The sequence below is a fragment of the Enorma phocaeensis genome (assembly GCF_016901575.1).
In the GTDB taxonomy this organism is placed as follows: Bacteria; Actinomycetota; Coriobacteriia; order Coriobacteriales; family Coriobacteriaceae; genus Limicola; species Limicola phocaeensis_A.
This window is the reverse complement of sequence record NZ_JACJKQ010000003.1, coordinates 1-57,671: the sequence shown is the minus strand read 5'-3', so window position 1 is coordinate 57,671 and position 57,671 is coordinate 1. Positions and strand designations below refer to the sequence as shown.

Annotated in this window: 47 protein-coding genes (1 of these 47 running past the window's edge); 38 read left to right on the top strand and 9 right to left on the bottom strand. The window is 64.9% G+C overall.

Annotated features, from left to right (window positions below):
• The 8 genes from H6A15_RS03435 to H6A15_RS03400 all read left to right on the top strand — a co-directional run.
• Positions 1–392, top strand: the 3' portion of a protein-coding gene (locus H6A15_RS03435) for a DegV family protein (RefSeq protein WP_204672309.1). 520 nt of this gene lie to the left of the window's left edge; 392 of the gene's 912 nt are visible here — the last part of the coding sequence; its start codon lies beyond the left edge, outside the window; the stop codon is at positions 390–392.
• Between the two features lie 207 nt (positions 393–599).
• Entirely contained in the window at positions 600–1,904 is a 1,305-nt protein-coding gene (gene purD / locus H6A15_RS03430; RefSeq protein ID WP_204672308.1) for a phosphoribosylamine--glycine ligase, read from the top strand.
• A gap of 1,044 nt (positions 1,905–2,948) precedes the next feature.
• Entirely contained in the window at positions 2,949–3,311 is a 363-nt protein-coding gene (locus H6A15_RS03425; RefSeq protein ID WP_239462321.1) for a MarR family transcriptional regulator, read from the top strand.
• A gap of 171 nt (positions 3,312–3,482) precedes the next feature.
• Entirely contained in the window at positions 3,483–4,241 is a 759-nt protein-coding gene (locus H6A15_RS03420) for an NUDIX domain-containing protein (protein ID WP_204672307.1), read from the top strand.
• A gap of 2 nt (positions 4,242–4,243) precedes the next feature.
• Positions 4,244–4,915 carry an NUDIX hydrolase gene (locus tag H6A15_RS03415; protein ID WP_239462320.1) on the top strand — a complete coding sequence of 224 codons (672 nt, stop codon included), beginning with the start codon at positions 4,244–4,246 and terminating at the stop codon, positions 4,913–4,915.
• Between the two features lie 334 nt (positions 4,916–5,249).
• Positions 5,250–6,419, top strand: coding sequence for a Fic family protein (locus tag H6A15_RS03410; protein WP_204672306.1), 1,170 nt, complete (start codon positions 5,250–5,252; stop codon positions 6,417–6,419).
• Positions 6,420–6,612: 193 nt separating this feature from the next.
• Positions 6,613–8,418 carry an ABC transporter ATP-binding protein gene (locus H6A15_RS03405; protein WP_204672434.1) on the top strand — a complete coding sequence of 602 codons (1,806 nt, stop codon included), beginning with the start codon at positions 6,613–6,615 and terminating at the stop codon, positions 8,416–8,418.
• 29 nt (positions 8,419–8,447) lie between these two features.
• Positions 8,448–9,425, top strand: coding sequence for a hypothetical protein (locus H6A15_RS03400; protein ID WP_204672305.1), 978 nt, complete (start codon positions 8,448–8,450; stop codon positions 9,423–9,425).
• Between the two features lie 269 nt (positions 9,426–9,694).
• Here the strand turns inward: H6A15_RS03400 and H6A15_RS03395 are convergent, their stop codons facing one another.
• Positions 9,695–10,597, bottom strand: coding sequence for a PfkB family carbohydrate kinase (locus tag H6A15_RS03395; RefSeq protein ID WP_204672304.1), 903 nt, complete (start codon positions 10,595–10,597; stop codon positions 9,695–9,697).
• A gap of 532 nt (positions 10,598–11,129) precedes the next feature.
• Here H6A15_RS03395 and carA point away from each other — a divergent pair.
• The 4 genes from carA to srtB all read left to right on the top strand — a co-directional run bounded on the left by carA (position 11,130) and on the right by srtB (position 17,771).
• Positions 11,130–12,578 (top strand): glutamine-hydrolyzing carbamoyl-phosphate synthase small subunit, encoded by a 1,449-nt coding sequence (gene carA / locus H6A15_RS03390; protein ID WP_204672303.1) that lies wholly within the window; start codon positions 11,130–11,132, stop codon positions 12,576–12,578.
• Positions 12,579–12,627: 49 nt separating this feature from the next.
• Entirely contained in the window at positions 12,628–15,921 is a 3,294-nt protein-coding gene (carB, locus tag H6A15_RS03385; RefSeq protein WP_204672302.1) for a carbamoyl-phosphate synthase large subunit, read from the top strand.
• A gap of 201 nt (positions 15,922–16,122) precedes the next feature.
• Positions 16,123–16,596, top strand: a complete 474-nt coding sequence (gene purE, locus H6A15_RS03380; RefSeq protein ID WP_204672301.1) for a 5-(carboxyamino)imidazole ribonucleotide mutase — start codon at positions 16,123–16,125, stop codon at positions 16,594–16,596.
• An 83-nt stretch (positions 16,597–16,679) separates the two neighbouring features.
• Complete coding sequence (gene srtB, locus H6A15_RS03375; protein ID WP_204672300.1) at positions 16,680–17,771, top strand: class B sortase; 1,092 nt, start codon at positions 16,680–16,682, stop codon at positions 17,769–17,771.
• Here srtB and H6A15_RS03370 read toward each other — a convergent pair.
• Positions 17,768–18,592: a GntR family transcriptional regulator gene (locus tag H6A15_RS03370; protein WP_204672299.1), complete on the bottom strand. Its 825-nt coding sequence runs from the start codon at positions 18,590–18,592 to the stop codon at positions 17,768–17,770. The two genes, srtB and H6A15_RS03370, sit on opposite strands and share 4 nt — an antisense overlap.
• 320 nt (positions 18,593–18,912) lie before the next feature.
• On the opposite strand from H6A15_RS03370, the gene H6A15_RS03365 reads away from it, so the two are divergent.
• Positions 18,913–20,232 carry a putative ABC transporter permease gene (locus tag H6A15_RS03365; protein WP_204672298.1) on the top strand — a complete coding sequence of 440 codons (1,320 nt, stop codon included), beginning with the start codon at positions 18,913–18,915 and terminating at the stop codon, positions 20,230–20,232.
• Between the two features lie 250 nt (positions 20,233–20,482).
• Here H6A15_RS03365 and H6A15_RS03360 read toward each other — a convergent pair whose 3' ends face one another.
• The gene (locus H6A15_RS03360; protein ID WP_239462319.1) at positions 20,483–20,902 is read right to left on the bottom strand and encodes a molybdenum cofactor biosynthesis protein MoaE; all 420 of its coding nucleotides are present in this window, start codon (positions 20,900–20,902) and stop codon (positions 20,483–20,485) included.
• A gap of 362 nt (positions 20,903–21,264) precedes the next feature.
• On the opposite strand from H6A15_RS03360, the gene H6A15_RS03355 reads away from it, so the two are divergent.
• The 17 genes from H6A15_RS03355 to H6A15_RS03275 all read left to right on the top strand — a co-directional run bounded on the left by H6A15_RS03355 (position 21,265) and on the right by H6A15_RS03275 (position 37,834).
• On the top strand, positions 21,265–21,969 hold the full coding sequence (locus tag H6A15_RS03355; protein ID WP_204672297.1) for a triose-phosphate isomerase: 705 nt from the start codon (positions 21,265–21,267) through the stop codon (positions 21,967–21,969).
• Between the two features lie 3 nt (positions 21,970–21,972).
• Positions 21,973–22,494 carry a YjbQ family protein gene (locus H6A15_RS03350; protein ID WP_204672296.1) on the top strand — a complete coding sequence of 174 codons (522 nt, stop codon included), beginning with the start codon at positions 21,973–21,975 and terminating at the stop codon, positions 22,492–22,494.
• A gap of 81 nt (positions 22,495–22,575) precedes the next feature.
• On the top strand, positions 22,576–22,860 hold the full coding sequence (locus H6A15_RS03345) for a PTS sugar transporter subunit IIB (RefSeq protein ID WP_204672295.1): 285 nt from the start codon (positions 22,576–22,578) through the stop codon (positions 22,858–22,860).
• A gap of 86 nt (positions 22,861–22,946) precedes the next feature.
• Positions 22,947–24,353, top strand: a complete 1,407-nt coding sequence (locus tag H6A15_RS03340; protein ID WP_204672294.1) for a PTS galactitol transporter subunit IIC — start codon at positions 22,947–22,949, stop codon at positions 24,351–24,353.
• A 139-nt stretch (positions 24,354–24,492) separates the two neighbouring features.
• Positions 24,493–25,179, top strand: a complete 687-nt coding sequence (locus tag H6A15_RS03335; RefSeq protein WP_204672293.1) for a hypothetical protein — start codon at positions 24,493–24,495, stop codon at positions 25,177–25,179.
• A gap of 78 nt (positions 25,180–25,257) precedes the next feature.
• Positions 25,258–26,139: a class II fructose-bisphosphate aldolase gene (locus tag H6A15_RS03330; protein ID WP_204672292.1), complete on the top strand. Its 882-nt coding sequence runs from the start codon at positions 25,258–25,260 to the stop codon at positions 26,137–26,139.
• Between the two features lie 92 nt (positions 26,140–26,231).
• Positions 26,232–26,705 carry a PTS sugar transporter subunit IIA gene (locus H6A15_RS03325; protein ID WP_204672291.1) on the top strand — a complete coding sequence of 158 codons (474 nt, stop codon included), beginning with the start codon at positions 26,232–26,234 and terminating at the stop codon, positions 26,703–26,705.
• Positions 26,706–26,964: 259 nt separating this feature from the next.
• Positions 26,965–28,671 carry an amidophosphoribosyltransferase gene (locus H6A15_RS03320; protein ID WP_204672290.1) on the top strand — a complete coding sequence of 569 codons (1,707 nt, stop codon included), beginning with the start codon at positions 26,965–26,967 and terminating at the stop codon, positions 28,669–28,671.
• A 408-nt stretch (positions 28,672–29,079) separates the two neighbouring features.
• Complete coding sequence (gene purM, locus H6A15_RS03315; protein WP_204672289.1) at positions 29,080–30,186, top strand: phosphoribosylformylglycinamidine cyclo-ligase; 1,107 nt, start codon at positions 29,080–29,082, stop codon at positions 30,184–30,186.
• 211 nt (positions 30,187–30,397) lie between these two features.
• Entirely contained in the window at positions 30,398–31,063 is a 666-nt protein-coding gene (gene purN / locus H6A15_RS03310) for a phosphoribosylglycinamide formyltransferase (RefSeq protein WP_342635809.1), read from the top strand.
• 577 nt (positions 31,064–31,640) lie between these two features.
• Positions 31,641–32,852 carry a peptidylprolyl isomerase gene (locus tag H6A15_RS03305; protein WP_204672287.1) on the top strand — a complete coding sequence of 404 codons (1,212 nt, stop codon included), beginning with the start codon at positions 31,641–31,643 and terminating at the stop codon, positions 32,850–32,852.
• A gap of 87 nt (positions 32,853–32,939) precedes the next feature.
• The gene (locus H6A15_RS03300; protein ID WP_204672286.1) at positions 32,940–33,383 is read left to right on the top strand and encodes a GatB/YqeY domain-containing protein; all 444 of its coding nucleotides are present in this window, start codon (positions 32,940–32,942) and stop codon (positions 33,381–33,383) included.
• 415 nt (positions 33,384–33,798) lie between these two features.
• On the top strand, positions 33,799–34,533 hold the full coding sequence (locus H6A15_RS03295) for an amino acid ABC transporter ATP-binding protein (RefSeq protein ID WP_275060821.1): 735 nt from the start codon (positions 33,799–33,801) through the stop codon (positions 34,531–34,533).
• Positions 34,534–34,628: 95 nt separating this feature from the next.
• Entirely contained in the window at positions 34,629–35,498 is an 870-nt protein-coding gene (locus H6A15_RS03290) for a transporter substrate-binding domain-containing protein (RefSeq protein ID WP_239462318.1), read from the top strand.
• 164 nt (positions 35,499–35,662) lie between these two features.
• Entirely contained in the window at positions 35,663–36,415 is a 753-nt protein-coding gene (locus H6A15_RS03285; protein WP_204672285.1) for an amino acid ABC transporter permease, read from the top strand.
• Between the two features lie 5 nt (positions 36,416–36,420).
• Complete coding sequence (locus H6A15_RS03280; RefSeq protein ID WP_204672284.1) at positions 36,421–37,068, top strand: amino acid ABC transporter permease; 648 nt, start codon at positions 36,421–36,423, stop codon at positions 37,066–37,068.
• A 13-nt stretch (positions 37,069–37,081) separates the two neighbouring features.
• Complete coding sequence (locus tag H6A15_RS03275) at positions 37,082–37,834, top strand: AAA family ATPase (protein ID WP_204672283.1); 753 nt, start codon at positions 37,082–37,084, stop codon at positions 37,832–37,834.
• Positions 37,835–37,941: 107 nt separating this feature from the next.
• Here H6A15_RS03275 and gltA read toward each other — a convergent pair whose 3' ends face one another.
• From gltA to pth, 3 genes are all read right to left on the bottom strand, one after another.
• Entirely contained in the window at positions 37,942–39,348 is a 1,407-nt protein-coding gene (gene gltA / locus H6A15_RS03270; protein WP_204672282.1) for an NADPH-dependent glutamate synthase, read from the bottom strand.
• Positions 39,336–40,172, bottom strand: a complete 837-nt coding sequence (locus tag H6A15_RS03265) for a sulfide/dihydroorotate dehydrogenase-like FAD/NAD-binding protein (RefSeq protein WP_204672430.1) — start codon at positions 40,170–40,172, stop codon at positions 39,336–39,338. Before H6A15_RS03265 ends, gltA begins: the two co-directional genes overlap by 13 nt.
• A gap of 234 nt (positions 40,173–40,406) precedes the next feature.
• Positions 40,407–41,036 carry an aminoacyl-tRNA hydrolase gene (pth, locus tag H6A15_RS03260; RefSeq protein ID WP_204672281.1) on the bottom strand — a complete coding sequence of 210 codons (630 nt, stop codon included), beginning with the start codon at positions 41,034–41,036 and terminating at the stop codon, positions 40,407–40,409.
• A gap of 326 nt (positions 41,037–41,362) precedes the next feature.
• Between pth and H6A15_RS03255 the strand changes: the two genes are divergently transcribed.
• Positions 41,363–42,475, top strand: a complete 1,113-nt coding sequence (locus H6A15_RS03255) for a hypothetical protein (RefSeq protein WP_204672280.1) — start codon at positions 41,363–41,365, stop codon at positions 42,473–42,475.
• Between the two features lie 584 nt (positions 42,476–43,059).
• Here the strand turns inward: H6A15_RS03255 and H6A15_RS03250 are convergent.
• Both H6A15_RS03250 and glmU read right to left on the bottom strand, forming a co-directional pair.
• Positions 43,060–44,043 (bottom strand): ribose-phosphate diphosphokinase, encoded by a 984-nt coding sequence (locus H6A15_RS03250; RefSeq protein ID WP_204672279.1) that lies wholly within the window; start codon positions 44,041–44,043, stop codon positions 43,060–43,062.
• A 69-nt stretch (positions 44,044–44,112) separates the two neighbouring features.
• Positions 44,113–45,510, bottom strand: coding sequence for a bifunctional UDP-N-acetylglucosamine diphosphorylase/glucosamine-1-phosphate N-acetyltransferase GlmU (gene glmU, locus H6A15_RS03245; protein WP_204672278.1), 1,398 nt, complete (start codon positions 45,508–45,510; stop codon positions 44,113–44,115).
• Positions 45,511–46,003: 493 nt separating this feature from the next.
• On the opposite strand from glmU, the gene H6A15_RS03240 reads away from it, so the two are divergent.
• The 5 genes from H6A15_RS03240 (at position 46,004) to H6A15_RS03220 (ending at position 53,921) form a co-directional block, all read left to right on the top strand.
• Positions 46,004–48,217 (top strand): hypothetical protein, encoded by a 2,214-nt coding sequence (locus H6A15_RS03240; RefSeq protein ID WP_204672277.1) that lies wholly within the window; start codon positions 46,004–46,006, stop codon positions 48,215–48,217.
• The gene (locus H6A15_RS03235) at positions 48,214–49,092 is read left to right on the top strand and encodes an energy-coupling factor transporter transmembrane component T (RefSeq protein WP_204672276.1); all 879 of its coding nucleotides are present in this window, start codon (positions 48,214–48,216) and stop codon (positions 49,090–49,092) included. The genes H6A15_RS03240 and H6A15_RS03235 overlap by 4 nt, the downstream gene beginning before the upstream one ends.
• Positions 49,089–50,618 (top strand): ABC transporter ATP-binding protein, encoded by a 1,530-nt coding sequence (locus H6A15_RS03230; RefSeq protein WP_204672275.1) that lies wholly within the window; start codon positions 49,089–49,091, stop codon positions 50,616–50,618. Before H6A15_RS03235 ends, H6A15_RS03230 begins: the two co-directional genes overlap by 4 nt.
• Positions 50,593–51,336, top strand: a complete 744-nt coding sequence (locus H6A15_RS03225) for a DUF6580 family putative transport protein (protein ID WP_204672274.1) — start codon at positions 50,593–50,595, stop codon at positions 51,334–51,336. Before H6A15_RS03230 ends, H6A15_RS03225 begins: the two co-directional genes overlap by 26 nt.
• A gap of 578 nt (positions 51,337–51,914) precedes the next feature.
• Entirely contained in the window at positions 51,915–53,921 is a 2,007-nt protein-coding gene (locus tag H6A15_RS03220) for a cation:proton antiporter (protein ID WP_204672273.1), read from the top strand.
• Positions 53,922–54,197: 276 nt separating this feature from the next.
• Here the strand turns inward: H6A15_RS03220 and H6A15_RS03215 are convergent, their stop codons facing one another.
• On the bottom strand, positions 54,198–55,025 hold the full coding sequence (locus H6A15_RS03215; protein WP_204672272.1) for an exodeoxyribonuclease III: 828 nt from the start codon (positions 55,023–55,025) through the stop codon (positions 54,198–54,200).
• 126 nt (positions 55,026–55,151) lie between these two features.
• Between H6A15_RS03215 and H6A15_RS03210 the strand changes: the two genes are divergently transcribed.
• Both H6A15_RS03210 and H6A15_RS03205 read left to right on the top strand, forming a co-directional pair.
• Positions 55,152–55,910, top strand: coding sequence for an NAD-dependent protein deacylase (locus tag H6A15_RS03210; RefSeq protein ID WP_204672271.1), 759 nt, complete (start codon positions 55,152–55,154; stop codon positions 55,908–55,910).
• A 234-nt stretch (positions 55,911–56,144) separates the two neighbouring features.
• Positions 56,145–57,221: a tyrosine-type recombinase/integrase gene (locus tag H6A15_RS03205; protein ID WP_204672270.1), complete on the top strand. Its 1,077-nt coding sequence runs from the start codon at positions 56,145–56,147 to the stop codon at positions 57,219–57,221.
• The last annotated feature ends 450 nt before the right edge of the window (positions 57,222–57,671 follow it).

The window sequence follows — 57,671 nt, the reverse complement described above, 5'->3', positions numbered from 1 at the left end:
GTGCCACCAAGATGCAGGGACTCGTCACGTCGCTTCTGAATATCAAGATCGTCGCAGGGCTCAACAGCGCGGGCGGAATCGAGGTCCTGCACAAGGCGAAGGGCGCGAAGGGCGCGGTGAGCTACATCGCCAAGCACGTCGCAAAGCTCGTGCAGGAGCGTGGCGCGCAGGTGTGCTATTTGCTGCACACCGATGCCGAGCCTCACGTTCGCGCCATCGAGGACGCGCTGGTCCGCGCGGGCGCCAAGGTCAGGGTGCTTACCGACGCGACCATCGGCCCCGTCATCGCGACGCATGTGGGCGAGGGCGCCTTTGGAATCTTCTGCTATCCCGAGGCGCTGCACTCCTCTGAGCTCGACGGCGTGTCGGAGTATCTGACGCCGGAGTTCTAGCGTCCCGCCGAGGTCTCCGCTGGCGTTGGATGCGCCGCACCAGCTGCGGGCAGCGCGTATTAGCGGCATGCATCGCTGGAAGGATCGTGTCCAGAGGTCTTTTCAAGTTCCCCCGCGACATGCCCCTCAATCCCATATGATTAAGAGGTGCGACAGGCATATGCGACGCCGCCGAGGCGACGGGTATCGACTGAAAGGAAGCCCCTCATGAACGAAGCACTGCAGACCATCGACATCTTGCTGCTGGGCAGCGGCGGCCGCGAACATGCGCTGGCAGTGAAGCTCGCCTCGTCGCCTCGGTGCGGCACGCTCTACATCGCGCCCGGCAACGGCGGCACCCTCGAGGTGGGCGAGAACGTCGCGCTCGACGAGAACGATCCGGCGGCGGTGGCCGACTTCGCGCGCGAGTCCGGTATCGGCCTTGTGGTGATCGGTCCCGAGGCCCCGCTCGTCGTCGGCGTCGCCGACGCGGTGCGCGAGGCGGGCATCCCCTGCTTCGGCCCCGGCGCCGCCGGCGCCCAGGTCGAGGGCTCGAAGCTCTTCTCCAAGGAGCTCATGGGTCGCGCGAACATTCCCACGGCTGCATACGGCTCCTTTACCGATGAGGAATCGGCGCTTGCATACGTGCGCGAGCAGGGCGCGCCGCTCGTCGTGAAGGCGGACGGACTGGCTGCTGGCAAGGGTGTCATCGTGGCGACCGAGCTTGCCCAGGCAGAAGAGGCCGTGCACGAGTGCTTCTCGGGTACCTTTGGCGACGCTGGCTCGACCGTGGTGATCGAGGAGATGCTCACCGGTCCCGAGTGCTCGCTTCTGGCGTTTACCGACGGCAAGACCGTGCGTCCCATGGCGACCTCGCAGGACCACAAGCGCGCGCTCGAGGGCGACCGCGGTCCCAACACGGGCGGCATGGGCGTCTACAGCCCCGTGCCCATCGTGACCCCCGAGGAGCATGCCGAGATGGAGCGCATCATGGACGCTACCGTGGCCGAGCTTGCAGCGGAGGGCATCGACTATCGCGGATGCCTCTATGGCGGCTTCATGCTAACGCCCCAGGGGCCGAAGGTGCTTGAGTTCAACGCACGCTTTGGCGATCCAGAGACCCAGGTTATCCTGCCGCGCCTTGAGAACGACCTGGTGGAGGTCATGCTCGCCTGTGCCGAGCAGCGCCTGGACGAGATCGAGCTGAGCTGGCGCGACGAGTGGGCGGTGGCCGTGGTGCTGACGAGCGCCGGCTATCCGGGCAGCTACGAGAAGGGCAAGGTCATCACAGGCATCGAGGACGCCGCAGCGATGGACGGCGTGACGGTCTATCACGCGGGCACCGCCGTGAACGAGGCCGGCGAGCTTGTGACGAGCGGCGGCCGCGTCCTGGCCGTGACGGCGCTGGGCGACACATTCGAGGCGGCCCGCAACCTGGCCTACGAGGCCTGCGAGAAGATTGGCTTCGAAGGCAAGACGCTGCGTCGCGACATCGGTCTGCGTGCCCTCAAGGGCCGCGAGGCATGGGACTAGCGCCAGGGAACATTGGACGAGACGCACGTAGGGCGCCGCGAGTCTAATATACATGTGCTTCTATCAGGGCCGGGCGGTGCGATGCGCTGCCCGGCCCTGGTTGTAGAAGCTTCAGGTAGGTGGCGTGTGCAGTGCGATGAGATTCGTCAGCGCCAGGCGGAGGGTATCGCGGCGGCCCGGGCACGCGGCAGGCGGTTTGGAAGGCCTCCGCTTCAGCGACCCGAGAACTTGGCGTGTGTCGGTCAACGTTCGAAAAATGGCTGCGAGCGGACAGTCCGAATGAAGATTAAGGGCTGAAGCAGGCAACTTTCTAACAATGTGACTCAATAGGTAGAGTCAAATAGCAATCAAAAAGATGCGAATGGGATGTAATGGTCATTCTCCCTGTGAGCTGGGTACACCCCTCGTGGGGTTGGGTCTCGTCTGGTCAGCATCACCGAACCCTGGGCAGGAAACTACCAGAGCAATCTTTGGGAAAGATGCCTGATGGTATAAATCATGGCGTGACGCGTCCCCAAATGGTTCTAGCTCAGGTTGCCGACGTCTGCAAGAAGCATCTTTCTGCCCAGGAGCCGTGCCAATTGACCGCTGCCCATATGCCTCCGCGAAGCCTGTACCCAGCGATCGGGTGGATTGACCAGATGTCCCCTCATCCGCAAACGGTTTGCCCAAATGTCGCTCTATTTGACCTTGGAGTCGTCAGCAGACACAGACCACCGTTTCATCGAACCCCGTGAATAATCGCCTTTTTTCTTTTTGCTCTTCTTTTTATCTTTTGCGCTCTTTTGCTCTCTGGAGTGAACTCAAACAATTGGGCCCTCGTCAGCTCTTGGGATGCGGGCTCATCCGACAGGTTGAGGGGCGAGATTCGGCGAACGGAAAGGAGCAGCTAGCCCGTGACTCCCGGGTGTCCGTTTACCGAAAAACTTGGGGAGGGGTATAGCAAAATGTCTACCTCCCCCCACAATGATGTCTATGGGAGAATGCCGGCGCGTTGCCATTGAGGGGATGCGCGCGTGCCGGCGCTGATGAGGACGGCTAACCATGGGCATGAAGGCGGGAGAGGGCTCTTCTCTGAAGGGCATCAGTACCAAAATCAACGGGAGGCACGCGTTCATACACGAGCGCGTGCTCGAGCTGGTCGCGCGCGAGACGCAGATGCGCGGGTCGGTCCAGTTTCACAAGACGGACCTCGCGCGGCGGCTGGGCTGCTGCGTGCGTTCGCTCGACCATGCGGTGACGCGCCTGCGTCGCGACGGGTTCATCACCTCTACGGCGGTGTACGACGAATCGGGTGGGCAGCTGGGCAACGAGTATCGGGCCACGCCCAAGGGCGTCGCCCGTGCAGCGGAGCTGGAAAAGGCTGCAAAGCGTCCCGCAGCAAAGCCGAAGGCGGAGCACGCATAAGGCATGGCAGCCGCAGCTCGCGGTGTCGGGGCCGACTGCGCGGGTATCGTGTGCCGCTGATGCCAAATTAGCCTGCAGGAGCACGCCCAAGGTTGGGTACAACAAGCGTGATTGTGTGAGTGTCCGTGTCTCCGCGCGGGACCGTCGCGCGCGGAACGATGAGGAGGATCCATGGCAGAGCTTGACCAGACCGATGAGCGTCTTGAGACTTCGGAGCCCGAGGCTTGCTCCTGTTCCGCCGATGTCGACGTGGAGGACGACTCCTGCGTAGCCGAGGAGGCCGATGCCGACGCCTGCGCTCGCGAGCCCTATGAGACTGCCGATAGCCCCGAGCCCGAAGAGACCCCGTCGCTCATATTGGGCGACGAGGCCGAGCATGATGCCGACCTGCATGAGGAGGTCATCTCGAGCGATATAGCCTGGAGGGGCAAGATCTTCGACGTCGAACGCCTGGAGGTCCGTCTGCCCAACGGCCGCACCTCGCTTCGCGACGTGGTGCGCCACCGCGGCGCCGTGGCCATCGTCGCCCTGACCGAGACGGGAAAGATCGCGCTCGTTCGCCAGTACCGCACCTCGCTCGATTGCGTGACGGTCGAGATTCCCGCCGGCAAGCTCGACCCCGGCGAGGAGCCGCTCGAGTGCGCCAAGCGCGAGCTGAAAGAGGAGACCGGCTTCGTGGCGGGACGCATCGCCTATCTCACCACGATCGCCTCGTCCTGCGGCTTCTCCGACGAGCTTATCCACATCTACCTCGCCACGCAGCTGAGCTTCGAAGGCGCCAAGCCCGACGAGGACGAGTTCTTGAATGTCGACCTGGTGCCGGTGAACGAGCTCGTCGACGCCGTGCTCGACGGCAAGATCGAGGACTCCAAGACCGTCGTCGGTGCGCTCGCCTGCGAGGTCATGGCGCATCGTCTGGCGGAGGAGTAGCGATGGCGGCGGAGGAGAGGGGCGCCTCTGCAGGGCTGCCCCATGCGATGCCGTCGTCTTTCGCGGAGTCCCCGTGGCCTGCCCGGCCCTTCACGCCGGGAGACGCGGATGCGCGCGACGCCGCGCTTCACGAGCAGATCGGTGCGGATGAGCCGGTGTGGCGCGGCGGCGTCATCGACGTTCACAACCTGAGCGTGACGCTGCCCGACGGCGCTGCGGAGCATCGCGACGTGGTGCGCCATCCGGGCGGCGTGGCCGTGGTCGCCGTGACGCCTGGCGGCCAGGTTCCCGTAGTCCGACAGTATCGCACGCCCTTCGATGCCGTGACGGTGGAGATCCCCGCCGGCAAGCTCGACCCCGGCGAGGAGCCGGCCGTTGCCGCCCGCCGCGAGCTTCGCGAGGAGACCGGCTTTGTGGCGGACGAGCTGGTGCCGCTGGTAAGCGTTGCCCCGTCGCCGGGCTATAGCGATGAGGTGGTGCACGTGTACCTTGCGCACGGGCTGCGCTTCGTGGGCGCAAGCCCCGATGCCGACGAGTTTCTGAATGTCGACATGGTGGACATGTCCGAGCTCGTGGCGGCCGTCCTGGACGGATCCATCACGGATGCGAAGACCGTTGCCGGCATCCTTGCGGCGCATGCCCGCGAGGCCGCGCTGCACCGTCGCTCCAAGTAATGTGCCGCATGTCCTGATTGAAGAATGGCTAGGTTGTGCCCGAGACGCCCTGCGTCTCGGGACAGAATCCAAATTGCGGAACGGAGGCTCGCTCGCCATAGCGACGAGCCTGGCTTTGCGCTCTAACGACAAGTTGTTGACGTTAGAGCATCCGATCGAATTCTAACGACAAAAATCAACCTGAAATTGTCGTTAGAATCTTGTAGACGGCTCTAACGACAATAACTTGTCGTTAGAGCCCATGCAATTCTCCTAACGTCAAAAACAGGCTTAAAATTGTCGTTAGGTGTTACAATGCTTCGCATCCTGCTCATGTTGAATGCAAGGAGGCGGCATGAATATCGTTCCCGGCAGACAGGGCACCCTGCGCAATAATCTATCGGGAGAGCTCGCCTATCAGTCGTTTCTTCCGGCGTCGCTGCATGATGTATTGCCGACCTTGCAGCTATCGGCTCGGCAAATCGATTTGCTGGCAGCATGTTCTCGACAGGTCGGCATGCTGTCCGGCATGGCTCAGTTTGTGCCGAATGCCGATATGTATCTCACTATGTATGTTCGTAAAGAGGCGCTGCTTTCCGCGCAGATTGAGGGAACGCAGTGCACCTTTGATGACGTTCTTGATCCCGAGAATAGCGCGGCAACTCATGAAGATGTAGCCGACGTGGTGAATAACGTGCAGGCTTCCGATTTCGCTGTCGAACGCATGAAAACGCTGCCGCTTTGTACGCGCCTTCTGCGAGAGGTGCATAGGGTGCTGCTGCAAAGCGGTCGTGGTGGTGAGAAGCAACCGGGAGAAATCAGGGTTTCGCAAAACTGGATTGGTCCACAGGGGTGTGACATTAAATCGGCGTTCTATCTCCCGCCGAATGTTGAGGACATGCGCGATGCCCTCTTCGAGCTAGACAAATTCATTAACACGGAGGAAGGAGTCGACCCGGTTATCAAGGCCGCGCTCGTTCATTATCAGTTTGAGAGCATTCATCCGTTTCTTGACGGCAATGGGCGTCTTGGACGGTTGCTCATAACGTTGTCGCTCATCAACGACGGCGTTCTCGATTCGCCTCTGTTTTACCCCTCCTACCAGTTCAAACTCAATCGCCAGGAGTACTACGCTCATTTGACGGCGGTGCGTGAGACGGGAGCGTTCGAGGATTGGATTGAGTTCTTCTGCCAATGCATGCTCGACGGAGCGAAAGATGCCGTGGCATCGCTGAACCAGCTGGTCGAACTGCACAACAAAACGGTGGCGCTTGTTCGCGAGCGCTTCGACCGGTCGGTCCCCAACGCGCTCAAGTTGCTCGATGTGCTTGAGGGCAATCCCATTGTGGACGTTAACTATGTTCGTGACAGGTTAGAGGTCTCACGTGGCACCGCAGCCAACCTGGTGAAAGAATTCGAGACGTGCGGCATCTTACAGCGCAAGGATGCCGAACGCGCGCGCTACCGCACGTATATGTATGAGGCGTATCTACATATCTTGCGCCAAGGAAGCGACCCGCTGTAGCACGTGGTGCCGCCACCTGACGCGGCGGCGCACGCCGTCCCTCAATCGTTTCAACACCTGCCCGTCACGCGGCTCCCGTGCGCGCGGCGGGCGCGGCGTATATACTGGTGAGCCGCAACAAGCAAGCCTATCAACGCAAGGATACGCCGTGACCAGCACCACATCCTCTACCGCCGCCGAGCGGCCAAAAACCATGTTCCGACGCTTCTTGGCCTACTACGGGCCCCAGAAGCACCTCTTTATCGCCGACACCGTCTGCGCGCTTGTCATCGCGGGCATCGACCTTGCGTTTCCAAGCATTCTGAGGTCGCTGACCGGAGGCCTCTTCACCGAGGGCCCCTCCGCCATCATGGCCTCGCTCGGCATGATAGCCGCCGGGCTCGTCGCCATGTATCTCGTCCGCTGCGCCTGCCGCTACTTTGTCTCTGCGCAGGGTCACATCATGGGCGCGCGCATGGAGTCCAAGATGCGCCAGGACCTCTTTGACCAGTACGAGCGCTTCAGCTTTAGCTATTTCGACCGGGTGAACTCCGGCGACATGATGAGCCGCGTGGTGAACGACCTGTTTGACATCTGCGAGGCCGCGCACCACGTTCCGGAGTGGATCATCATCTGCGGAGTAGAGATCGTGGGTGCCTTCGTCATCCTGTTCACCATCTCGCCGGTGCTTGCGGGCGTCATGGCGGCGGTCACCGCCTTGTTCGTGGTGGTCATGGTGCGCCAAAACTTCCGCATGCGCGCCGTCTACACCGACAATCGCCTGAAGATCTCCGGCGTGAACTCCCAGCTGCAGGACTCGCTTGCCGGCATGCGCGTGGTGAAGTCCTTCGCCAACGAGGAGACCGAGCGCGCGAAGTTCCGTCGTTCCAACGACCGCTACCTGGACTCCAAGGAGGCCATGTATCGCGTCATGGGAACCTACCAGGCCACAAGCGCCCTCATGACCGGCGTGCTGTTTACCATCATCGTGGTCTTGGGCGGCTATCTGGTGGCCCAGGGACAGATGACCGCGGTGGACATGGCGACCTTTGCGCTCTACATCAGCCTCTTCACGACGCCCATCGAGACGCTCGTGAACTCAACCGAGACCTTCCAGAAGGCCATCGCGGGCTTCCGCCGCATGGATGAGGTGCTCATGAGCACCCCCGACGTGCTCGACAAGCCCGATGCGCGGCCGCTCGAGGTGAGCGCCGGCGCCATCGAGTACCGCGACGTGTGCTTCACCTATGAGGACCGCGAGATCGGCGCCGACAGGCGTGCAGGCGTCGAGCGTCCCGTGATCGACCACTTGAGCCTGTCCATCCGCCCGGGCGAGACCATCGCGCTCGTCGGGCCCTCCGGCGGCGGCAAGTCGACCACCTGCTCGCTGCTGCCGCGCTTTTATGACGTGCAGTCCGGCTCCATCACCATCGACGGACAGGACGTGCGCGACGTCACGCAGGAGAGCCTGCGCCGGGCGATCGGCCTTGTGCAGCAGGACGTGTATCTGTTTGACGGCACGATCCGCGAAAACATCGCCTACGGGCGCCCCGGCGCGACCGACGACGAGATCGCCCAGGCGGCTCGCCGCGCCAACATCCACGACTTCATCGAGTCGCTCGAAGACGGCTACGACACCGTGGTGGGCGAGCGCGGCGGCAGGCTTTCCGGTGGCCAGAAGCAGCGCATCGCCATCGCGCGCGTATTCCTGAAGGACCCGAAGATCCTCATCCTCGACGAGGCGACCTCGGCGCTCGACAACGAGAGCGAGGAGGCCGTGCAGGAGTCGCTCGAGCGTCTGGCGGCGGACCGCACCACGATCATCATCGCCCACCGCCTCTCCACCATCAAAGGCGCCGACGAGATCGCCACGGTAGAACATGGTCAGGTCGTGGAACGTGGCACGCATGAGGAGCTTCTCGCGCGCGGGGGCACCTATGCCCGTTACTATCGAATGCAGTTTGAAGGCGTGCGCGCCCGCGAGCTCGACGAGCCCGCGGCGACGGCTACGCGTGGATAGACCCGGTCGGCTTGGCGATAAGGCGCAAGATGTCGAAGAAGCACCAACTCACACCAGATGAGATCAGCGAGCTCTTTTCTGAGCTCGACGAGTCCGGTGTGGTCGATCCGGGGCGTGCGGACGATCGCGAGCGGCGCATGAAGGCCCGCGCCGAGGCGAGGTCGGCGGGAGGCCGCGACGCGGTGCAGCGCCTGGCGGCGCTCGACCGCAAGAGGCGCGGCGGCTCCAAGGTCGACCCGCTTTCTGCAGACGATCCCTCGGGCTCCAAGGTGGGCGACACCATCACGCGCACGGCTGTGGGCTTCGTGCTCGTGGTGTTCGTGCTGATCATGGGCATGCAGGTGTTCTATGGCGTGAATCGCCGCCTGAACACCGCGAACCTCTCGGAGTCGGTGACGCGCGAGACGGTGACCAACGCCCTCGAGGGCGGCCTTGAATGGGGAAACGGCTTCACGCAGTTTCCGCAGCGCTTCACCGTCGACAGCGCCAACGAGGTCACCGGCGAAGTCGAGGTGACGGTGGTCGACACCGATTCTGCCAACGAGCTCGAGCTGCTTTCCAACGGGCAGATCCAAGCCGCCGCGCTCGCCACCAACGCCCTGTTCAACACCAGCATCGACCGCGTGGTCTACAACGTCTACGCCTATGTCGACGACGCCGGCAACATCCAGCACGATCGCTTCTTCGGCCTCATTCCCGCCGGCGGAACGTGCAAGGCGATCTTCACCTTCGTGTGGACCAAGCCCGACCAGGCAAACACCTCGAGCATCGACTGGGAGATGCATATCGTGGGCATGGATGAGCAGATCACCGGTCGCATCCAGGAACAGGTGAACTCCGTGTCGTCGCTGGTGGAGCAGCCCGGCCTCACGCAGAAGGAATACGACGCGCAGGAGCGCGAGCGCCAGGCAGAGCGCCTCATGCACGGCAGCGAGATCTTCAACGGCGGCGCAACGGAAAAGACGCCCGAGGAAGTCGAGCGCCTCATGCAGGAGTCGTATTCGTAGCGCTTCCGCCACTCGCGGTCTTGCATATGCGGCCGCCCGCGCCGTGCCGCGTGTCGGGCGCGCGCCGTGCCGCGTGTTTCGCCGTCGCTCGAAAACTATGTAGCAACGATGCCCGAAAAATTCGCCAAAGCTCGGTTTTATTACAAATTGGGGCCCGATTCTGTAATAAACCGAGCAACGAGGAAAGGGGCCCACATAGGATGGGCCCCGAGAGCGCGATGACATATGCAGGGGCAGTGCCCACAAGAACGGGTCCGCCGGCGGAATCCTTATGCCAGCAAGGCGCAGACCTTGCCGAGCAGGGGTTCGAAGGAGACGCCGCGGTCTTGGAACTGCGGCTGCTTCGAAGAGACGATCATCGCGTCGTGGACGAAGTCGCCCGCAAAGCGCACCGCCTCGTCGAGGGCGCGCCCGGCCATGACGGCGGCAAGCAGGCACGAGCAGTACAGGTCGCCGGTGCCATGGAGCATATAGGGCAAGAGCTCGTTGTTCACCTCGAAGAAGGCGCCGTCGTGAGTGCCGACGAAGTTGCGGATCAATCCGTCGTTGCGCTGGATGCCCTTGAGCACGACGGTCTTGGTCCCCTTGGCAAGCAGGGCGTCGACCAGCTCGCGGGCCGCTTCGTCGGCGATGTCCTCGCCCGCCCAGGCGTCGCCGATGGGGCGAGAGAGGATGATGGCGGCCTCGGTGAGGTTGGGCGTCAGGATGTCCGCCCCCTCGGCAAGCTCGCCCATGGCCTTGCAGAGCTCGGGCGTGTAGGTGGGATAGACCTTGCCGTGGTCTGCCATAACGGGGTCGACCACCCGCAGGGCCTTTGGGTATGCGGCGTACAGGTCGCGAATGCGGTCGACCTGCTCGGGGGCGCCGAGGAATCCGGAGTAGATGGCGTCGATCTCGACACCGATGTTCTGCCATGCCGCCAGGTAGTCGGGCAGGATCTCGGTGGTGTCATGCATGTACCAGCCAGGGAATGCCGTGTGGCTGGAGAAAAGGCCGGTAGGCACGGGGCACACGTCGCATCCGGCTGCCGAGAGCACGGGAATGGCTACGCCGAGCGAGCATTTGCCATAGCCGCACAGGTCGTGCACGGCGGCGACGCGGGGGATGTAGTCCCCCGAGCGCTTGTACAGGGGTTGCGTGGGTGCTGCCGCACCGGTGATTTCGTTGGACATAAGGGTTTCCTTCTTTCTTCCGCGGACTTATGGACCAGCGTTGCTCGACCAGCATAGTACGTGCCCGCCCTCGTGGCCATCGGGTGCGAGAACAACACATGCCCGAAACAGGATGCTCACATTGGATCGGGGAGCGCCAGGAGACGGGGAGGGGGCTGTGACGAGGTCGCGATCCGAGCAGGACTTCACAGGAGCGCTGGGCAGACGGTGGAGGAACGTTTTCGCGTGCAGCGCCGTTGCCGCGCGGCGGCCGGCGTGGGGCCGTTGTCGCGCAGCGGGCGCGGCGAGCGGGGTCATATGATTGTCCGCATCAACAGGTAAATGTATCAAAATCAAAAGATAATGTATAAGACGGTGCTGAAATAGAAAAAATTGAATGAATTGGCCGGCCACTCTCGTTTTTTCTCGACGAAGCTCTACAATAGCCAGAACCACATGGCCCTTTAAACCGGTACCGAGAGACCGAAAAGGAGAGAACATGGCTTGTGACTTCAAACCATCCAACAGCAACGAAATACCGGGGGAGACAGTGATGTCTGCAGCGTCCTGCGCGCCGCGTCGGAGCGGCCACGCCTGGCGTTCTGCGGCGCCGAGCGCGCTGGCGGCGCGCATACTTGCCGCCACGAGCAAGGGTGACGCGGAGCCGGCGATTCTCTACCTCGCCGACGGTACCGTCTTTTACGGCCGGGCATGCGGCGCGACGGGCACCGCGACCGGCGAGGTGTGCTTCAACACCTCGCTCGAAGGCTATTTCGAGGTTCTGACCGACCCGTCCTACGCGGGCCAGATCGTCACCATGACCTATCCGCAGATCGGCAACTACGGCGTGGACGTGGACGACGCGCAGGGAGCGCTGGGCCCCACCGGATCGGACGCGTCCGACCATCCGCGGCCCGCGCTGCGCGCCCTTGTGGTGCACGACATGTGCCGCACCCCCTCAAACTGGCGCTCGACCGTGAGCCTGCCCGACTACCTTGCCCAGCAGGGCGTGGTCGCCATCGAGGGGCTCGACACCCGCTCGCTCGTGCAGCACCTACGCGAGCACGGTGCCATGCAGGGCATCGTTTCCACCGAGATCTTTGAGCTTGACGAGCTGGCTGCCCGCCTGGCGGCGGCGCCGGCGCTCGTGGGCACCAACTTGGTCAAGACGGTGAGCGCCGCCGGACGTCGCGCCTATACCGCCGCCGACCTTCCGGAGGGCCGCAGGTTTGCCCAGCTTCCCGTCGACGGCGCCCGCTTCAACGTGGTCGTGTATGACTGCGGCATCAAGCGCGGCATTCTCGAGGGGCTGGTCCGTGCCGGCTGCGACCTGACCGTCGTGCCGTGGGACACCCCTGCCGACGAGGTGCTCGCCATGGGTCCCGACGGCAGCATGCCCGACGGCGTGTTTCTCTCCAACGGCCCCGGCGACCCGGATGCTGTCGAGGCGACGTACACGCAGGTGCAAAACCTGCTCGGCCGCGTGCCGGTCTTTGGCATCTGCCTGGGGCATCAGATGATCAGCCTTGCCGCCGGCGCCCAGATGGAGAAGCTCAAGTACGGCCACCGCGGCGGCAACCAGCCGGTCATGAACCTGATCAGCCGAAGGGTCGAGATCACCGCTCAAAACCATGGCTTCGGCCTTCTGTTCCCCAGCCTGGGCGAGCTTGTGCCCGAGCTGTCTGGCGGCGTGGAGTCCCATCCCTCCGATGGCGACCTGCGCTTTTGGGTCGAGCGCGGCGTGGCACCCGTCGTCTCCAACGAGCGCTTCGGCCGCATTCGCCTCACCCATGTAAACCTCAATGACGGCACCGCCGAGGGCATCCAGCTGCTGGACGTTCCGGCCTTCTCGGTCCAGTATCACCCCGAGGCATCGCCCGGCCCTACCGACTCGCACTATCTGTTCACCGCGTTCACCCGTCTCATGGGCGGCGACGCGGACTACCTGGACATCGATATCGCCAAGGATCGACTCGCCGGCTGGCAGTTTGCGACCGAGTAGGCGGCGAGCGGCCACCACGGCCCACCGTAGGGAAAAGGGAGAGACAATCATGCCCAAGCGTACAGATATCAAACGAATTCTCGTCATCGGGTCTGGCCCGATCGTCATCGGCCAGGCTTGCGAGTTTGACTATTCGGGAGCCCAGGCCTGCAAGGTGCTCAAGGAGGACGGCTACGAGGTCGTGCTCGTCAATTCCAACCCGGCGACCATCATGACCGACCCGGGGCTGGCGGACCGCACCTATGTCGAGCCCGTGACGCCCGAGTTCGTCGAGAAGGTCATCGCTCGCGAGCGTCCGGACGCGCTGCTCCCCACGCTCGGCGGGCAGACCGGCCTCAACACCGCGGTCGAACTCGCGAAAAGCGGCGTGCTCGAGCGCTATGGCGTCGAGATGATCGGCTGCGACCTGGCGGCCATCGAGCGCGGCGAGGACCGCAAGCTGTTCAACGAGGCCATGGCCGAGATCGGGCTCGAGGTGGCGCGTTCCGGCTATGCCTATTCCGTCGACGAGGCCGTCGAGATCGCGGGGCGCGTGGGGTATCCCTGCGTGCTTCGTCCCAGCTACACGCTCGGCGGGGCTGGCGGCGGCATCGCCCATACAGAGGAGGAGCTGCGCCAGATCGTGCGCCAGGGACTCGAGCTGTCGCCCGCCGGCGAGGTGCTTGTCGAGGAGTCCATCGAGGGGTGGAAAGAGTACGAGATGGAGGTCATGCGCGACCACGCCGGCAACGGCATCATCGTGTGCTCCATCGAGAACCTCGATCCCATGGGCGTCCATACCGGCGACTCCATCACCGTGGCGCCCGCGCAGACCCTCTCGGACCTGGAATACCAGCGCATGCGCGTGGCGTCGCTCGCCATCCTGGAGAAGGTCGGCGTCGAGACCGGCGGGTCAAACGTGCAGTTTGCCGTGAACCCCAAGAACGGCCGCCTCATCGTCATCGAGATGAACCCGCGCGTGAGCCGCTCGTCGGCGCTCGCCTCCAAGGCCACGGGCTTCCCCATCGCCAAGGCCGCCGCGCGCCTTGCGGTCGGCTATACGCTCGACGAGATCGTGAACGACATCACCAAGGCCACGCCTGCCTGCTTCGAGCCCTCGATCGATTACTGCGTGGTCAAGGTCCCGCGGTTCGCGTTCGAGAAGTTCAAGGGAACCGACACGACCCTCACCACGCGCATGAAGGCCGTGGGCGAGATCATGGCCATCGGCCGCACCTTCGAGGAGGCGCTCGGCAAGGCCATGCGCTCGCTCGAGGACGGGCATGCGGGCCTGCTCGCCGGCGGCAGCGAGCACGCGCGGGAGCTTGCCGACGACGAGCTCGCCGCCGAGGTCGCCGAGCCCACCGAGCACCGCATCTTCTATGTGGCCGAGGCGCTGCGCCGCGGATGGGGCGTGGACCGCGTGCACGGGCTCACCGGAATCGATCCGTGGTTCCTCTCCCGCATCGGCGACATGGTGGCCGTGCAGGAGAGCGTCCGAGGCATGCGCGTGGAGGACATCGACGCCGACGCCATGCGCCTCCTGAAGCAATATGGCACCTCCGACGCCGAGATCGCGGCGCTCACGGGATCGACCGAGCGGTTTGTGCGCGCCTATCGCAAGGGCCTGGGGGTGCGCCCGTGCATGAAGACGGTCGACACCTGCGCCGCCGAGTTCCCAAGCGCCACCGAATACCACTACAAGACCTACGAGGGCCTCATGCGCCCCGAGCCGGAGGCGTCGAAGACCGTTGCCGCCGACGAGGTCACGCCGGCGCGCAAGCCCAAGGCGATGATCCTGGGCGCGGGCCCCAACCGCATCGGGCAGGGCATCGAGTTTGACTATTGCTGCGTGCACGCAAGCTATGCGCTTGCGAGCCGCGGCTTCGAGACCATCATGGTGAACTGCAACCCCGAGACCGTCTCCACCGACTACGACACCTCCGACCGCCTGTATTTCGAGCCGCTCACCTACGAGGACGTCATGGACATCATCGACGTCGAGCGTCCGGACGGCGTGGTGGTCACGCTCGGAGGCCAGACGCCGCTCAAGCTGGCGCGCATGCTGCAGGAGTCGGGCGTGACCATCATGGGCACGCAGCCCGAGGCCATCGACCTCGCCGAGGACCGCGAGCGCTTCAGCGCCGTGCTGGACCGCCTGTCCATCATGTATCCGCCCGCAGGCGAGGCCCGCAGCTTCGAGGAGGCCGAGGCCGTGGCGGCGCGCATCGGCTACCCGCTGCTCGTGCGCCCCTCCTACGTGCTCGGCGGCCGCGGCATGATGATCGCCTACGATGCCGAGCAGCTGCGCACCTACATGGCCGAGGCGACGCGCGTCTCGCCCGATTACCCCGTCTACCTCGACCGCTTCCTGGAGGGCGCCATCGAGTGCGACGTGGATGCGCTTTGCGACGGCGACGAGGTCTACATCGGCGGCATCCTGGAGCACATCGAGGAGGCGGGCATCCATTCCGGCGATTCTGCCACGTGCATCCCGCCCTTCTCGTTCTCGCAGAGCCTGGTCGAGAAGCTGCGCGACACGACGCGCCGCATCGCCCTCGAGCTGGGGGTGCGCGGACTGGTGAACGTCCAGTATGCCATCCGCGGCGAGACCGTCTACGTGATCGAGGCCAACCCGCGCGCGAGCCGCACGGTGCCGTTCATCTCCAAGGCGACGGGCGTGCCTCTCGCCAAGTGCGCCGCCTGCATCATGGCGGGCGAGAGCATCGCCGACCTGCACCTGCCGGCGGACGACCGCGAGCTCGACTGGTTCTGCATGAAGGAGGCCGTCATGCCGTGGGGTCGCTTCCCCGGGGCGGACGTGGTGCTGGGGCCCGAGATGAAGTCCACCGGCGAGGTCATGGGCATCGCCAAGAGCTATCCCGAGGCGTATGCCAAGACGCAGCTCGCCATCGACTACAAGCTGCCGTCGCCCGAGAGCGGCAAGGTGTTCATTTCGGTCAACGACCGCGACAAGCGCCACATCCTGTCGCTCGCCCGCATCCTGCGCCACCTCGGTTTCGAGATCTGCTCGACCGAGGGCACCGCACGGGTGCTTGCCGGAGGCAACGTGGCATGCGAAGTGGTCGAAAAGATCAGCGGGGCGCATCCCAACGTGGGTGACATGATCGCAAACGGCGAGATCGCCTTCATCATCAACACCCCCTACGGCCCCGGCTCGCGCGGTGACGGCTACATCATGCGCACCGAGGCCATCCGTCGCGGCGTCACGTGCCTCACGGCGCTTTCGGCGGCAAACGCCTTCATCGCCGCCGTCGAGGCCGTGCAGCAGGCAAGCGCGGCGGGCGAGGGCAGCGGCATGGACGTCATCGCCCTGCAGGACCTTCCGCAGCACGAGGTGTAGAGAGGCGCGGCGCTCCCCGCCCCGGTCGCGGCGCGACGAGCAAGACCTTTGTGTCGAGCCTGCGTGCCGCGGCCGGGGCGTTTTTGTTTGGGCGGGTGCCGGGCGCGACGCCGCGCATGCGGCCGGGCTTGGGGCGCGCCCTCGGGCTATACTAATCAGAGGGCGCGACGACGCGCCCGGACATCGACAAAGGAGGACGTCATGGCCGATACGCAGGACAAGGCACCGCTCGTTGGCATCATCATGGGCTCTAAATCCGACCTGCCCACCATGGAGGGCTGCACCGCTGAGCTCGAGGCGCTCGGCGTGCCGTACGAGCTGGTCATCGCCAGCGCGCACCGCAACCCCGACAAGGTCCATGAGTGGGCCGGCACCGCTGCCGACCGCGGCATCAAGGTGATCGTCGCCGCCGCCGGCAAGGCCGCCCATCTGGGCGGCGTCGTCGCGGCGTTCACGCCGCTGCCGGTGATCGGCGTGCCCATGAAGACGAGCGACCTGGGTGGCCTGGACTCGCTGCTCTCCATGGTGCAGATGCCCTCCGGCGTCCCCGTGGCGTGCGTCGCCATCAACGGCGCGAAGAACGCCGCCATCTATGCCACGCAGATCTTGGGCGCCACGATGCCCGAGTATCGCGAGACGATCGCCAAGATGAAGCAGGAGATGGCCGAGGCGTAGCGCCTTCTGACCAACCTCTCCAGTCGCTGCATGTGAGGCTGCATAGGGCCCGGCTCCGATGTCGGGCCGAGAAGGGGCATGCTATGGCCGCGTACCAGGGCAAGCGCTTCAAGCGCACGGAGTCGGATGAGGCAGGGCGACACGAGCGGAAGCTTCCGGCAGACGGCGGCGCGCCGCAGGCGAAGACGCCCGCCGGCTATGTGGCGAACCCAGACAATTATGCGGCCGGGGCAGCGCATTTTCACGCTCGCCCGGCCGCCGGCGTGCGCCCCGTCGTCCCCGCGCACGGCGGGCAGGGGGCAGCGGGCCATCGCGGAAGCTCTCGCAGCGCGAACGTCGCCCGTCAGCCGCGGCATCGTCGGGCATCGTCGGGCGGGCCCGCCCCCAAGGCACGCCGCTCGCCGCGCCGCGCGCTCTCGATCGGGCTTGCCGTCATAGGCATGGCCCTGCTCGTCGCGGCGGCGGGGATTTTCATTTCGGCGCAGCTCGGCTATCGCGAAGCGCAGGGCGCCTACGATGAGCTGGCGACGCTCGCCCCGGTGAGCGATTCGAGCGCCGAGCAGAGCGGCGTTCCCCAGCCCGATTTCGACGCCCTCGCCGCGATAAACCCCGATGTGGTGGGGTGGATATACGTTCCGGGCACCAACATCAACTATCCCGTGGTGCAGGCGGACGATAACAGCACCTATCTCGATCGCCTGTTCAACGGCGTGACGAACGCTTCCGGCTCGATCTTCATGGACTGCGACAACCAGGCCCCCGGCGTGCTCGACCAGCAGACGGTGCTGTATGGGCACCAGATGCTCGACGGCGCCATGTTCAACCAGGTGAACCAGACGCAGGACCAGGCGACCTTCGATACGTGGCAGGACGTGTTCTACATCACGCCCGACGCCACCTATCGGTTCCGACCGCTCGTGACCTCGCTTGTGGAGGAGACCTTTCTGGATGCGCGGACGGCAAACTTCACAGGGGACCAGACGCTTGCGAGCTACTTGAACGAGATGCTGGGCAGCGCCGCCGCCCAGGCCGAAGACGCCCAGGAGCGCGCGCAGTCTGCGACGCAGGTGCTCACGCTCATCACCTGCAGCGACAACATCGTGCCGTCTCCTCGTCGCGCCGTCATGGTGTGCACCCTCGAGGAGACGGTCCGCCCGACCGGTTCGAGCGGCTAGTCGGGCTGGACGGCGTCTGCCACCACCGACTGCCCCGGCTTGAACCAGGTGGTGCTCCATTCGATGGGCCGCTTGTCGACAAGACGGATGGTCTGTTCGAGCAGCAGCACCGCCGCGGCCTCGTCGCAGCCCAGCAGCTCGCCGTGCTCCTTTCCGGCGACGCGGGCGCGATAGCGCATGCGGGAGTACTTGATCTTGCGGCCGGCGCACCGCTGCACGGCGTCGAAGAGCGGCTCGCTCGTGAAGTCGGCGTCGGCAAGGCCGGGGCATTCGCTCAGGTTGAGCCAGCTCTCTTGACACATGATGGGCTCGCCGTCCACCGAGCGCACGCGCCGCAAAAACATGACGTCGGTGCCGGGGGAGATTTCAAGCTCGTTCGCGACGTCGGTCGGGGCGGGGGTCGCCCATGAGTCGACGACCCGCGTCGTGAAGTCTTTGCCCTGTTCGCGCAGGGTCGCCGCAAACGAGAAGGGGCGGGTGCCCGCCGCGTGCGAGATGCCGGGCTCCGCCACAAACGTCCCCTTGCCGTGGCGGCGTACCAGCAGCCCCTCGTCGACCAGCAGGGTTATGGCGCGCCGCACCGTGCCGCGGGCGAGGCCGAAGCGGACCATGAGCTCGTGCTCCGAGGGGATCTTGCTTCCAGAGCCCCATTCGCGCGCATAGATCTTCTCGCGAATGATGTCGGCGAGCTGCACGTGGAGCGCCGGCGCCGTCCTGGTCTCGGCAGAGCGGCCTCGCCGCTCAAGACCCGAGTCGTCGGCAATCAGGGGTTCGGCGCAGTCAAGTAGGGATGCATCCGATTTGAGTGTCCGTGCAGCCATGCGATCTCCTTCTTACAATCCTCGAAACCAACGATACCCAAAACGCCAGGAATAGGTTCCAAGCTTTCGACAGACACCCTAAAAAGGGGGGATGGCTGTACCTGTGGGCGCTTCCGCCACGGCGGTTCGTCCAACATGTTCGTGCCACGGCCGACAGGCGCGCGAAGGGCCCCGGCTTGTCGACGATTCGTCAAGAATCGACCGTTTGCGGCGCCATCGAGCGGAGCCGGCAAATATATGCGGGCTCCGCGGTATCATGGCTCCACGATTCCACGCCGCGCGCCTAAGACAAGGTGTCGCGGCAGCTGTAAGGAGCATGCATGACCGACCAGTCCACAGGAGAGCGCGCGGTCCTCAAGGACTACGACCTGCCTGGCAACGATCTCGATCCCAACACGACGACGCCAGAACAGCGCAAGAAGATTTCCCTCATCGCCAAGGTGTACGGCCTGCTGTGCCTCATCGACGGCATCGTCACGCTGCCTGTCGCCGTCATCTTCATCGGCATGGTGGTGTGGGCGCTGCAGAGCAGGCCCGACCTGATCTCTGTCGGGCAAGACCCCACGCTCACCACCATTCTCATGGTGATGAGCTTCGTTGTCACCGTGGTGACGGCGGGCGTCCTCATCTTCTTCGGCATTTCGATTCTTCGCAACCATCGGCGCAACACGGCGCGCTGGTCGCACGTGCTGCTCGCGCTCAACCTGACCCAGTTTTTGTTCAGCATCATGCTCCAGGGCATCGGCGAGCACCTGATCGCGCCGTTTATCCAGCTCGTCATCCTGCTCGCCCTCTCGGTCACGGTCGACCCGTCGCTGCGCCAGGAGCGCCGTCTCAGGAGGCGCCTGCGCGATCTTGAGGAGCGCGAGGCGGCAGAGGCGGGCATGCTCGGGCGTGACCTGAAGGGCCGTGGCTACATCCAGCTCAACTTCTTCAACATCTTCTGGGTGTTTGTGGTCTGCAGCGTGCTGGGGCTCATCATCGAGGTCATCTGGCACATGGTCGTCGTCGATCCGGGCGTATACCAGGATCGCGCCGGCATGCTCTTTGGTCCGTTTTCACCCATCTACGGGGTGGGCGCCGTGCTCATGACCGTTGCGCTCAACCGCTTCTATCGCTCGAATCCGCTCATCATCTTCGTGGTCTCCGCGGTTATCGGCGGCCTCTTCGAGGCGTTTGTGAGCTGGTTCATGCAGACCGGCTTCGGCGCGGTCGCATGGGACTACACGGGAACGACCCTCTTCGGCATTCCGGACCCCGTGGCGATCATCTTCGGCGGCCGCACCAGCACCCCGTTCATGTGCATGTGGGGCCTTCTCGGATTTGTGTGGATCAAGCTCTGCCTGCCGCGCCTTCTGAAGCTCATCAACATGATTCCCTGGAAGATGCGCTACTCCCTCACCACGCTTTGCGCGCTGCTCATGATGGTGAACGCGGTCATGACGCTCCAGTCGCTTGACTGCTGGTTCGAGCGCGTCTCGGGCATCGAGCCCACCTCTCCCGTCGAGGAGTTTTACGCCAAAAACTTCGACAACAGCTATATGGAGCATCGCTTCCAGAGCATGACCATCACGCCCGAGGACTCCAACCGCGTGGACTCCTCGAAGGTTGCCGAGGCGGTAGGGCAGCCGTCCGCCTAGCCGCCCGGTCGCTTCTGGTCTGGTGGTCAATCGGGCGGCTCTGAGCCCGCGAGCCGCCCGCAGGCGCCGCAAAGGACAATCGGGCGGCATCCCCGGGCATACGGGTTGTCCGGTGGTGCCGAGATGGGCAACGGCGGCGCGACGATGGTCAACCGTGGCGCCGCGCGGACAGCGCCGGCGTGCATGGCGCCCGCGGCGTGCATGGCGCCCGCGGCGTGCATGGCGCCGTAGCCTGCGCGACGCGCGCCGCCTACTCGCCGTCGCGGCTCTCGTGTTCGACTTCGTGCACGCACTCGTTCTTGATGGTGCCGACGAGCGTCTGCAGGGCATCGACGACGTGGGGGCGGATATCCCCGCCGATCAGGACGAGCATGATGTCGTCGCCCACAGCCAGCTCGCCTTCGTTGAGCCAGACCCGGACATAGAAGATCCCGGGCAGCTTGCGGGCAGCCTTAACGGCCTGCTCGACCTTCTCTGCGTCGTAGCCAAAGGTGAGGCTGCCGACCGAGCCGTCTTTTTCGACGCCGCCCGATGCCCCCTCGCGCACGCGCGCCTTGGGCGTGGCGCGCACGACGCCGTTGTGCACCAGGTACATGCCGCAGCGTTGGAAGGCCGGGTCCTGCTTGGCCTCGGTGAGCCAGGCGTCGATTGAGGGCATGGGCTGGGACATGGGCGCCTCCTTGCAAGGGGTTCGGGTCGATGCCGGCATTGTAGCAGGCGCCGCCCATCGTGGAAAACGCGCCGCTCGCGGAAAAATGCAACAAGGTCGAACGAATGTGATATGTGGACCAGATATAAAGAAACTTGTACATAACTTAATGAACAAGTTATGTACATATTTCCCGCCCCCGAGCCGATGGACCACAGCCCACCCTACCCGAGGCACCTTTGATTGCCCCGATCGGTCACGGCAGGCCCTCCGGGGCCGTCGGGGGAGGGGTGTTGGGCCCGTTTCGGGGCGATGCGGGCCCGCAAGGGTCGTGTCCCGCGGCCGTACCGGCCCGGGCAGAAGGAAAGGAGCAGATGGTGCCTATGGAGAAGACCAAGCTTCGGAAGCCGTTCTTCGTCGTAAACCCCAAGTCGTACCTCTATGGGGAACAGGCCTATGCGCTTGCGCGCAAGGCTGACGAGCTGGCCGCCCGCTACGACCTTGACTGCCTGTTCACGGCGCAGCTCATCGACCTTCCCCACATCATCGCCGAGTGTCCTCATCTGATTCCCTGCGCCCAGGCCATGGAGAGCCTCGTGCCCGGCCGCGGCATGGGCCACATTCTGCCCGAGGCGCTTGCTGCCGCAGGCGTGAAGGCGACGTTTTTGAACCACGCCGAGAACCCCCTCACGGTGCACGAGCTCGCTGCGACGATCGCGCGCGCCAACGAGGTGGGTATCCTCACCGTCGTGTGCGCCGACTCCGTCGAGGAGGGCGCCGCCATCGCGCAGCTCCATCCCGACGTCATGGTCTGCGAGCTCACGAGCCTTATCGGGACCGGTCAGGTTGCCGGCGAGGAATACATGCGCGGCTCCACCGAGGCCGTGAAGGCCATTTCGCCCGAGACCCTCGTCTTGCAGGCGGCGGGCATCTCGAGCGGCGAGAACGTCTACGACGCCATCCGTTTTGGCGCCGACGGCACGGGCGGCACCTCGGGCATCGTCGCCGCCGACGATCCCATGGCGACCCTCGAAGAGATGTTCGCGGCGCTCGACCAGGCGCGCACCGACTTCTGCAAGGAGGCCTAGGCCATGACTGTGTACAAGGGCAAGCTCGAGATGCAGACGTTGGCGGGAAAGCCCACGTATGTGGATATCACCGAGGGCGTCGAGGGCGTCATCGCCGAGTCGGGCGTGAAGGAGGGCATCGCCGTCGTCATTTCATGCCACACCACCTGCGCGGTGTTCTCCGAAGAGTATGACCACGACCACACCCCTGCCGGCGACACCTTCCTCCAGGCAGACCTGTCCGATGGCCTGGACAAGATCTTCCCCGAGCAGCACGACTGGAAGACCTATCGCTATCCGGGCATCCAGCACTTCGAGGAGGTAGAAACCTGGCCCAACCTCGATTCCTGGCTGCCGGGCGGCGACCGCACGATGCTCTGGAACGGCGACGCCCACCTGCGCTCCACCATCGTGGGCAGCAACCAGACATTCGAGGTCGAGGATGGCAAGCTGCAGATGAACGGCCTTGCCAGCATCTATTTCGTGGATTTTGACCGCACGCGTGAGCGCACGCGCAAGGTCAAGGTGATCGTCATCGGCGAGTAGTCGTCAAGGCGATCTTCGGGTACCGTAGATAGCCTGCCGGAATGGTCCGGCTATCGGGAGTGCAACGAAAGGAGGGAATTCGTGAAGACCATCATCCTGGCGTGCGGATCGGGCATCGCTACGTCGACGGCGGTGGCAAAGAAGGTGTCCGACTTTTTGGATGCCAACGGACTTGCCGGGCAGTACACCATCACGCAGTGCGCGATTGCCGAGGCGGTCAACCGCGCGAGCTCTGCCGACCTGCTCATTTCCACCACCGTGGTCCCCGATGGGCTGCCGTGCCCATATGTGAACGGCGTGCCGTTCCTGACGGGCATGGGCCGTCCCGCTGCCGAGCAGCAGATTCTCGAGATCCTCAAGAAGTGACAAGCCGCTTGCGGCTCCCCGGTCTGTCCGGGTCACGCGGGGCGCATCTGCGCCCCGGCCAAACGCTTCAATAGAAAAGAGGGGCAATGGACGCGATTCTATCTTTCTTCACCTTTATCCAGGGCCTGGGCGTCTCGGTCATGATGCCCATCATCATCACCATCATCGGCACCGCTCTTGGCGCCGGCTTCGGCAAGAGTCTCAAGGCCGGCCTCACCGTAGGCGTGGGCTTCATCGGCCTGAACCTGGTCATCAACAACGTGCTCGGCACCAGCCTCGCGCCTGCCGTCGAGCAGATGACCACCCGCTTCGGCCTCGCGCTCAACATCATCGACGTGGGTTGGCCGGCGTCCTCGGCGATCGCCATGGGCTCGACGGTCGGCCTGTTCATCATCCCGCTGGGCCTCGTGGTGAACATCCTCATGCTCATCACCAACACCACCCAGACCGTTGACGTCGACATCTGGAACTACTGGCACTTCGCCTTCACCGGCTCCATCGTCGCCATCATCACCGACAACATCATGCTCGGCTTCGCCGCCGCCGTCATCAACATGGTCGTGGTGCTCATCCTGGGCGACATCACCGCGCCTCAGGTCGAGAAATCCCTCGGCATGCCCGGCGTCTCGCTGCCGCACGGCTTCACCGCAGCCTTCGCCCCCATCGCCATGTTCGTGAACTGGGTCATCGATAAGATCCCTGGCGTGCGCGACATCAACATCGACGTCGAGTCCATGCAGAAGAAGTTCGGCGTCTTCGGCGAGCCTCTGTTCGTCGGCACCATCATCGGCATCGTCATCGGCTGCATCGCCTACTTCGACGCCGCCGACATCGCCGGCTCCGTGACCACCATCTTGACGCTCGGCGTCTCGCTGGGCGCCGTGCTGGTGCTCATCCCCCGTATGGCCGCGCTGCTCATGGAGGGCCTGCTCCCCATCTCCGACGCCGCCTCCGAGTTCATCCAGAAGCACTTCCAGAGCCGCGGCAAGATCTACATCGGCCTCGACTCCGCCGTTGGCGTCGGCCATCCCGTGACCCTGTCGCTCGCCCTCATCCTGATTCCCGTCATGCTGCTGCTCGCCGTCATCCTGCAGCCGCTCGGCAACCAGGTCATCCCCTTCGGCGACCTGTCCACCGCTACCTACATGCTCGTTCTCATCACCCCGATCGTGAACCAGAACGGCTTCCGCGGCCTCATCGTCGGCATCATCGTGCTCGCCGTGGGCCTGCTCATCTCCACCTACATGGCCCCGTTCCAGACCGCTGCCGCCCTGCAGTCTGGCTTTGACATCGCCAGCGCCGCTGGCAGCGCCAACGCCATGATCTCGTCGCTGTGCGACGGCGCCAACCCGCTCACGTTCATCTTCGTGTTCCTGAGCAACATCAACGGCTACGTGTGCGTGGGCGTCACCGGCGTGCTCGCCATCGTCTTCGCCATCTGGAACCGTCGTCGCATCCTCAAGGAGGCCGCTGAGCTTCACGCCCAGCAGTAACGCGACATAGCGCCACGACACGTGCAACGTGGGTATAACGTTGGCGTGACAGCTAAGCTCCGCGGGGCCCGCGCTCACTTCCGGGCGCGGGCCCCGCGATATTTCAAGGGCCTGCGACGGCCGCCGAAGGGAGGGTCCCGTGAAGGGTTCCCGTCAAGAACATGTCTCCGCGGAGGCGCCGGGCGCCACGCCCCAGGCGTCGCCCGCGACACGGGGCTCAGATAAAGGTGCGAAGGGCGGCGCGTCGAGCGTTCCTGCAGACGAGGACGCCTCGGTGCAGACCTTTACCTACGATGAGCACCGCTATCTCTTCGACGTGATGGTGCCCGGCGTGGTGGGCGCACTTGCGGTTCCCGTCGGCGTCGGCATGGCCGTCGCGGGCTTTTTGGCACCCATCGGGATCATCGTGGCGGTGGTGGGCGCCTATACGGTGTTCAACACGTTTGTCGCCAAATGCTATCCGCGCGTGGCGACGCTGTCCGACGACGCGCTCGTCTTCGAGTCCTTCGGCCGCACCGACACCTATCCGCTTGCGGACATCTCCCGCATGCCGGTGCGTGAGAACGGCCAGGTCCGCAGCGCCTATGTCCGCGTGAACGGCGGCGGCATCCTACGGGGTCGCTACTTTGTGGGATGCGGTGACATGCGTACGCCCGAAGGCGAGAGCGGCGAGGCGCTCTACCAGTTTTTCCTCGCCACCGAGGCCCGCCTGGATCCCGACAACATCCGCGTGCGCGCGCGCCGTGCCGAGGCGCGCAAGCTCGAGGGCGGGACGGCGAGCGCCCCGGCACCTATTGGCAAGCGCCGACGCAAGAAGAAGCGCTAGGGGGCCGTATCGTGCCGCCTGCCTTGGGGCCCGTACCCATGCTTGCCGCGGTCTTTGTATTTTGAGAAAGGAACATCCATGCTCGTCAATCTGCGCGACATCTGCGCCATCGCCGAACAAAACAACATGGCCATCGGCCAGTTCAACGCTCCGACGCTCGAAGCCATGCGCGCCGTCGTGGACGCCGCCGAGGCCACGGGCTACCCCGTGATGATCGGTCACGCCGAGGTGCACGAGGACGTGGCCCCGCTCGACGTGGTAGGCCCCGCCATGGTGGCGCTCGCCGAACGTGCGAGCGTCCCGGTGTGCGTGCACCTGGACCACTGCGAGCACCTCTCATACATGCGCCGTGCCCTCGAGCTTGGCTTCACGGGCGCCATGTATGACGGATCCATGGAGCCCTATGAGGTGAATGTCGAGAACTCTGCCCGCGCCGCGGCGATGTGCCACGACTTTGACTGCGGCCTCGAGTGCGAGCTGGGATCCATGGGATCGCGCGAGGGCGGCGCGACCGCCCAGGGCGGCACGGCCGAGGAGGCGGGCGCCATCTACACCAATCCCGACCAGGCCCGCGCCTTCGTCGAGGCCACGGGGCTCGATGCCCTGGCATGCTCGTTCGGCACCGTGCACGGCATCTATAAGGGTGAGCCGCACCTGTCGTTTGACGTGCTCACCCAGATCCGGGAGCGCGTGAAGGTGCCGCTGGTCATGCATGGCGGCTCGGGCGTATCCGACGAGGACTACCACAAGGCTATCGACGCGGGCATCCGCAAGGTAAACTACTTCACCTATGGCGACAAGTTTGCCGGCGAGGCCGCATCCTCCGCGGTCGACGCCGCGCGCGCCGCCGGTGATGTGGTGTACTGGAGCAAGCTCTCCTCGGTTGCCTACGAGCGTCTGCTTGAAGACTTCACCCAGGTCATCAAGGTCTTTGCCAACGGGGCAGACCCCGTGGCATAGGCTCTCCCGCGAGCCGTCCCGCACCTCGGACAGCCCCAGCCCCGCCGCACCGTACCGTGCAATCTGGCATCCAACCTAGGAAGGAACCACGTATGTCCACCGTAGATACCAGCCTGTTCACCCCCGAGCTCGTGTTCTTTGATTTCGAGGCGTCCGACCGCGTCGACTTCTTCACCAAGATGTCCCAGATCCTGATGGATAAGGGCTACGTGAAGGAGAGCTGGCTCGACGCGATCATGACCCGTGAGAAGAACTACCCCACGGGCCTTGCCTTCGAGCACATCTCGGTCGCGCTGCCGCACGTCGACCCCGAGCACCTCGTGAAGCCGTACATCGCCGTGATCAAGCCGAAGGAGCCGGTGATCTTCGAGGGCATGGCGGGCATCGGCGGCGACATTCCCGCCGAGCTCATCGTCAACCTCGGCCTGCTCGCTCATGCCGAGGGCCAGGTGGCGGTGCTCCAGGCGCTCATGGGCGTGTTCATGGAGGGGGACACCGTGGCAGACATTCGCGCCCAGACCACGCCCGAGGGCATGGTCGACACCATGAAGAAGTATTGCGCCTAAAGACGCACGCGCGCCCAATCGCGGCGCGCGACGAGGCGTGGTGCCCGCGGTGCCGTGTCCGCGCATGCGACCTTGCCGGATGCGGCCGAGGGCGCTCTGCGGACACCTATGCGTGAGAGGGCCCGCTCCGCTGTGCGGGGCGGGCCCTGACCTTGCGGACGTGTTGCGAGCAATGTGAAATCGTGCGCGCCGCGCAAGAGGGCCTGCCGAGATGCCATAATGTGCCTTTGTTTCCGATGGGCTATCAAAAGGAGCGGGTATGGGTTCAGAGGTGTTCTCCGGCGCGAAGTGGCAGGCGGATCCTTCCGAGGCGGATCAGCTGCACGAGGAGTGCGGCGTCTTCGGCATCTGGGCGCCCGGTCGCGACGTGGCACGTCTCACCTACTTTGGCCTGAAGGCCCTGCAGCATCGCGGCCAGGAATCCGCGGGCATCGCGGTGGGCGATGGCGGGACGGTTCTCGTCCGCAAGGACCTCGGTCTCTGCGACCAGGTGTTTTCCGACGCGGACCTCTCGACCCTTACCGGGCAGCTCGCCGTGGGACATGTGCGCTACGGCACCGCCGGCGCCAAAAGCTGGGAGGCCGCGCAGCCCCACCTCTCCACCATCAACGACGTGATCATCGCCCTCGCGCACAACGGCACCCTGGTGAACACCGACGAGCTGCGGCGCCAGCTCATTGACCTCAACGTGCCGTTTTTGTCCAACTCCGACTCCGAGGTGGCAACGAAGCTCATCGGCTACTTCACGCAGCGCACCAAGCACCTGCGCGAGGGCATTCGCAAGACCATGGAGCTCGTTCGCGGCGGCTATGCCATGACGCTCATCAACGAGCAGGCCATGTATGCGTTCCGCGACCCATACGGCATCCGTCCGCTCGTGCTCGGCCGCCTTCCGCTCGGCGATGCGGGCGCGGACGGCGCCTCCTCATCCCATCGCCCCGATGAGTCCGATGGGGACGGGTTCAATGCAACCACTCATGCAACCACCGGTGCCTCGTCCCGCGGCGCGCAGGACGCCGCCGGCTGGGTCGTGGCATCTGAGACCTGCGCGCTCGACATCGTGGGCGCCGAGTACGTGCGCGACATCCGCCCCGGCGAGATTTTGCGCATCAGCGCCGAGGGCCTTGTCTCCGAGCAGGGCGTCCCCGCCGCCGACGAGCTTGCCGAGTGCATCTTCGAGCAGGTCTACTTCGCTCGTCCGGATTCCATCATGGCGGGCAAATCGGTCTATGCCTGCCGCTACGACATGGGCAGGCAGCTGGCACGCGAGGCACCCGTCGACGCCGACATGGTCATCGGCGTGCCCGACTCCGGCCTGCCGCCGGCGGAGGGCTACGCGCGCGAGAGCGGCATCCCCTTTGGCGAGGGCCTCATCAAGAACCGCTATGTGGCTCGCACCTTCATCCAGCCCACCCAAGAGCTGCGCGCCATGGGCGTGCGCATGAAGCTCAACCCGCTGCGCGACAACATCGCGGGCAAGCGTCTCGTGGTCATCGATGATTCCATCGTGCGCGGCACCACCATGGTGCAGCTTGTGCGTATGCTGCGCCAGGCGGGCGCCGCCGAGGTGCACGTGCGCATCAACTCGCCCGAGGTCGTGTGGCCGTGCTTTTATGGCATCGATACCGATATCCAAGAGCAGCTCATCAGCGCCAACAAGAGCGTCGACGAGATCTGCGGCTACATCGGCGCCGATTCCTTGGCATTTCTTTCGGTGCAGGGCCTGCTCGCCTGCGTGCCGCCCTGCGGCAGGGGCGCCGCCTCGACGGGGGAGGGGCCGGCGCACGGCTACTGCACGGCGTGCTTCACGGGCGTATACCCCGTCGCCATCCCCGAGAGCTTCGGGCGAGATAAGTTCATGCCCGGCTACGACCCCTGCAACCTGACCGACAGCCCCGTGCTGCCGCGCGACGTGGTGGTGGAGAAGGAGCATGACCACAGCTGGGAGGAGGCCCATCGGGCCTAGGATGCCCGGTGGCCTTGCGGCGGATGTCCGCTGGCCTTGCGACGCACGCCCGGTGGCCTTGCGACGCACGCCCGGTGGCCTTGCGACGCACGCCCTCGCGGAGTAGAAAGGCTCCCGCGCACGGCGGCTGTCCTCACCCAGCCGTAGATAACTTCTTATGCAGAATGGACGCCCCCGGAAGACTTCTTGTGCAAAAGGGACGGTAAGGGCCTCCAATCGGGCTCTTAACGTCCCTTTTGCATAAGAAGCTTGTCCGGAGCGTCCAAAATGCATCACAAGTTTATGTTTGAGGACGAGGGGCGAGCCGCCGAATATTTGAGGACGAGGGGCAAGCCGCCGAAGCCCCGCGTTTGCGCCATCCGGCCTGCTATGATGTGGATAACCTACACCTTCTGGGAAAGGAATCGCATGAGCGACACACCCAAGCACGTGACCTATGAGGATGCCGGCGTGGACACCGCCGAGGGAGGCCGTGCGGTCGACGCCATCAAGCAGATGGTTGCCGAGACCAACCGCCCCGAGGTCATAGGCGGCATCGGCGGCTTCGGCGGCCTCTTCTCCGCCGCCGCGCTCAAGGACATGGAAGACCCCATTCTCATCTCGGGCACCGACGGCGTGGGCACCAAGCTCGTGCTGGCGCAGATCCTCGACCGCCATGAGACGGTTGGCCAGGACTTGGTCGCCATGTGCGTGAACGACATCCTCGCCTCGGGTGCCGAGCCGCTCTTTTTCCTGGATTACATCGCGATCGGCCACATCGAGGCCGATCACATGGCGAAGATCGTGAAGGGCGTCGCCGACGGCTGCAAGCTTGCCGGATGCGCGCTCGTGGGCGGCGAGATGGCCGAGCACCCAGGGGTCATGCGCCCCGATGACTACGACATGGCTGGCTTTACCGTGGGTGTGGTCGACCGCCCGAAGATGCTCGACCCCGCCAACGTCCGACCCGGTGACGCCATCATCGGCCTGCCGAGCTCCGGCGTACATTCCAATGGCTATTCGCTCGTGCGCCGCGTGATCGGCGTCGACGGCATCGTGCCGGGAACTCCTGAGGCCGACGCGAAGCGAGCCGAGCTCGAGCAGCCGCTCGAGGAGCTCGCGGGCCGCTCTCTCGCAGACGCGCTCCTGGAGCCCACGCGCATCTATGTGAAACCTATTCTGGAGCTGCTGCGCGGCGGCGTGACGGTGCATGCCATCGCCCACATCACCGGCGGCGGCATCACCGAGAACCTCAACCGCGCCTTGGCCCATGACGTCGACGCGGTGGTCGAGCGCGACGGAGAGCAGATGGGCTGGGACATGCCTCCTGTCATCTCCTATATCTCGCGGCAGGCGGGGTTGACCCCGGCGGAGGCCTGCAAGACCTTCAACATGGGCGTCGGCCTCATGATCATCTGCCCTGCGGAGGAGGAGGCCGGCGTGATCGCCGCCCTCGAGGCCATGGGCGAGCGTCCCTTCCATGTAGGCACGTGTGTGGAGGGTACCGGCAAGGTGGTGTACACCGATGAGCGTTAACGACGAGGAGTATCGTCGCCTGGTCGAGGAGGCCGGGCTCCCGCCCGAGGCCCAGCCGAGCGCGGGGTTCTTCGGCAAAGGCGCCGAGCATGAGGTGGACAGGGCGCTTGCCGCTGCCGCCGCGGGGGATGACGCCGCCTACGCCGCGGCGGTTGCGCGGGCCGTCGAGCGCCTGCACGCGCTCGGACTTGACGGCAAGACCGGAAATGACATCCAGGCTCGCCGCGCTGCAGAGGTTGCCGCCGGCACCGCCGAGCCGCTTAAGATCGGCGTGCTGATCTCCGGTTCCGGCACCAACCTGCAGGCGCTCATCGACTGCATCGCCGCGGGCACGCTCAACGCCAAGATCGTCATGGTCATCTCGAGCCGACCGTCGGCGGCAGGCCTCAAGCGTGCGGCCGACGCCGGCATCCAGACCCTCGCCCTTTCGAAGGAGCTCTATGCCGAGGACCCCTGGGTGGCCGACGAAGTGATTGCGACCGAGCTCATGCATGCCGGTGCCGAATACATCGTCATGGCGGGCTATATGCGCAAGATTCACGAGCCGCTGCTGGCGCTGTGGCCGAACCGCGTGGTGAACCTGCATCCCGCCCTGCTGCCCAGCTTCCAGGGCGCGCACGGCATCGCCGATGCTTACGCGCGCGGGGTGAAGGTCACCGGCGTGACCGTCCACTTCGCCAACGAGGTCTACGACCAGGGCCCCATCATCGCCCAGGAGCCGGTGCGCGTTGAAGAGGGATGGTCGGTGGACGACCTCGAGGCGGCCATCCATGCGACCGAGCACCAGCTGTATCCGCAGGTGGTCCAGCTTCTTGCCGAGGGCCGCGTGTACGTGCGTGACGACCTCACCGTGGAGGTCGCGCCGGCCGCTGTCTAGGCTTTTGGCACGAATGCCCCGCCTTGCTCGAGGCGCCCCTCGCCATCTGCTGTGGCGCTGTCCACAAGGGCTCGATGAGGCCTGGTCCCCAGCTGCCGGAATCGTCCTTTCTGACGCTATGCAAGCCGCCGCCCAGGCTATCAGACAGCTCGGGCGGCGGCTTTTTCGCTTCGATTCGCTTTTGGCGCCGACGCTCGCGTCGAGATGGGCCTCGCGCAAAGCGTCCTGACAACACTCGCTTCGGTTTTATGCAGCTTTTTTCGAATCCTGCGAGTAGGCCCGCACATCGCTCGACTGCGACCTGCGGTTTTGTTCAGAAAACAGGCTGTCGACTCGGGGGTTCCAGAAAAACCTGCATAAAACCGAAGCGAGTGAAAAGTCGCGCGCATGGGATGCGGATTCGGGCAAGAATATGGTGCTTACCGGGACACGTGTTCGTGCGGTAGCGACCGACCCCCGCGATGTGCGACAATAAGCGCGTTTGTACATCGAGGACATATCCTGACGCCTTGATGCGCGGGCCAGACTTCAGCACCTGGCCTGACATCGGGCGCGCAGACACGTCGAAGGACCGATCATGGCAATGAAGAAGAACCATAATCAAAAGCATGAGGGAGCGGGCGGCAAGACCCCCACGAAGGGAGACTTCAAGCGCGAGAGCAAGAAGGCGCTCGGCAAGGGTGCCAAGTACGTCCTTGTGGCCATCGGCGTTGCAGCCATGCTGCTTTCGGTGACCGCCATGGCGTGCTCGGGGATCTTGAGCCAGTTCCAGTCTTCGGGTGAAGACTACACGCTGACCGGCGGCGTCGCCGCAACGGTGAACGGCGTGAACATCACCGAGGACACCATTACCAAGCAGATCATGAGCACCCGCAGCTCGATGGGCTATGGCAGCGACCAGGGCTGGGCGGACTATCTGGCGAGCAGCGGCATGACGCCCGAGAGCTATCGCGAGAACGTGATCAACCAGTACGCGCGCCAGTACCTGGTGACCGAGGCCATCAAGGAGTACGACATCACCGTCACCCAGGATGACCTCGACAAGGCGTGGGAGGACTTTGTCGCAAACTACGACTCCGAGGACGCCGCGCTGGAGACGCTCACCAACGTGGGCTACACCAAGGACACCTACCTGCAGAGCATGGAGTCGAGCCTTGCCCAGCAGAAGCTGCGTGACGAGGTGGCTCCCGAGCAGGATCCCACCGACGACGAGATCATCGAGTATGTGAACGACAACATCGACACCTACAACGATGCCCGCCGTTCGTCGCACATCCTCATCAAGGTTGCCTCCGATGCCGATGACGCCACCAAGGAAGAGGCCCGCCAGAAGGCCCAGGAGGTGCTCGACAAGATCAACAACGGCGAGATCTCGTTCGAGGACGCCGCCAAGGAGTACTCCGAGGACAGCTCTGCTTCTGACGGCGGCGACGTGGGCTGGGACAAGATGACCTCGTTTGTCACCGAGTACCAGGACGCCCTTTCGGCCCTTTCCAAGGACCAGGTGAGCGGGATCGTCGAGAGCTCCTACGGCTTCCATATCATCAAGTGCACCGACTACTTCCATGTCGACGGCGAGGTGACCTCGATCGACCAGATTCCCGAGGACCTGCGTACCAGCCTTTCCGACAACATCAAGTCGACGAACGCCAACAACGATTACAATACGTGGCTCAACGACTACGTGGACGCCGCCGACATCCAGATCAACCCCATGCCGTCCGACGTTCCCTACAACGTCGACATGTCGGGCACCACCTCCTCGACCGACGAGGGCAGCGCCCAGTAAACAGCCGGCCCGAAAGAGCCCCCTGTGACAGCGAATGCGTTTAAGCGGGCGCCTCTTGGGGCGCCCGCTTGCTAGAAAGGAAGCATCATGACCAACCAGGAACTGCACGACGAGATGGTCGCCGCCATGAAGGCCAAGGACAAGACGCGTCTGTCCATCATTCGCCAGGTGATGGCGGAGGTGAAAAACGTCGAGGTGAACGAGCGCCGCGACGCCACCGAGGAGGATGTCACGAGCATGGTGAAGCGCCTCATCAAGCAGACGAGCGAGACGCTCGAGATGTCTATCAAGGCGGCGAACAACCAGGAGCGCACCGACACCCTGACCGAGCAGGTCAAGATTCTCGAGAGCCTGCTGCCCGCACAGCTTTCGGGCGACGAGCTGGTGGCGCTCATCGAGCAGACCATCGCCGAGGTGGGAGCCACCACGCGCAAGGACATGGGCCGCGTCATGGGCGCGCTCAACAAGGCGACGGGCGGCAACTTTGATAAGGCCGCGGCCGCCAAGGAGGTCGGCGCCCGCCTCGCCTAGCCCATGGTCCAAGGGGACGGCGTCTTGCCGTCGGCGGGAGGACGGGTCCGCCTGCCGACGGCGCGCGACGCGCACGGCACCGTCTTGTCCCGTTTTATGCAGTGCACGAAACGTGGACGATACAAATGGCAGCAGGGGGCTACCATGATGTACTCCACTTTGCTAAAGTGAATACTGCTGAACCAATTGGGTATACTTTTGCACATTGTACGGCGGTTTACTCATTTGTATGCACGGTCGCCGCGATCGGGTGTTTGTAACGTCTCAGTTTCCTGCTCGTTGCAGCTCTGCGCGCGCCGCATTCCGCCGACCGCCCCACCGTACAATGTGAGACCGAACCGTATATGCATGTCATCTGTCCGCACCGGCCAATCCGGGCCCGGTCCGTGCACTCAGACAGGAAGGAATCGAGCCCATGGCCGAGAACATGATTGAAATCAAGGGGTTGAACAAGTACTTCGGCGACCTTCACGTCCTGAAGGACATCAACCTCACCGTGAAGGCGGGCGAGAAGGTCGTCGTGATCGGCCCGTCCGGCTCGGGCAAGTCCACGCTCATTCGCTGCGTCGACTTCCTTGAGGAGCCCACCTCGGGCGAGGTCATTATCGACGGCACGCCGCTCACCAAGAAGAACCACCTGGAGATGGCGCGCAAGTATTCCTCCATGGTGTTCCAGCAGTTCAACCTGTATCCCAACATGACCGTGCTGGGCAACCTCACGCTTGCCCCCATCAAGCTCCAGAAGAAGAGCAAGGCCGAGGCGACGAAGGTCGCCATGGCGGCGCTTGAGCGCGTGGGCCTCGCCCAGAAGGCCGGCGAGTATCCGCAAAACCTCTCCGGCGGCCAGCAGCAGCGCGTCGCCATCGCCCGCGCCATGTGCACCAAGCAGCCCATCATCCTCTTCGACGAGCCCACCTCGGCGCTCGATCCCGAGATGATCCAGGAAGTGCTCGACGTCATGATCGAGCTCGCGCACGACAACATCACCATGATCTGCGTCACGCACGAGATGAACTTCGCCAAGCAGGTCGCCGACCGCGTGCTGTTTATGGACGATGGCCAGATCTTGGAAGAGGGCACGCCGGAGCACTTCTTCACCAATCCGCAGAATCCGCGCTGCAAGGACTTCCTGAACAAGATTCTGCACTAGGTCACCTGTCGCCTCCGCGCTTCGTGGCGTGGAGGCGGCTGACATATGTCTGGCGCTCGCGCCGGGCACCTGACACCAGACGAAAGGGGATTGTCATGATGGATATGTCTCGCCGCCAGTTCCTGGGCGCTTTCGGCGCCGCTGCTGCCGTGGCCGGCCTGGGCCTTGCTGGCTGCAGCTCCGATACGTCCACTCCGAGCGGATCTTCGGGTTCCTCCTCCGATTCCAAGATTCAGACCATCAAGGACCGCGGCAAGCTCAACTGCGGCGTGAAGGCCGACGTGCTTGGCTACGGCTATCTTGACACCGCGACCGGTGAGTACGAGGGCCTTGAGATCGACCTTTGCTATCAGATCGCCGCGGCGGTCTTCGAGGTCTCCTACGAGGAGGCCAAGGAGCAGGGGCTCTGCGCCTTCACCACCGTTACGCCCTCTACGCGCGGCACGCTCATCGACTCCGGCCAGCTGGATATCGTGGCCGCCACCTACACCATCACGCCCGAGCGCGAGGAGGACTGGGACTTCTCCACGCCTTACCGCACCGACTCCGTGGGCATCATGGTCAAGACCTCCAACGGCTGGGACTCCATGGAGGACCTGGACGGCCAGACCATCGGCGTTTCCACCGGCTCCACCACGCAGCAGCTCGTCACCGAGATGATCGCGGACGAGGGCTTCGACTGCACCCCCAACTTCACCGAGTACCAGTCCTATCCCGAGATCAAGGACGCGCTCGACGCCGGGATGGTTCAGGCCTTCGCCATGGACCGCTCCACCCTCAACACCTACATGGACGACACCGTGGAGCTTCTGCAGCCCGAGATCGAGTTTGGCACGCAGGAGTACGGCGTGGCCACCGAGAAGGGCTGCGACCTCTCCGACCTGGTGGACGAGACCGTGAACGAGCTGCTCGACAGCGGCTGGATGGACGAGGAGATCACCACCTGGCTGGGCGCAAGCGCCTAATGTGATGTGAATGGTACGCAGGCGGGCGCGGCGGGAGAAATCTCGCCGTGCCCCGCCTGCGTGTTTGCGTGTCCCAAAAGGATGCCGGTTCACCGGGGCGTCGAGGGCGCGGCACCACGCGGAGCGAACCTGTTTCCTTTTGGGACATACTGGAAAGGAGCGTTATGCTCGAGTCGATTCTTGATCCCCGGCGCTGGGAGATCACGCTTGCTTCGATCGATGCCTTTTGGGACGGCTTCTTCGTCACCCTGCAGGTATCGGTCTTCGGCCTCATCCTCGCACTGTTGCTCGGAACGATTCTGGGCGTGTTCTCGACCACGCAGTCGCGCGTGCTGCGCGCCATCAGCCGCGTGTACGTCGAGTTCTACCAGAACACGCCGCTGCCGGTGCAGGTGGTGTTCATGTACCTCATGGGCCCGCAGCTTCTGCAGCTCATCTCTGGCGCGCCCACGCCGGTGCCCATCCCCTCGGTGGTGCTGGGATTCGTCGGCGTAGGCCTGTATCACGCGGCGTACGTCTCCGAGGTCATCCGCACGGGCATCGAGAGCGTTCCACGCGGTCAGATGGAGGCCGCGCTCTCGCAGGGCTTCAGCCGCGTGCAGGCATACATCTACATCATCCTGCCGCAGACCATCAAGGTCGTGCTGCCCCCGTTGTGCAACCAGGCGCTGAACCTGGTGAAGAACAGCTCGGTGCTTGCCCTCGTCGCCGGCGGCGACCTCATGTATCGCTCCAACAGCTTCGTGGGCACCTATGGCTACCTGCAGGGGTACATCCTCGCATGCGTCATGTACTTCATCATCTGCTTCCCGCTGGCCATGCTCGTGCAGTACCTGGAGCGCCGCTCCACGCGTCGCCCCAAGGCCAAGGTCATTCCCGGCATCACCATTCCTAGCGACACGGCAGAGGAGGCGTAACGACCATGGATGCATTCAACGCAACAAACCTCTCGTTCATCCTGGACGGCTTTTGGCTCACGATTCGGATCTCGGCGCTCGCGATCGTGTTCTCCATCATCTTGGGCACCGTGCTCGCCATGGTGAAGCAGTTCTGCCGAGGCAAGCTCTCCATCTTCCGCTGGCTGGTGACCGCCTACATCGAGCTGTTCCGCTGCACGCCGAACCTGCTGTGGATCCTGTTCATCTATTTCACGCTGCGCGCGTCGAACTTCGTCGTCTCTGTCGTGGCCTTCACGGTCTTCACCTCGGCGGTCATGGCCGAGATCATCCGCGGCGGCTTCAACTCCATCCCTAAGAGCCAGTTCGAGGCGGCCAAGTCGCAGGGATTCGGCTTTTTCTCGTCGATGCGCTACATCATCTTGCCGCAGACGTTCAAGACCATCATCCCGGCGCTCTTCAGCCAGTGCACCACGGTCATCAAGGACTCTTCGTATCTTGCGAGCATCAGCGTCATGGAGCTCATGTTCAATGCGCGCGTCGTCATGGCCCAGATTCCCAGCCTTGGCTCCAAGCTGCTCATGTACGGCCTGGTGTTCGCGCTATACTTCGTCCTGAACTTCGGCATTTCGCTGATCGTGCGCGCCTACCAGCGTCGTGTGGTCGCGGCGTAAGAGGGGATTGGCTATGAGGATCATCACCCGCCCATCTATCAAGAGCCGGCTTGAGGCGCGCGCCACCGGCGAGGACGTCGATCGAGCCGGGCAGCCGGTAGTCATCACCATCGCGCGCGATTTTGGTGCCGAGGGACATGAGGTCGGCAAGATGCTTTCGAGCGAGCTGGGCATTCCGCTGTATGACAACGAGATCCTGGTGCGCTCTGCCATGCGCGCCGGCGAGTCGGTAGACAAGATGGCGGCCTATGACGAGCAGCTCGCTGCGGAGTTCATGGCGTTCATGCCCGACCGCGTGGATGCCCGCACGGTCGCCGACAAGCTGTGGGAGGCCATGGCCCGCGTGATCGTGGACCTTGGTGCCACCGAGAGCTGCATCATCGAGGGGCGCCTTTCTGACTACCTGCTGCGCACCAACCCCAACCACATCGCCGTGCTGGTGACCGCGCCGTTCGAGGACCGCGTCGAGATCGTGAGCAGGAAGCGCAACCTCACGCATGCCAAGGGCGTGAAGCTCGTGCGCAAGATGCAGCGTGCGCGCGAGAGCTTCTACAAGCGCTATTCAGCCGGCAAGTGGCGCATGGACATGGGCAAGGACATTGTGGTCAACCGCGCGAAGCTGGGCCGCCAGGGCTGCGTCGACGTGATCGCCGCCGCCTATCGCGCCAAGCTGCGCGAGCTGGGCATCTACGAGGAGGAGGCGGCGACCGCTGCAGCCGAGGCCGCATTCTATACCACGCTTCACGTCCCCGCCTCGGTAGAGTAGCCAGACGGCCCGGTTGTCCCGGAGACACATCCATCGGTATGAAAAAGCCGCCGCAAGCGTTTGCCTGCGGCGGCTTTTGTGTGCTGGAAAAACGACCAGCCGACGGGCTACTCCTCGCCGAGAAGCGTCTTCTTGATGCTTGCGGCTGCGGTCTTGCCGGCGCCCATGGCAAGAATGACGGTCGCGGCGCCCGTCACGATGTCGCCGCCGGCCCACACCTTGGGGTTGGAGGTGCGGCCGTCCTCATCGGTCTGGATGAGGCCCCAGCGGTCAAGCTCGACGTCTGCGCAGAGCTTGGCAAAGGGGTTGGCGCGCGTGCCGATGGCGGTCACGGCAACGTCGCAGGGGATGGCGAACTCGGAGTTCGGGATGGCGACGGGACGGCGGCGTCCGGAGGCATCGGGCTCGCCGAGCTCCATGCGCTGCAGCTCGATGGTGGACACGAAGCCGTCGGGGCCGGGCAGGAAGCGCAGCGGGTTGGAGAGCTCGAGGATCTCCACGCCCTCCTCCTTGGCGTGGTGAATCTCGGCGCGGCGGGCCGGCATCTCGGCCTCGGTGCGGCGGTAGGCCAGCGTGACCTTCTCGGCACCCAGGCGCAGCGCGGTGCGCGCGGCGTCCATGGCGACGTTGCCGCCGCCGAAGACCACGACGTTCTTGCCGTGGCGGACGGGCGTGTCGTACTCGGGGAACTCGTAGGCGCGCATGAGGTTCGTGCGGGTGAGGTACTCGTTGGCGCAGTAGACGCCCGGCAGGTTCTCGCCGGGAACGTGCAGGAAACGCGGAAGGCCCGCGCCCACGGCGAGGTACAGGGCGTCGAAGCCCTCGTCCTCGAAGAGCTCCTCGGCGGTGAACAGGCGGCCGGCGACCGAGTTGTACTCGAACTTCACGCCGAGCTGCTCCAGGCCGTCGATCTCGCGCTTGACGATCGCCTTCGGCAGGCGGAACTCGGGGATGCCGTAGGTGAGCACGCCGCCGCCCGTGAAGAACGCCTCGAACACGGTGACGTCGAAGCCTTCGCGCGCGAGCTCGCCGGCGCAGGCGATGCCGGAGGGGCCGGAGCCCACGATGGCGACCTTCTTGCCGTTTTTGGGCTTGCACTCAGGCGCCTTGCCGACCTCGTCGGCCATGTCGCCCAGCATGCGCTCGAGCTGGCCGATCGCGACGGGCTCGCCCTTGCGGCCGAGCACGCACTTGCCCTCGCACTGGTTCTCCTGCGGGCAGACGCGGCCGCAGACAGACGGCAGCAGGTTGTCGTTCTTGATGGTCTCAAGGGCGCCCGCCCAGTCCTCTTCGCGGATCTTCTCGATGAACTGGGGGATATGGACGCCTACCGGGCAGCCTTCCATGCACAGGGGCTTCTTGCAGTCCAGGCAGCGGTTGGCCTCGGCGATGGCGTCGGCCTTGGTGTATCCGGTGTCAACGGGGCGGAAGTCGCGGGCGCGCTCGGCGGCCGGCTCCTCGTTCGCAGGGGTGCGGGGCGCCCCGATGTTGGGACGATACTTTACTTCTGGCATGCGCAGTCCTCCTCATAGTGCTTGATGGAAGCGGCCTCCTCGGCCTTGTAGCTGGCCTGACGGTGCGCAAGGTCGTCCCAGTCGACCAGGTTGGCGTCGAAGTCGGGGCCGTCGACGCAGGCGAACTTGGTCTCGCCGCCCACCTCGACGCGGCAGCATCCGCACATGCCGGTGCCGTCGACCATGATGGGGTTGAGGCTCGCCATGATAGGAATCTTGTGCTGGCGGCAGGTGAGGGTCGAGAACTTCATCATGGGGACCGGACCGACCACGAATGCCTGGTCGATGGAGTCGGTCTCGCACAGGCGCGCGAGCGGCAGGGTCACGACGCCCTTCTCGCCCATGGAGCCGTCGTCGGTGGTGATGAAGAGGTTCTCAAGCGGAAGCGCGGCGAACTGCTCGAACAGGATGAGCAGGTCCTTGTTGCGGGCGCCCATGATGACGCTCACCTGCTTGCCTTGCTCGCAGAGCATGCGTGCGACAGGATAGGCGATGGCGAGGCCCACGCCGCCGCCCACGACGGCAACGCGGTCGCCCTCGATCTCGGTGGGGCAGCCCAGCGGGCCGGTGATGTCCTGGATGTAGTCGCCCTCTTCAAGCTTGGACAGGCACTCGGTGGTCTTGCCGACTACCATGAAGATGAACTCGATCCATCCCTCATCCGGGTTCCAGTTGGCGAAGGTGAACGGGACGCGTTCGCCCGTCTCGTTGATGCGCACCATGAGGAACTGGCCGGCATGCGCATGCTTGGCCATCCTGGGTGCGTCGACACGGAACTCGAAGACCTTCTCCGAGAACTGCGTCTTCTTGAGGATCTTGTACATAAAACCCCTCTCTGCCATGAGGAGCCGCCTCTGTGGCAGAGGCCTGCGCCCACGGCTCGACTTCGTACCCTGCTGATGCATGGCTTGTGGCGCGCGCCTTGTTGGGTGGCGTACCTGGCGAAGGCTGCCGCCGTGTGCAGCCAACAAGGTGCACATACAGCTCAAGTATACCCCCGCCAGGCGGGGCCTGACGGGGGTCATCTGCGCATACTTGGATGTACGGGATGAATGTCGCTAGTGCTTGCCGTTTTGCGCCGCGCCGCCGTTCACATGGTCGCGGGCAAAGATCACGCCGCGGGTGAGCGCAAGCTCGCAGGCGTCGGCGGCGCGCATGGCGGTGTCGGCAAACGCCTCGACGTCCTTGCCGCGCAGCTGCTTGAGCACAAAGTCTGCCACCGGCATGCGTCCCGGCGGGTCGCCGATGCCCACGCGGATGCGGCTGAAGTCGCGACTGCCCAGCTTGTCGATAATCGAGCGCAGGCCGTTGTGGCCGGCATGGCCGCCGCCCACCTTGACGCGCACGTCGCCCTCGGGGATGTCGAGCTCGTCGTGGACGACGAGGACCTCTTCGGGCTTGATGCCGTATTCGCGGCAAAGCTTCGAGATGGGGCCGCCGCTCGTGTTCATAAAGCTCTGCGGCTTGACGAGCACGACCTCCCGGCGGCAGGCCTGCTCCTCGGGGTCGTTGACGTTGACGACGGCGACCTCGGCGCCAAGCTGGTTTTTCCAATAGGACGCCCCTGCTCTTCGAGCGATCTCGTCTATCGTCTTGAAGCCGGCGTTGTGCCTTGTCTCGGCATATTCGGGCCCTGGGTTGCCCAAGCCCGCCACCATGCGGATCTTTCCCGGCTGCGCTGCTGCCATGCGGCTCCTCCTTTACGTTTCGACCCTCCCATACTGATGGGGACCGTAGGCGAAGTCAAATGCTGCGGTCCAGCTGCCGTCGGCGTTTGAACGACCTGTGAAGACGTGTCGAGGTGCGGGGCGGCCGTCGGGGCCGTGCATCGAGGGGTGGGCGTGACAATCCGCAGTGAGGTGGCCGGGGTCACATGCGGCCGAAAGGCCCCAGGGGGGGGTTACGCTTGGGCCGCTGTATCGACCGTCTGGCCCGCTCGCGCGCGTAATTGCGCCAGGCAGCGCATCAACCACGTATATTCGGAGGAGGTACGTATAGGGAGGCGACGGCTTCGGTGAGCGCTTTGATCATATGCAACGTCTCGGCTCTGCGGGCGATCAGATGGGCGCGCCAGCGATATGACGTGGTGCCCTGGGAGCCGGTCGGGCGCGTCGAGATTCGCCACGCGCTCGAGGATGGTGCGCCTAACAGGGACCGTATCGACTGGGATGTGCTCCGGCGCTACGGGTTTGTCGTAGACGAAGGGGCAAACGGAGGCGAGTCCCTCCACGTGCTCGTGGGACGCGACGAAGACCGCCGATCCCGCGAGGAACTCTGCTGCCACGTGCAGCGCCGCGACTTGGAGCGCGGAATGCTGCTTAGGGTCGAACCGGGGATCTATTGCGCCTCGCCGGCGCTCGCCGCTATGCAGTACGCGCGTGGCAGAGGCTTACCCGAGGTGTTCTCGCTGGTCATGGAGCTGTTGGGCTCCTATACGCTGCCAGCCGAGCCAACGTTTGGCCTGGCGCGCGGGGACGTGTGGCGCGCGCGACCGGGCTTTCTGGCGCCGGACAACGCCCGCCAGGACGGCGACGAGCCGGTCGAGCAGGCGCACTATCGTTGCACCCCCGCGACGACTTTGCTTGAGCTCAGGCGGGTCCTCAGATTGAGCGCAAGCAGCAACGACCGCTCGATGCGCACGGCGGTGGGTCTCGCCATGCCCGGCTCGGCGTCGCCGGGAGAGACCATCATGGCGGCCATGCTGGGGCTGCCCATGCGCTACGGCGGCTTTGGCTGCGACCAGCTGCCTCGCGGCGGCATGAGGCTCAATCACCGCATCGAGTTCAGCGGCCAGGCGGTCAACATGTCATCGGGCATGCCATGGGCTGTCTGCGATGCCTACATAGAGGCGGCAAAGACCGACCTCGAATACAACGGTATAGGCCACGAGCAGGTAAACGCCCGGATTCACGACGGCAACCGCAACAATGGCCTAAGGGGCATGGGAGTTCGCGTGTTGGTGATCAACAGACAGCAGATGCAAGACATCGTCGCACTCGAGGCCATAGCGCAATCCATCTACCAAGAAGCGGGGAAGCGCTTCCGTTATCGCATCGAGAACACCAGGCCGCGCCAGCTATGGCTGCTTAACGGCTTGCGCCGTGCGGCAGGGCTGACGCCGGTGTAGGGGGTGAGCGTCGCTTGAGGGGGCAGCACGGCAGTTTTTTCTTTGATTTTGAAAATAGTGGCCGTTTTTGCCAGATACGAACGATTGCAACTCTGCAGCAACCCGCCGGAGCGCCTTGTCTCGCCCGAAATGGGTGCCCTCCGGTCAATTATCCCAAGATAATTGACCACATGGGCGGGCCAGACGGAAACCGCTTGCAGCGACGCCATGGCCAATCGTTCGTATCTGGCAAAAACGGCCAGAAATCAAAAAAGATCGAGAAAAAGTTTGTCCTACAGCTGAAAGTGGGGTCGCGCCCGGCATCCATGGGGTGGCATCCTGCTGTCATCTGCCGACGCGGCGTCAGCGGGGACTGGCTTCCAGCGGTCCTGGAGTGGCGGGGAGCTGCTGAAGACGACTGCGGCGCTCCTATCGCCAGTGGGCGGGCCACTGGGCGCCCATAAGGCAAGGACACATGAGAAACGCCGTCCGGCAAGGCAGTGCCGGACGGCGTTCCAAAGGCAATGTATGCAGCGACTGCAACTCTTGCACCATGCGGTCTCGCGAAGCCGGACGCGGCTACGGAGAGACGTAGAGCGGCTGGCCTACAGCGCGAAGTCGCCGCCCACGAGCTTGGAGACCGAATGCTCCTCGTACACCGCGCTGATGGCGTCGGCAAACTCGCCCGCGACCGAGATGGTCTTGATCTTGCCGCCCTCGACGACGGGGATGGAGTCGGTCACGACGCACTCGACGATCGGCGCGTTGTTCAGGCGCTCGATGGCGGGACCCGAGAAGATGCCGTGCGTGGCGCACACATAGATGTCGCCAGCGCCCATGTTCTTGAGCTCCTTGACGCCGGCGCACAGCGTTCCGGCGGTGTCGATCATGTCGTCGTTGATGATGCAGGTCTTGCCCTCGATATCACCGATGATGCCCATGACCTCGGCGGCGTTGTGGCGCGGGCGTCCCTTGTGGGCGATGGCGAGGTTGCAGCCCAGCATGTCGGAGAGCTTCTTGGCAGCCTTGGCACGTCCCACGTCGGGGGAAACCACCACGAGGTTGTCGGTGTCAAAGCCCATGTGGTTGTAGTACTCGCCAAACAGCGGAAGTGCCGAAAGGTGGTTGACCGGGATGTCGAAGAAGCCCTGAATCTGGCCCTGGTGCAAATCGAGCGTGATGACGCGGTCCACGCCGGCGCGCTCGATGAGGTTGGCTACGAGGCGCGCGGTGATGGGCTCGCGCGGAGCGGCCTTGCGGTCCTGGCGCGCATAGCCGTAGTGGGTGATGCAGGCGGTGATGGTGCGTGCCGAGGCGCGCTTGGCGGCGTCGGTGGCAATGAGGAGCTCCATCAGGGCATCGTTCACGTCGCCCGAGATGGACTGCACCAGGAACACGTCCGCACCGCGCACGGACTCGTCGAAGCGCGCGTAGATCTCGCCGTTCGCGAACTTCTCCAGCGCAAGACCCGAGAGCTCCACTCCCAGAATCTGCGCGATTTTCTCTGCGAGTGGCCTGTTTGCAGACCCCGAGTAGACGCGCAGGCTCTTGCACATCTGCATGGTCTTGCGGGATTCGATTGTCGGCATTGCTTCCCCTTCTGCTTGAATTGCCATGACTTCCGAAGCCGTCTTACGTGCCGTCTCGTGCGGGCTCGCTCACTTGCGCGCGAACTTCTGCTCGCCGTATCCGGCTATGATGCGCTGCTCGGAACGCTCGATCGCAAGCGCTCCGTCAGGGACATCCTTGGTGATGCAGCTCGACGCACCGGTCACCACGTGTGAGCCGATGTTCACCGGAGCCACCATCATGGTGTCAGAACCAATGAAGGCGCCGTCGCCGATGGTGGTGCGGTTCTTGCGCACGCCGTCGTAGTTGCAGGTGATGGACCCGGCGCCGATGTTGACGCCGGAGCCCATCTGCGTGTCGCCAATATAGGAGAGGTGGGGCACCTTGGAGCCTTCGCCGATGGTGGAGTTCTTGATTTCGACGTGCGTGCCCACGTGGGCGCCGTCGAGCAGGTGCGCGCCGGGGCGCAGGTAGGCGCGCGGACCCACGGAGACGTTGCGCTCGATTGTGGCGCTGATGCCCACGGTCTCCTCGACGGAGGAGCCGCCGCCCACGGTGCAGTCGGTGAGGCGGGTGTTGGGGCCCACGGTGCAGCCTTCGCCGACGTGGGTGTCGCCCAGCAGGAAGGTGAGCGGCCATACCACGGTGTCGCGGCCGATGGTGACGCCGGGAGCGATCCATGTGGTGGCCGGGTCGATGATGGTGACGCCCTCAGCCATGTGGCGCTCGTTCTCGCGGTCGCGCGCGATGGCGGTGAGCTCGGCAAGCTGGGCGCGGCTGTTCACGCCCAGCGCCTCGCGATAGTCGTCCAGGTGGCAGATGCGAACGACGTCGCCGGCGGCTTTCAGGATCTCGATCATGTCGGGCAGATAGTACTCGCCCTGCGCGTTGTCGCAGCCGACCTCGCCGATATGCGCCGCGAGCTTCGCGCCGTCAAAGGCGTAGCAGCCCATATTGCATTCGGTGAGCCGGGCTGCCTGCTCGGGCGTGCAGTCCTTCTGCTCGATGTTGCGCACGACCTCGCCGTTGTCGTCGAGCAGCAGGCGCCCATAGCCAAAGGGGTCGGGCGGCGTGCAGGTGAGAATCGATGCCGCGCAGTCTCCGGCGGCGACGGTCTGGACGAATTGGGCGATGGTTTCGGGCTGCACGAGCGGCAGGTCGCCGTTAAGCACCACGACGGGGCCGGCATCGACGCCGGTGGCCTCCAACGCGACGCGCACGGCATGCCCGGTGCCCAGGCGCTCGGTCTGCTCGACGCACTCGATATGGGCGTCGGCGAGATTGCCGTAGGTCGCGTCCAGCAGGGTGCGAACCTCGTCGGCGTGGCTGCCGATGACGGCTACAACGCGGGAGACGCCCGCCTTGAGCGCGGCGTCGATCACCCACGAAATCATGGGCTTGCCAAGAATCTCATGGGCGACCTTGGCATGGTTGGACTTCATACGGGTTCCCTCGCCAGCGGCGAGAATGATGGCGGTTGACTCCATATATCCCCCAGTCGTGTCGAAGCGTTTGCCGTGGGCGCATCGGCAGGCGCGGCGGTTGTTCGCAGCGCCGATGGCGCCGCATATGCAGGGGCGTGCCGCCTGCGCGTGCCGTCCCGTTGCCGCGTGCGGCTTTGCCCACGTAGGCGCGCAGGCAGCCGCATAAACCGTAGCCCTCCCCGGTTTCGCCCCCGATGATACCGCAGCGCGCGCGGGGATGGCGGAGGTGCACGGCTTTTCACGGGAACGCCCAAGGAATTCGCATGTGGATGGGACGAGCGGTGCGGGTACACTGGTCTCACGCAAGGGGCGCCCCCGCGCCCGCGGGCGGGGCAGGCGCGGCCGCCGGCCGCGCCGCTCGAGCATGTCGCTTCGGCTTTGGGCGCTCCGACGGGCACGTTCGGGGCGTGCCGCGCGGACGGCCTTGGTGGCGCGGGCCCCGGGTTTATGAGGTGGGATAGGGCCGCGGAGGCGCGGCGGTGAGGTGGTGAGGCGCATGACGAGGCGAAAGATCCCTGGCATGGGGGGAGCGGGCGATGCCGGCGCGGGCGCTGCGCATGCTGGCAAGAGGGTGCTTCGCCGCCTGGGCGGCATTGCGTGCCTTGTCGCTCTTGCGTGGACGGCGGCCGGAGTCCCGCTGGCCCATGCCTATGCTGACGGGACTGCGGGAGCGGCTACGGCAGACGGCCCCGACGACGGGTTCACGAGCGCCTACACCGCCTGGCCGGGCAATGCCTCCACGCTGACGGGCAGCATGCTTCCGGGCGCGGTGCCCGTGAGCTCGCCCCCTTTGGAGGCGCTTTTGTGGAGTTGCGACGTCACCGGGGCCCGGCGCGGCATCGATGCGATGAACGACGCTGCCCGAGACGAGGTCGCCGCTTCTGGACAATCCGACGAGCTTTTGAGCGATCGGAGCTCGACGCCGCTTGTCTTGCGACAGGTGGGCCAGGCAACCTATGCCTACGTGGTGGGCCACGACGCGGTGTACAAGCTCGACGCGTCCACCGGCGAGGAGCTCGCCCGCGCGGACCTGGGCGCCGCCTTCCCGCGTGACGGACAGGCCGCTTTCGTGGGAAGCCTGCTGGTGGTGCCTACGGCGCAGGGCGGCCTAGTCGCCTTCGACGAGGACCTCGAGCTTGCATGGGAGTCGTCCGCGCTGCCCGGGCCCGCGGTTGGCGGCACTTGGGATGCGACGTCTCAGATCGTGGGCGCGGACGGGCAGATCTTCATCGCGTTCGCGGCCGAGGGCGACGTGACGCCCGAGCATCCTGACGGGTCTGCGGAGGCGGTCCTCGCCTCGTTCGCGGACTACGACGGGAGCCTGCTGTGGACGAGCGCCTCGGTGCAGGCGGACGGCGCTGGCGCGGACGGATCCGGCAGCGCATCCGGCGACGGCGCGGCGGCCGCCCAGGACGCTGCGGCGGGGTCGTCTTCGCTTGGGGCCAGCGATTCGGACGTCCCCGAGGGCGCTGACGCGACGCCCCTGAAGGATGCTGGTGCGGCGTCCCAGACGTCCCTTCTGGCGACGTCGAACGGCATCGAGCGCTTCGGCGTCCGCCCCTCGCTCTTTCTTGCGGGCGACGATTTGCTGGTGAGCTATGGCGGAGCCGCCCTGGCGCTCGTTGATGGCCGGGATGGGAGCCTGCGTTCGCAGGTGACGCTCGACGCGCCGGTCGCGGGGCGCCTGGCCCGCGTGTACGGTGCCGGTGCGGGCGACGACGTCTTTGTGGCGGTGACGACGGGGGCGGCAGGCGCGAATGCCGGCACGGGAGATGCCGCGGCGGACGCGGACGAGCGCGCCGCCAGCTCAAGCGTGTACGTGCTCGACGTGTCGGGAGGCGCCATCGGCAGCTCCGAGCCGCTTTCCATGGGCGTCCACGTGCGGGACGTCCGTCCGGTGGTCGTGGGCGGTATCGCTTATGTCGCGTGCGACGCATCGCCAGGCGACACGCTGCTTGCGGGCGACACAGAGCTCACGGCGATCGACCTCGCCGCCTCACTCGAGGGCATCGCGTCCATCCGCGCATCGACGGACGACGAGGGTGCCGAGGCGTGCTTTGCGGCGCCCAGCGCGCCCCAGGTCGCAGGAAGCGTGGCCACGCCGAAGATCGCCGGCGGCATGCTGGCGACGGCGCGCTCGCTGCCAGACGAAGGCTCCGAGGCCGCCATCATGTATCCGGGCGTCGACGGCTCCCTCATGCGTGTGGCCTTCTCACCTGAGGAGGGCGTCTCTGCGGCCCGGGTGGACAGCCTTCGCGCCGCCGAAGTGGAGCAGACGGCCCTTGCGGCGTCTACGCCGGTGGCGAATCGGGACGGCACCATCTTCTACCAGGTCGGCGACGCGCTTCTTGCGCTTGCTCCCGATGCCGACGAGGCGGGCCCCACGGTGGTGGGCGGTTCGAACGGGCTCGACACCATCATGGGAACGCTCATCACCCTTCCCAACGGGGCGGGTCTGGGCGCAGGGGTGCTTGTTCTGGGCGCTGCCTTCGTGGCGTACTACGCGATCCGCAATCGAGGAAACCGTGCAAAGATCGACGAGGGCGTGGTCGCCTGGCGCGAGGAGCATGACGGGGGCGACGGCTCGCCTTCCGCCTCGTACGTCGAGGATTCGCGCGGGGCCGGCGGAGGCGAGGACGTCGGCGGACAAGCTTCCCAGGGCCTGGGGCGAGCCTCTGCACGAGGGGGCCGGAAGGGTCGGCGCCCATGACGGAGCGCATCCGGCACACCGCCTTCGACATGCACCATCCCGCCGTGCCCGCGACATATCTGCTCATCACGCTTTGCCTCACCATGTTCTCGATGCAGCCGGTGCTCATCGGCATCTCCTTGGTCGCGGCGCTCGTCTTTGGCTGCCTTGAGCGCGGCGCGCGCGACACCTTGCGGTCGCTGCGCTGGCAGCTGCCGCTCATCGCCCTCATCGCGATCGCGAACCCGCTGTTTTCGGCGTCTGGTTCCACCGAGCTCATGCGCATCGGGCTGCGCGCGGTGTATCTCGAGAGCGTGTGGTATGGCTGTGCGATGGGCGCGCTGTTTGTAGCGAGCATGCTGTGGTTTTGCGCCGCGGCCTCGCTGCTCCCGTTCGACAAGGTCATGGCGCTCTTTGGCAACGCGGCGCCCACGCTGGCGCTCATGGTGTCCATGTGCATGCGCCTCATCCCCAAGTTCATCCGCCAGGGCAGGCTCGTCTCTGCCGTGCAGGGCGCGATGGAGCCGGGAACATTTGGAGCGCGTGCGGCCGCAGATGCCATGCGGCTGCGCCTGCGCCTTTCGACGGTGCTGATGGGGTGGGGCATGGAGGACTCGCTCCAGACGGCAGACGCGATGCGCGCGAGAGGGTGGGGCGCTGCCGGTCGGCGCAGCACCTACACGCGCTATCGCTTCACCGCGACGGATGCCGCGGCCCTGGTCGTGCTCGCGCTGGCGGGGTCGTTCGTTGCCGCGCTTGCCGTTGCCGCGACGGCGCAGTTCTCGTTCTATCCCACAACAACCAGGCTCGTTGTGTGGTGGGGCTACCTGCCGTATGCTCTGTGGATGTTTGTTCCGACGACGTTGCACCTGCGCGAGGCAAGGAGGTTGAGATGAGCGATGTCTGCGCGCTTGAGATGCGCGGCCTCTCCTTCACCTATCCCGGCCTCAGCCGCCCCGTGCTGCGCGACGTGTCGTGGCGCGTGCCCGAGGGCGCCTTCGCGCTGCTCGTGGGAGGGACCGGGTCGGGCAAGTCGACGCTGCTGTCGCTCGCCAAGCGCGAGATCGCGCCCGCAGGCGACAGGACGGGCGAGGTGCTCGTGTTCGGCCGTTCGACCGATGCCCTCTCGGACGAGGAGGCCGCCCGCTCCGTGGGCTACGTCTTTCAAAGTCCTGACAACCAGATCGTGTGCGAGACCGTCTGGCACGAGATGGCCTTTGGGCTCGAGAACTTGGGCACGCCGCAGGACGAGATGCGGCGCCTGGTGGCAGAGACCAGCTATTTCTTTGGGATGGACGAGTGGTTCCATCGCGAGACCGACACGCTGTCCGGCGGACGCAAGCAGCTCCTTGCGCTGGCGTCCACCCTCGTCATGCAGCCGCGGCTGCTGCTGCTCGACGAGCCGACGGCCCAGCTCGACCCCATTGCCGAGAAGAACTTCCTGCACGCGCTCTTTCGCGTGAACCGCGAGCTGGGGTGCACCGTCGTGGTGGCGACGCATGCCCCCCGCGCGATGGTCGACTACGCGACCTGCGCCTTCGAACTTGTCGACGGCCGCCTGCGCGACGTGGGAGACCTCGACGCCATGCGGCGCCGCGAGGCGCTTTTCGTCGACGCCCGCGCCTCCGCCGAGCGCGATGGCGAGGCGGACGGAGGCGCGCGGGACGATTCCGGCCTGGATGCCGTCGGACGCTGTCCGGGGCACGCCGAAGGGCGGCCGCGGCCTGGGGTGCGCGATGGGGGCGTGCCGGGCGGGATGCGCGGCGAGCCTGCCGTCGAGTTGGAGCGGGCGTGGTTTCGCTACGAGCGTGATTCCGGCTGGGTGCTGCGCAACCTGGATATCGAGGCGCGCCGCGGCGGCATCCACGCGCTGGTGGGCGGGAACGGCTGCGGGAAGTCGACCCTCTTGTCCATCATGGCGGGCGTGCTCAAGCTTCAGCGGGGCGGCCTTCGCGTGCCTCGGCAGCGGCGGGCGATGCTTCCGCAGGACCCGCGTGCCCTCTTTGTCGCGGAGACCGTCTCCGACGAGCTCATGGAATGGTCGCGCGCCGCGGGCTACGGACGCTCCGACGCCGACGGCATGCTGGAGCGGATCGGCCTCGGGGGTCTGGGCGACAGGCATCCCTATGACCTCTCCGGCGGCCAGCAGCAGCTGCTGGCGCTGGGCAAGGTGCTGCTCGTGCGGCCCGAGTTGCTGCTGCTCGACGAGCCGACCAAAGGGCTCGACCTCGCTTCTCGCCGGATTGTCGCGCGCCTGCTCGACGACATGCGCAAGGAGGGGGCGTCGGTCGTCATGGCGACGCATGACCTGGATGTCGTGGAGCAGCTCGCCGATACCGTTTCGATGATATTTGACGGCGAGGTCGCCTCGACCGCGCCTGCCAAGGAGTTCTTCCGTGGAAACGTCTACTACCGCCCCTGAGAATCCGGGCCGCTGCGCGCGCCTGCTCCGCCATCTGGAGGTTCCGGCGCTGTTTGCGGTTCCGGCCGCCATGCTCGCCTGCGCCGCGGCGGGCCTCGCCCAGTCTGCGTTGCTGCTGCTTGTCGTCGTGGGCCTGGTGGTTGGGCTGTTCTTTGCTGGCTACGAGGCGAGCCGGCCGGCGCTGAGGCAGATCATGCCGACCCTGGTGCTGGCGTCGCTTGCGGCGGCGGGGCGCGTGCTCTTTGCGGCGGTGCCCGACTTCAAGCCGGTTTCTGCGATCGCCATCATCGCGGGGGCGGTCCTCGGGCGTAGGAACGGATTCATGGTGGGCGCGCTCGCCGCCCTGACGAGCAACTTCTTCTTTGGCCAGGGCATGTGGACGCCTTGGCAGATGTACGCCTGGGGCCTTGTGGGGTACATGGGCGGCGTTCTGGCCGATGCCGGCGCTTTCCGCCGCCGTGGCGGGCGCGTCGCCATGGTCCCGCTGCTCGGATGGGGGTTTGCCTCGGGTCTGGTGTACGGCGCGGTGATCAACCTCTACGACGTGGTCGCCTTTGTCCAGCCGCTGACATGGCCCGGCGCCGTCGCGCGCGTGGCCGCGGCGCTGCCGTTTGACCTCATGCACGGGGCAGCGACCGTCGTGTTTTTGGGGGCGCTGTACGTCCCGTGGACCCGTCGGATCGAGCGGGTCGTTCGGAAGTTCGACCTAAGGGGCTAGGTGGACGTTTGGGGACGGGGTCGTTCGAACCACTTTGGCTTGAGCCATCCCGCCTAAGGGCCGGCGCGTCTGGCGCGGGCGTCGGGCTCGCCCCAAGCGACCGGCGCCTTGAGCCGCGGGTCAAGACACGTCGTTCGCATGGTGCAAAACGCCCCGCCCGCACGGACCCGCCCGGATCGCTCATCCGGCTAGCCCGCTCGCGTTGAAGGCGGCTCCGTCCCAGGGCCTGTCCCTGCTTTGACAGACCGTGAATAGCTTCTGAAAATGTGGGGTATACCAGTACCATATTGAAGCCGGTGGGGGATGTGGTTGGACCGCGCTATGGCATGTTGTGCGCACCCTCAGTTGCTCCTCAAGCGTCTTATAACGATCGGCGCGGGCTCTGCCTCGAGGACAGGACCCGCGTTTTGCCGAGGCGACGTCAGGCCTCGTTTGCGCCTTGTCGGTGTTCGCGTGCCGTGCATGCTCGTTTTGCTGACGTCTATCTGAGCATCGGCTGCTGCGTCGTGCCGCCACGGTAGGCCTCGCAGCGCATCCTCGACAGCCAGCACGCTCGCCCCAACCTGTTCGGAGGTTCCATGCACGGAGAGACCATTCTGCTCATGACATTTGTGTTCGCGCTCGTCGCCGCGTTTGTCGGCGGCCTTGTGGCGCGGGCGTTGCGCCTGCCTCCCATCGTGGGCTATCTGCTGGGAGGGCTCGTGGTGAGCCCGCTTACCCCCGGCTTCATCGGGGACTCGGACGCCATGAACCAGCTTTCCGAGGTGGGCGTCATGTTCATGATGTTCAGCACGGGCCTTCACTTCTCGCTCAAAGACCTCTTCGAGGTGAAGGGCATCGCGATCCCCGGCGCCATTCTGCAGATCGTCGCCGGCACGCTTGCCGGCTACGCGCTGGCCATGGCATTTGGCTGGTCGCCCGAGGCGGGAATCATGCTGGGGCTCTCGGTGAGCATCGCCTCCACCGTGGTCCTCATCAAGAACCTCACCGACGCCGGGCTCTACCAAAGCCATGGCGGGCGCGTCGCCACGGGCTGGCTCATCGTGGAGGACCTTGCCACCGTGGTGATTCTGGTGGTGCTGCCGGTGGTGTTTGGTCCGGGCGAGGTCTCGGGCCCGGCGCTTGCCGCGGGCCTAGCCGAGGCGCTCGTCAAGACGGTGGCCTTCGTGGCGATCATGCTGGTCGTGGGATCGCGCGTGCTTCCCTGGCTGCTCTCCCGTATCGCGCGCTTCTGCCCGAGCGAGCTCTTCCAGCTCGCCGTGGTGGTCATTGCGCTCGGCACCGCCATGGCGGCATCGCTGCTCTTCGACCTTTCGGTGGCGCTCGGCGCCTTCCTCGCCGGCGTGGTGGTGAGCGGCTCCAAGCTCTCGCACCGCGTCGCCGCCGAGGCGATTCCCTTTAAAGACCTGTTCTCCATCATTTTCTTCGCCTCGGTGGGCATGAGCGTGAACCCCGCGACGCTGGCTGCGCACCTGCCCGAGCTCGTGGCCCTCGTGGCGCTCATCATCGTGGGCAAGTGGCTCATCAACATGGTGCTCGGAACGCTGCTCTCGGCCGGCCTGCACACGACGCTCACCGTGGCCGCCGGCCTCTCGCAGATCGGAGAGTTCTCGTTCATCATCGGGCAGACGGGCATGGCCCTCGGAATCCTCTCCCCTGACCAGTACAGCATCATTCTGGGCGGAGCCGTGGTGTCGATCGCGCTCAACTCATTTGCCTTCAAGGGCATCGAGCCCATCGAGCGGTGGATGAGCTCCCGCGCGCGCCTTTCGGCGCTGTATGAGCGGCATGTGCACCACGTTGCCCCGCCGGCAGAAGACCTTCACGACCACGTCGTGGTGGTCGGCTACGGACATGCCGGCCGCTGCGTGACCGAGGTGCTCAAGAACCTCGAGATTCCGTGCCTGGTGGTCGAGCGCGAGCTGCAGGTCGCCGAGGAGGCCGAGGCGGACGGCTTCAGCGTGCTCGTGGGCGACGCCGCGAACTCCGAGATCTTGGAGCATGCGCACCTGGCGGGCGCGCGGGTCATGGTGATCGCGAGCCACGGCGACGCGACCGCCGAGCTCATCGCCCGCGACGCGCGCGAGCTGGCTCCGGGCCTTCGCATCGTGACGCGCGCCGAGGGCGAGGACGGGGTCGCTGCGCTCGTGGCCGCCGGCGCAGACGAGGTCGTTCGTCCCGAGCTCGAGGGCGGCATCGAGCTCATGCGCCATACGCTGCTCGACCTGGGGTATCGACCCAAGCAGATACAAGGTTATGCGAACGACCTGCGTGCAAGCGGCTACGAGGCGCTCGGCGACGGCGCCCAGGGCAAGCGCATGCACGCCTTTGAGCGCCTGCTGGCCTCGCTTGCCGATGTAGACCTGCATTGGGTCGCGGTGGGCGAGATGTGCCCGCTTGCGGGCTGCACCTTGGCGCAGCTCGACCTTAGGGCACGCACCGGTGCCAACGCCGTCGCGCTGCGCCGCGGGGAGGGGATGGAGCTTTTCCTGGATGCCTCGACGGTGCTCAAGGCCGGCGACTACGTGGGGCTCATCGGTACCGCCGACGCTCTCGAGGCTGCGGAGAGGCTGCTTGCCGCCTAGGGGCCGACCGCCGCACCCCGAAACCCGCCTAGGGGCCGACCGCCGCTCCTCGAAACTTGTGTAGCAACATGGACGCTCGGAAACATCTTCTTATGCAGAACGGCCGCTAAGGGTCCTCACAAGGCACCTTAGCGGCCATATTGCTAAAGAAGTTGTTCCAAAGCGTCCATTTTGCATAAGAAGCCTTGCGTCGCCAACCTTGTTGCGCCTGGGACGCAGGCATTTCTGACATGCCGCCGGGCCTCCCTCGGCGGCATGTCAGGTGCCCGGTGCCCGCTACAGCTCGATGGTGAGCTCCACGGGGCAGTGGTCCGAGCCAAATATGTCGCTGCGGATGGTGGCGGAGCGGATGCGGTCGCGTACCGAGTCGCTCACCAAGAAGTAGTCGATGCGCCAGCCCGTGTTGTTCTTGCGGGCGTTGAATCGATAGCTCCACCAGCTGTAGGCGCCGGTCTCGTCGGGGTGCAGGTAGCGGAAGGTGTCGGTGAAGCCGGCGTCCAGAAGCTCGCTGAACTTGCCGCGCTCCTCGTCGGAGAAGCCGGCGTTGCCGCGGTTGGTCTGGGGGTTCTTGAGGTCGATTTCCTCATGTGCCACGTTGAAGTCGCCGCAGGTGACCACGGGCTTGCCGGTTTCCTCTTCAAGTCCCTTGAGGAAGGCTCGGTAGGCGTCGTCCCAGGCCATGCGCGTATCGATGCGCGCGAGCTCGTTCTGGGCGTTGGGGGTGTATACGTCCACAAACCAGAACCGGTCGAATTCAAGTGCGCACACGCGTCCCTCGGTGACGGCCGTGGCGACGAGCTCGTTGCCGTAGGCGTAGGGGAGGAGGCTGTCGGCGCGGCGCACCGAGAGCGGCTCTTCGCGCGTAAAGACCGCCGTGCCGGAATATCCCTTGCGCTCGGCGTAGCTCCACACCTGGTGATAGCCCGGAAGGTCGATCTCTACCTGGCCTTCTTGCAGCTTGGTTTCCTGCAGGGCGAGGATGTCCGCGTCGAGCGACTCGGCGATCTCGATGAAGCCGGGGTCTTTCTTGAGCACCGCGCGCAGGCCGTTGACGTTCCATGAGGCGAACGCATAGGTGCGGGCGGGGGAGGTGGCGTCGGACATGGAGGACTCCTTTGTCGGGAGGGTGTATCGTGCTTGGTTGGGATGGTACCCGACGCACCATGTTCCGTCCATGCGGCGGGCCAGCCCAAGCGTACGTTTGCCGCAGGGATGTAAAGGAGCCGCCACATGAGCGCAACGCATGCCATATCAGATGTCTCCGAGGCCCAGCACGCGCTGGAGCGCCTGTTTGCCTCGCACAGCCATGCCGTCTTCTTCGGGGGAGCCGGCGTCTCCACGGCGAGCGGCATCCCCGACTTTCGAAGCGTCGACGGCCTGTACCACCAGCATTTTGCCTATCCGCCCGAGACCATGCTCTCTCACACGTTCTATGTCGAGCATCCGTCGGAGTTCTTCTCGTTCTATCGCGAGCGGATGATCGCCCTCGATGCCAAGCCGAACCAGGCGCATCGAAAGCTCGCCGAGCTCGAGCTTCGGGGCAGGCTGGATGCCGTGGTCACGCAGAACATCGACGGCCTGCACCAGGCGGCGGGCTCAAAGCGGGTGTACGAGCTGCACGGCTCGGTGCATCGCAACGTATGCCAGTCGTGCGGGGCGGTCTATGGCGCGAAGTGGGTCGTGGCGCGAGAGCACGAGGACGCGGGCGGCGTGCCGGTGTGCCCTGCGTGCGGCGGGCGCATCAAGCCCGACGTGGTGCTATATGAGGAGCCGCTGAGCGAGAACGTCCTGATGGGTGCGGTCGACGCCATTGCATCGGCGGATCTGCTGGTCGTGGGCGGAACGTCGCTCGTGGTGTATCCGGCGGCGGGGCTCATCCGCTATTTCGGCGGCGACGCCCTCGTCATCGTGAACCGGGACCCCACGCCGCAAGACGCGCTCGCGGACGTTGTGATCTCCTGCGACATCGCCCAGGCGTTTGACTTCTAGCGGGGCGGCGAGGTCCTCGCCGGGCCGTGTTCGCATCGCGTTCTCGGCAGGGGCCATATCTGCCCCGATGCCATAGCGATTTGCCGTCTATCCTGCATATTCCTACCAAGGAGCGATAATTTTGTCCTCCTGCCGCCGCAGCGTGACCAATGCCGCGATAGTTGCCCCATGCTCTGCATGACGGGCGCGGCGCCCCGATGGCGCCGCAGGTCACCTGCGTGAATGGGAGGCAACATGGCACAACAGCGAGAGCCGCGTATCGATTGGCGGACAGGCGCGGAGGTGTCGGGGCTGCGGCAGAAGGGCTCACGGCGCAAACCCAGGCCCTCTTCGGAGCTCTCGCGCGTCGAGCAGGACTCCTACCTGGACACCTATCTAGCGCGATGCCGTAACGAGCGAAGGCTCGACGACAAGACCATCAAGGCGTACAGCTGCGACATTAGCCAATGCATCGAGTGGCTTGCCGACATGGGCGGGGCCATAGACCGCGAAGGGCTGCGGGCATACATGGCGCATCTGAATGCCAACCACGCCGCGAGCACGGTAAGGCGCAAGCTCGCGTCGATTCGCGCTTGGACCCGCTGGCTCAAGCGCGAGCAATATATAGAGATGAGCCCGTTCGAGGAGCTCGAGGTCAACATTCGCCAGCCGTTGCTGCTGCCGCGCATCATTCGGCCCGCAGAGCTCAAGCGCATCCTGGACGTGGACTCGAGACGTCTCATGCTGGCGCGCAGGAAGCGCAAAGGGGGCCATACCGTGCACGAGGCCGACCTCGCCCTGCGGGACCAGGCGATCCTAGAGCTCTTGGTGGCAACGGGCATTCGCGTGTCGGAGCTCTGCGCGCTCAATATGGACAGCGTGGACATGTCGTCGCAGCAGCTGCGCATCTTCGGCAAAGGCTCGAAGGAGCGCGTGATGATCCTGGGGTCAAAGACCACGCGGGAGGTGCTCGAGAGCTATCTGGAGGACCGGCAGGACGAGCTGAGCCCATGGTGCGTTCCAAAAACAAACGCACTCTTTTTAAATAGGGCGAGAAGGCGGATAACCGATCAGGCGGTGCGCAGGATCATATTCAAGCGGACCAAGGAAGCAGGCGTGCCCACGCATATCACCCCGCACATGTTTCGCCACTCGTTTGCGACGGCGCTGCTCGAGGAGGACGTGGACATCCGATACATACAGAAGCTGCTGGGACACAGCTCGGTGAAGACGACGGAACGTTACACATATGTTTCATCGGCAAAGCTGCGCGAGATCATGGAACAACACAATCCGCGCGATGTGTTGGAAGAAGAGGTCGGAATGCGCTAGACGCGGGGGCAGTTGGTGTGCAAAAACACAAAGATGATGGTCAGGAAGCGAAAAATAAATCAACATGTTGTGTTTGCAGGGAGAAAAATGGGCTATTATGCACAAGGTACAACCGCGCAAAGAGGTATGCCGAAGGGCGTACCAGCGGACCTCTCAGTATCAAAATCGCAGCTACATATGTGAAGAGGGGCGATAAAACTGGGCCATGAAATCAAAAAGAAGTGGACAAAGAGCAAAACGGTGTTAGACTAACTTACACCGGTGGAGCTTAGTCTGCCGTCGTGGCCATTTTTGCCGTATGGCTAGAAGAACCGCGATAAAAGGACTAAACTCTATAACTGGCGATTATCTGTTCCTTATGGAAGGAGAAAGACGTATGACAGCTTGCGTCAAGAACCATTCGAAGAGGGTGGCCCTGGCGATCTCCGCGTCGCTCGTGGGCGCGCTCAC

What these genes read in the sequence shown, in the direction of transcription:
- H6A15_RS03320 (WP_204672290.1), top strand. Translation starts at nt 26,965, where the DNA reads ATGGGTTCAGAGGTGTTCTCCGGCGCGAAGTGGCAGGCGGATCCTTCC.
- H6A15_RS03265 (WP_204672430.1), bottom strand. Translation starts at nt 40,172, where the DNA reads ATGTACAAGATCCTCAAGAAGACGCAGTTCTCGGAGAAGGTCTTCGAG.
- H6A15_RS03355 (WP_204672297.1), top strand. Translation starts at nt 21,265, where the DNA reads ATGGAGAAGACCAAGCTTCGGAAGCCGTTCTTCGTCGTAAACCCCAAG.
- H6A15_RS03420 (WP_204672307.1), top strand. Translation starts at nt 3,483, where the DNA reads ATGGCAGAGCTTGACCAGACCGATGAGCGTCTTGAGACTTCGGAGCCC.
- H6A15_RS03295 (WP_275060821.1), top strand. Translation starts at nt 33,799, where the DNA reads ATGGCCGAGAACATGATTGAAATCAAGGGGTTGAACAAGTACTTCGGC.
- H6A15_RS03285 (WP_204672285.1), top strand. Translation starts at nt 35,663, where the DNA reads ATGCTCGAGTCGATTCTTGATCCCCGGCGCTGGGAGATCACGCTTGCT.
- H6A15_RS03325 (WP_204672291.1), top strand. Translation starts at nt 26,232, where the DNA reads ATGTCCACCGTAGATACCAGCCTGTTCACCCCCGAGCTCGTGTTCTTT.
- gltA (WP_204672282.1), bottom strand. Translation starts at nt 39,348, where the DNA reads ATGCCAGAAGTAAAGTATCGTCCCAACATCGGGGCGCCCCGCACCCCT.
- glmU (WP_204672278.1), bottom strand. Translation starts at nt 45,510, where the DNA reads ATGGAGTCAACCGCCATCATTCTCGCCGCTGGCGAGGGAACCCGTATG.
- H6A15_RS03300 (WP_204672286.1), top strand. Translation starts at nt 32,940, where the DNA reads ATGACCAACCAGGAACTGCACGACGAGATGGTCGCCGCCATGAAGGCC.
- H6A15_RS03330 (WP_204672292.1), top strand. Translation starts at nt 25,258, where the DNA reads ATGCTCGTCAATCTGCGCGACATCTGCGCCATCGCCGAACAAAACAAC.
- H6A15_RS03305 (WP_204672287.1), top strand. Translation starts at nt 31,641, where the DNA reads ATGGCAATGAAGAAGAACCATAATCAAAAGCATGAGGGAGCGGGCGGC.
- H6A15_RS03240 (WP_204672277.1), top strand. Translation starts at nt 46,004, where the DNA reads ATGACGAGGCGAAAGATCCCTGGCATGGGGGGAGCGGGCGATGCCGGC.
- H6A15_RS03250 (WP_204672279.1), bottom strand. Translation starts at nt 44,043, where the DNA reads ATGCCGACAATCGAATCCCGCAAGACCATGCAGATGTGCAAGAGCCTG.
- H6A15_RS03365 (WP_204672298.1), top strand. Translation starts at nt 18,913, where the DNA reads ATGACCGACCAGTCCACAGGAGAGCGCGCGGTCCTCAAGGACTACGAC.
- H6A15_RS03400 (WP_204672305.1), top strand. Translation starts at nt 8,448, where the DNA reads ATGTCGAAGAAGCACCAACTCACACCAGATGAGATCAGCGAGCTCTTT.
- H6A15_RS03205 (WP_204672270.1), top strand. Translation starts at nt 56,145, where the DNA reads ATGGCACAACAGCGAGAGCCGCGTATCGATTGGCGGACAGGCGCGGAG.
- srtB (WP_204672300.1), top strand. Translation starts at nt 16,680, where the DNA reads ATGGCCGCGTACCAGGGCAAGCGCTTCAAGCGCACGGAGTCGGATGAG.
- H6A15_RS03350 (WP_204672296.1), top strand. Translation starts at nt 21,973, where the DNA reads ATGACTGTGTACAAGGGCAAGCTCGAGATGCAGACGTTGGCGGGAAAG.
- H6A15_RS03215 (WP_204672272.1), bottom strand. Translation starts at nt 55,025, where the DNA reads ATGTCCGACGCCACCTCCCCCGCCCGCACCTATGCGTTCGCCTCATGG.
- H6A15_RS03210 (WP_204672271.1), top strand. Translation starts at nt 55,152, where the DNA reads ATGAGCGCAACGCATGCCATATCAGATGTCTCCGAGGCCCAGCACGCG.
- H6A15_RS03370 (WP_204672299.1), bottom strand. Translation starts at nt 18,592, where the DNA reads ATGGCTGCACGGACACTCAAATCGGATGCATCCCTACTTGACTGCGCC.
- H6A15_RS03405 (WP_204672434.1), top strand. Translation starts at nt 6,613, where the DNA reads ATGTTCCGACGCTTCTTGGCCTACTACGGGCCCCAGAAGCACCTCTTT.
- H6A15_RS03425 (WP_239462321.1), top strand. Translation starts at nt 2,949, where the DNA reads ATGGGCATGAAGGCGGGAGAGGGCTCTTCTCTGAAGGGCATCAGTACC.
- pth (WP_204672281.1), bottom strand. Translation starts at nt 41,036, where the DNA reads ATGGCAGCAGCGCAGCCGGGAAAGATCCGCATGGTGGCGGGCTTGGGC.
- H6A15_RS03395 (WP_204672304.1), bottom strand. Translation starts at nt 10,597, where the DNA reads ATGTCCAACGAAATCACCGGTGCGGCAGCACCCACGCAACCCCTGTAC.
- H6A15_RS03235 (WP_204672276.1), top strand. Translation starts at nt 48,214, where the DNA reads ATGACGGAGCGCATCCGGCACACCGCCTTCGACATGCACCATCCCGCC.
- H6A15_RS03220 (WP_204672273.1), top strand. Translation starts at nt 51,915, where the DNA reads ATGCACGGAGAGACCATTCTGCTCATGACATTTGTGTTCGCGCTCGTC.
- H6A15_RS03275 (WP_204672283.1), top strand. Translation starts at nt 37,082, where the DNA reads ATGAGGATCATCACCCGCCCATCTATCAAGAGCCGGCTTGAGGCGCGC.
- purM (WP_204672289.1), top strand. Translation starts at nt 29,080, where the DNA reads ATGAGCGACACACCCAAGCACGTGACCTATGAGGATGCCGGCGTGGAC.
- H6A15_RS03230 (WP_204672275.1), top strand. Translation starts at nt 49,089, where the DNA reads ATGAGCGATGTCTGCGCGCTTGAGATGCGCGGCCTCTCCTTCACCTAT.
- H6A15_RS03360 (WP_239462319.1), bottom strand. Translation starts at nt 20,902, where the DNA reads ATGTCCCAGCCCATGCCCTCAATCGACGCCTGGCTCACCGAGGCCAAG.
- H6A15_RS03410 (WP_204672306.1), top strand. Translation starts at nt 5,250, where the DNA reads ATGAATATCGTTCCCGGCAGACAGGGCACCCTGCGCAATAATCTATCG.
- carB (WP_204672302.1), top strand. Translation starts at nt 12,628, where the DNA reads ATGCCCAAGCGTACAGATATCAAACGAATTCTCGTCATCGGGTCTGGC.
- H6A15_RS03415 (WP_239462320.1), top strand. Translation starts at nt 4,244, where the DNA reads ATGGCGGCGGAGGAGAGGGGCGCCTCTGCAGGGCTGCCCCATGCGATG.
- purD (WP_204672308.1), top strand. Translation starts at nt 600, where the DNA reads ATGAACGAAGCACTGCAGACCATCGACATCTTGCTGCTGGGCAGCGGC.
- H6A15_RS03290 (WP_239462318.1), top strand. Translation starts at nt 34,629, where the DNA reads ATGATGGATATGTCTCGCCGCCAGTTCCTGGGCGCTTTCGGCGCCGCT.
- H6A15_RS03340 (WP_204672294.1), top strand. Translation starts at nt 22,947, where the DNA reads ATGGACGCGATTCTATCTTTCTTCACCTTTATCCAGGGCCTGGGCGTC.
- H6A15_RS03280 (WP_204672284.1), top strand. Translation starts at nt 36,421, where the DNA reads ATGGATGCATTCAACGCAACAAACCTCTCGTTCATCCTGGACGGCTTT.
- carA (WP_204672303.1), top strand. Translation starts at nt 11,130, where the DNA reads ATGTCTGCAGCGTCCTGCGCGCCGCGTCGGAGCGGCCACGCCTGGCGT.
- purE (WP_204672301.1), top strand. Translation starts at nt 16,123, where the DNA reads ATGGCCGATACGCAGGACAAGGCACCGCTCGTTGGCATCATCATGGGC.